Source organism: Streptomyces sp. NPDC005820 (assembly GCF_040630255.1).
Taxonomy (GTDB): Bacteria; Actinomycetota; Actinomycetes; order Streptomycetales; family Streptomycetaceae; genus Streptomyces.
The window spans coordinates 57672-113407 of the sequence record NZ_JBEXXE010000031.1 but is presented as its reverse complement, the minus strand read 5'-3'; the positions used below and the strand labels follow the sequence as shown (position 1 = coordinate 113407).

Genomic DNA, 55736 nt, shown 5'->3' with positions numbered 1-55736 from the left:
GACGCCGGCTACGAGGGGCCGGGACCGCTGGGGCACGGCCGCCGTTGGTGGCTGGCGCACACCCTGGGCGCGGTCCTGGTGGCGGCCTTCGCCAACTCCCCGCTGCTGCGCGGCGACCCGACCGGGTGGCGCTCCACCCGACAGCTGCTGTGGATGGAGATCGGCGCGGGCCGCGCGGGCGCCCCCGCCCTGGACGGCGATCCCCGCGACGCCTGGGCCCGCCATGTGCTGGACGCGCCGGTGATGTGCGTACGGCGTGACAGCGGGCCGTGGGACGTGCCCGAGCGGATGACGTTCCGTGAGTGGACGCGGACCGGGCGGCCGACCCGGGCGGACCTCGACTACCACCTGACCACGCTGTTCCCGCCGGTCAGACCGCGTGGCCATCTGGAGCTGCGCATGATCGACGCACAGCCCGGCGACGACGGCTGGATCGTGCCGGTCGCCGTGACGACGGCCCTGTTCGACGACCCGGAGGCCGCCGAGGCCGCCTGCCGCGCCGTGGAGCCCCTGACCCCGCGGGGTCTGCCGCAGCCCGCCCCGCACAATCCGCTGTGGATCGAGGCGGCCCGGTACGGCCTGTCCGACCCCGGACTGCACACGGCGGCCGTCGCCTGCTTCGCCGCGGCCCTGCGCGCCCTGCCCCGGCTCGGCGCCACCGCCGCCGTCGTGGACGCCGTCTCGGAGTACCGGGACCGCTATGTGCTCAAGGGCCGCACCCCCGCCGACGACCAGCTCGACAGCCTGCGCGGCACGGACACCCGCGCGTACGGGAAGGACCCGCGCCCATGACCACCGAGCACCTCCCGGACGCCGACACGCTCCGCGAGCGCGCGCTGACCACCCTGACCACCGCCCGTGCCCGCACCACCCTGCTGACCACCTGCGTGGAGGACCCGGACCTCACCGCCCAGCACTCCCCGCTGATGTCCCCGCTGGTCTGGGACCTCGCGCACATCGGCAACCAGGAGGAGCTCTGGCTGCTGCGCACCGTGGGCGGCCGGGAGCCTATGCGCCCCGAGATCGACGGCCTGTACGACGCATTCGAGCACCCGCGTTCCGAACGCCCCTCGCTGCCGCTGCTGCCGCCCGCCGAGGCCCGCGCCTACGCGGCGGAGGTGCGCGGGCGGGTGACGGACCTGCTGGAGTCGGCCGACTTCCACGGCACCCGGCTCACCGAGGCGGGGTTCGCCTTCGGGATGATCGCCCAGCACGAACAGCAGCACGACGAGACCATGCTGATCACCCATCAGCTGCGTCTGGGGCCGCAGGTCCTCACCGCGCCGGACCCGCAGCCGGCGCCGCTGTTCACCGGTCCGGCCGAAGTCCTGGTCCCCGGCGGTCCGTTCATGATGGGCACCTCCGCCGAGCCCTGGGCGCTGGACAACGAACGCCCCGCGCACCGGCGCGAGGTGGCGCCCTTCCACATCGACACCACGCCGGTCACCAACGCCGCCTACCAGGCGTTCATCGACGACGGCGGCTACGACGACGAGCGCTGGTGGACGAAGGAGGGCTGGGCGCACATCCGCCGGCACGGCATCCACGCCCCGCTGTTCTGGCACCGCGACGGCGGGCAGTGGCTGCGCCGCCGGTTCGGGATCACCGAGGTCGTCCCGCCCGACGAGCCGGTCCTGCACGTGTGCTGGTACGAGGCAGACGCCTACGCCCGCTGGGCCGGGCGCCGGCTGCCCACCGAGACGGAGTGGGAGAAGGCGGCCCGCTTCGACCCGGCGACCGGCGGCTCGATGCGCTACCCCTGGGGCGACTCCGACCCCGCGCCCGAGCACGCCAACCTGGGCCAGCGCCATCTGCGCCCCGCCCCCGCCGGGAGCTACCCCGAGGGCGAATCCCCCCTCGGAGTGCGCCAGTTGATCGGTGACGTCTGGGAGTGGACGGCGAGCGACTTCCTCCCCTACCCCGGCTTCCGCGCCTTCCCCTACAAGGAGTACTCGGAGGTGTTCTTCGGCCCCGAGTACAAGGTGCTGCGCGGCGGTTCGTTCGCGGTGGACCCGGTGGCCTGCCGGGGCACGTTCCGCAACTGGGACTACCCGATCCGGCGGCAGATCTTCTCCGGCTTCCGCACCGCACGCTCGGGGGCAGTCTGATGTGCCGTCATCTCGCCTGCCTGGGGCCCCCGGAGCCGCTCGGCCGGATCCTGGTGGACCCCCCGCACGGTCTGTACCGGCAGTCGTGGGCGCCCCGGCGGCAGCGGTACGGGACGGTCAACGCCGACGGTTTCGGGGTGGGCTGGTACGCCGAGGGCGATCCGGTGCCGGCCCGCTACCGCCGCGCCGGGCCGATCTGGGCGGACCTGTCGTTCGCCGATCTGGCGCGGGTGGTGCGCTCCGGCGCGCTGCTGGCCGCCGTACGGGACGCGACGCTCTCCGGGGCCGACGCGGAGGCCGCCGCGGCGCCGTTCACCGGCGGGCCCTGGCTGTTCAGCCACAACGGGGCGGTGGCGGGCTGGCCCGACTCCCTCGCGGTCCTCGCGCACACCCTGCCCGCGGCCGATGTGCTGTCGATGGAGGCCCGGACCGACTCCGCGTTCGTGTGGGCGCTGGTCCTGGCCCGGCTGCGGGCCGGCGACCCCGAGGGGCAGGCCCTGGCCGACACCGTCCAGGAGGTCGCCGCGGCGGCCCCCGGCTCCCGGCTCAACCTGCTGCTCACCAACGGCGTGACCGTCACCGCCACCGCCTGGGGCGACTCCCTCTGGTACCTGGCCGAGCCCGGCCTGCGCACGGTCGTGGCCTCCGAACCGTACGACGACGACCCGCACTGGCAGGAGGTCCCCGACCGCACCCTCCTCACCGCGAACCGCGCCGAGGTCCTGCTCACCCCCCTCAAGGACCCGGTGTCCGCACCACCCAAGGAGCCCCGCACGTGAGTCCGTTCCCGAACTCCCGCACCCTCCCCGAGGACGCCACGGACGCGACCGAAGAGAGGCACTCATGACCGGCACCCGCGCCTACGGCTACACCGACACTCTCGAGGCCGAGCACTACGACAGGGCGCTGCGCGCCGACATCGGCGAGGGGCTGACCCGCACCCCGAAGTCCACGGCGCCCACCTGGTTCTACGACGCCCGGGGCAGCGAGCTCTTCGAGGAGATCACCCAGCTCCCGGAGTACCCCCTGTGGCGAGCCGAACTGGGGCTGCTGCAGCTGCACGCCGGCGACATCGCCGCCCGGACGGCCGCCCGCAGCCTTGTCGAGCTCGGCTCCGGGAGTTCGACCAAGACCAAGCTGATCATCGAGGCGCTGGGGCCGACAGGCCTGAACTACGTCCCCGTCGACGTCAGCGCGGACGCGCTCCACCAGGCCAGCAGCCAACTGGTCCAGGACTACCCCGGGATCCGTCTGCACGCCCTCCGCACCGACTTCACGGCTCCCCTCGTTCTGCCGGAGCTGCCGGAGGCCGGCCCCCGGCTCCTCGCCTTCCTCGGCAGCACGCTGGGCAACTTTCGCCGGCCCGCCCGCGGTCCCTTCCTCCGGGGGCTCCGGGACATCATGCGCCCCGAGGATTTCCTGCTGATCGGCGCCGACCTGGTGAAGAGCGAGCGGGAGATGATCGCCGCCTACGATGACGCCCAGGGCGTCACGGCCGAGTTCGACAAGCATCTGCTGCACGTCCTGAACCGCGAGCTGGACGCCGACTTCGACCCCGACGCCTTCGACCACGTGGCCGTGTGGAACAGCACGGAAAGTCACATCGAGATGAGGCTGCGGAGTCGAGCCGAGCAACTGGTCAAGATCCGGGAACTCGACCTGGCGGTTCCCTTCGGGCACGGAGAGGAATGGATCACCGAGCGCAGCGCCAAGTTCACCGCGGAGGGGCTGCGGGAAGAAATGACCGAGGTCGGCCTCCGTACGCGGGAGCTCTGGGCGGACTCCGACGCCGGATTCGCCCTGATTCTCGCCAGCGCCGAATAGAGCCACGGGCCAACCGCTACCCGTTCCGCACGAAAGGGGTCCGGAGGCTCGCCGGTTTCCGGCGAGCCTCCGGGGGACGTCAGGTCCAGGGCGTCGCGAGGACGAAGGAGCGGCTGGCCCGGTACGCGGCGGTGTTCTCGGCAGGGTCGAGCCACAGTTGGAGGTTGTCCCGGTGGCGGAGGTAGCGGCCGGGATAGTTGTACGACTCCAGGGAGACCGAACCGGCGGTGGAGCCGGAGCGGGCGCAGAAGGTGGCGTCCTTCTGGAAGAGGGCGGATCCGTCGTCGGTGTCCAGCCGGATGCGGAAGGCGTAGTGCCGCACGTACCGGCCCGTGGTGTCCCTGAGGGAGTAGCAGCGCGGGTCGGCCAGGCCGGGACCGATGGTGAAGGTGGCCGCCTGCCGGGTGGCCGCGGCAGTACCGGCGTCGACCGGGTCCAGGATGCCGAATCGGCCGGACTGGCTCACGTAGTCGCCGGGGTTGTCGACCGACCGCAGGGCGTGCCGCCCGGAGAATCGCGCCTCGGCGGGCGTCACCGAGGCTGTCGGCGTCGGCGTCGGCTTCGGTGAGGGTGACGCGGACGGTCGTGGCGACGGCGACGCGGACGAGGGGGCGGGCGACAGCGGGGCGGCGAGGGCGGGCCGTGCGGTCGGCTCGTCGGGGCGCATGGTGGTGTACCAGGCCACTCCGGCCGCCGCGAGGGTCACGGCGCACGCGGCCGCCGCCGCCACGGGCTTGGCGGCCAGCCCGCCGATCGTGTGCGCCGCACCGCCCGCACCTCTCCCCGTCTGCGCGCCCGCGCCGACGGCCGCCCCGGCCGAGTCCGCCGCCGGCGCCTTGCTCAGTACCAGGCCGGCCAGGCCGATGGGCACCGGCACCAGCGCGAGGCCGCCCAGCAGCCCCTCCGGCGGTATCAGGTCGGACGCGCCGGCCAGGCACCGCGGGCAGTCGCGGACGTGGCGTGCCAGCCGCTTGCGCCACAGCGCGGACGGCCGCCCGTCCCATGTGGCGAGCACGGCGTTCAGGTCGGTACAGCGGGGTGAGACGGTCAGGGCTCGTACGACGGTACGCGCGGTCTCCAGCCGTTCCTTGACCCGCTGGACCCGCACCGCGGCATGCTGCGGTGTGAGTCCGCAGGCCTCCGAGAGCTCGCTGCGAGTGAGTTCACCGGCGACCTCCATCCACCACAGGGCGAGCACCTCGCGTTCCTCGTCCTCCAGCCAGCGGGTCGCCTCCACCGCTTCGCGTCGCTGGCCCGAGAGCACCAGCCGAAGTATCGCCAGATCGGCGAAGTCGGCCTGAGGATCCGACTCGTGGGCGGTCTCCTCCAAGGGTTCCGCGGTGAGCCAGGTGCGTCCTCTGCGCCACCGGTCGCGGACCTGCCGCACGGCGATGGCGACGAGCCAGGACCGGAACCGATCCGGTCGCTCCAGTCCGGGCAACCCGTCCAGGACCCGCATCATCGTCTCCTGGACCACGTCGTCGACGTCGCTGTGGCCGTCCAGGGCCCGCCCGACGATGTTGTAGACCAACGGCAGACAGTCCCGTACGAGCTGTTCCGAGGCCTGCCGGTCCCCGGCCCGCGCCGCCATGACGACCGCGATGTCCGGCCGTACTTGCGTGTCCTGCGAGCGCACCCGTCCCACCTGTCCCATCGCCGCGCCGATGTGCCGAGGCTCGACAGTGTGTCAGGGCCGAATCCGAAGAATTTTCGTGGGTCGCGTCCGCGCTTTCCGTTATGAGCGAGGCTGCCGCGCGTCTCCGAGGCACAGGAACAAGCTGCTCACTTCCGCTCCCGCTCCCGCTCCACGACACGAAACAAGGATGTCTCTGTCATGAGCATTTCTCCTGCATCTCTCGTCCATCGGCTCTGTGCCACGGCGACGGCGCTCGTCGTCCTCGCCGGCGGCATGACGATCGGGACGGTGATGGTCGCGCCCGAGGCGCGGGCGGCCACGACGACGTTCACGAACCCGCTCAACAGCTCCGGCGCCGACCCGTACATGACGTACTACGACGGCAACTACTACGAGATGACGACGCCGTACAGCGGGCCGCTGACGATGCGGAAGGCGCCCACGGTCGAGGCGCTCAAGGCAGCCTCGCCGGTGCCGGTGTTCAGCGCCCACGCCACCGGCCGCGACCACTACATCTGGGCTCCGGAGATGCACCTGCTCGACGGCCCCGACGGCAAGCGCTGGTACATCTACTACTCCGCCGGCACGGGGGACATCGAGGACCAGCGTGTGCACGTCCTGGAGAGCGCCGGCACCGACCCGCTCGGCCCGTACACGTACAAGGGCATGATCTTCGGGGCGAACGACTGGTGGGGCATCGACGGCAGCGTCGTCACCATCGACGGGCAGCTCTACTTCACCTGGTCGGGAGTGCCGACGCCGCAGTGGGCCGGATCCGACCCGAGCATCTACATCGTCGCGCTGAGCAACCCGTGGACCGTCACCGGATCCCGTACGCGGATCTCCACCCCCACCTACGCCTGGGAGAAGCAGGGCACCCCGATGAACGAGGGCCCGGTGGCGTTGCAGCACGACGGGAAGACGTTCATCAGCTACTCGGCGAGCGCCTGCCAGGGCCCGGACTACAAGCTCGGCCTGCTCACCCTCACCGGCGGCGACCCGCTGAACGCGAGCTCCTGGAGCAAGAGCACGGAGCCGGCCTTCCAGCGCAATGACGCGGGCGGTGTGTACGGTCCGGGCCACAACGGCTTCTTCCGGTCCCCGGACGGCACCGAGGACTGGATCGTCTACCACGCCAACTCCTCGTCCTCCCAGGGCTGCGGCACCACCCGCACCACCCGGATCCAGAAGATCACCTGGAACGCGGACGGGTCGCCCGGCCTCGGCGTCCCGGTGGCCACGGGCACCGCGCTGACCGTGCCCTCCGGCGAACCGTCGGTGACCTACTACCGGCTGACCAACCGCAACAGCGGCAAGGTCATGGACGTCCAGGCGCCCAACACCGACACCGGTGTGAAGATCGGCCAGTACACCTGGAACGGCAAGCCCTGGCAGCAGTGGCGCTTCGTCGATCTGGGCAACGGCTACGTCCAAGTCGAGAGCCTCAACAGCGGCAAGTGCCTGGACGTGAACGGCGCGTCCACCGCCGACGGCGCCGCCGTCATCCAGTGGACCTGCCACTCGGGCACGAACCAGCAGTTCCAGTGGGTCGCCACCGACGGCTACTTCCAGCTCAAGGCCCGCCACAGCGGCAAGTGCGTCGACGTCGTCGGCGCCTCCACGGCGGACCTCGCCCTGCTCGAACAGCGCGCCTGCGGCACCGCCGCCGGTTTCCAGTGGTCACGGAGCTGACCCTCCCCGCAGAAAGGCAGGAAACGCACATGTCCGCGGTTTTCTCCCGGCTCGCGGCGATACTCGTCGCCGCCTGCCTGCTCTTCACCTCCCAAACCCTGAGCACACCCCAGCGGGCCGCAGCCGCCGAGCCGGGCTACCTGATGGTGCACTTCACCGGGGAGGGGTCGACCAACCAGCAGATGTACCTCTCGCACAGTACGGACGGCGTGCACTGGAACGACCTCGACGGCGGCGGGATGGTCCTGCGCTCGACGGTCGGCACGAAGGGGGTGCGTGACCCCGCCCTGGTCCGCGCGCCGGGCGGCGGCAAGTACTGGATCGTCGCGACCGACCTGTGCATCGGCTGCGGGCAGGACTGGGGCACCGCCCAGAACAACGGCAGCCGCAACCTGGTGGTGTGGGAGTCCACCGACCTGGTCACCTGGTCGCAGCCGTGGCTGCTCAACGTCGCCGGCGCGATCCCCGACGGCCGCAACGCCTGGGCGCCGGAGGCGATCTGGGACCCGCAGACCAACGACTACGTCCTGTACTGGGCGACGAACGCGACCCTCGGCGGCGTGCTGAAGCACCGCATCTACTACGCCCGCACCTCGGACTTCCACACCGTCACCACCCCCCAGCCGTACATCGACCGCCCCGGCACCCAGGGCATCATCGACACCCAGATCATCGAGGTGCCCTCCGGAGTCGGCGGCTACCGCTATGTGCGGGCCTCCGGCGACGGCCAGATCACCCTCGAAGGCAGCGACTCGATCCTCGGCACCTGGACCGCCCTCGGCAACCTCTCCGGCATCGGCCTCACCGGCTCGCAGGTCGAGGGCCCGATGTGGATGAAGTTCAACGGCAGCGACAAGTGGGCCCTCTACCTCGACCAGTACGCCACCGGCGGCGGCTACATGCCGGTTCTGACGACCGACCCGTCCAACCCCGCCGCCTACCAGAAGCAGACGTCGGGCAGCTACGGCATGGGCGGCACGAAGAAGCGCCACGGCTGGATCCTGAACCTGACGGCCGCCGAGGAGAGCCGCGTGCTCGCCCGCTGGCCCGGCACCGCGGTCAACCGGCTCCAGTCGTACAACTTCCAGGACCGGTACGTACGGCACACCAACTTCGATGTGCGCATCGACCCCGGCGTCAGCCCCGCCGAGGACGCCCGGTTCCGCCTGAGGACCGGCCTGACAGGCTCCGGCACGGTCTCCTTCGAGTCGGTGAACTACCCGGGCCACTTCCTGCGCCACTCGGGATTCGACTTCCAACTGGCCTACAACGACGGCACCGCCCAGTTCGCCGCGGACGCCACGTTCCGCCAGGTCGCCGGGCTCGCCGACGCGACCTGGTCGTCGTTCCAGTCGTACAACCACCCGGACCGCTACATCCGGCACTACGCCTACCAACTGCGGCTCGACCCGATCACCACGGCGACGGGCCGCAGCGACGCCACCTTCCGAGTGACGAGCTGACCTGACCGCGGCGGCTCCCGGCGAGGGAACCGTCAGCGCGGTGCGGGGGCGGCGGCAGGTGGGGGTGTCTGCGCGGGGACCGGCGTCGGGCTCGCGGGCCCGGTGGCGGCGGCGGGCGGTGTCTTCGGGTCGCCCGGTGCCGCCGGGCCGTCGCCGGCCGCCTCCGGGGTGCCGGCCGTGACCGGGTCGGCGGCGTCGGCCCCGTCCAGGCAGTCGACGAAGCCGACGAAACCGGGCCTCGCGCCGGCGTCGGTGACGGCGAACTCCTCCTGCGGATGGCTGCGCAGCAGACACATGTCGTACCGGGCGACGGTCGGCAGGGAGTCGCGTGCGCCGTCCGTGCGGTACTCGTGCCGGCCCACCAACTGGCAGGAGTCGTACCGGATCAGCGGCCCGCGCGGCCCCACGACATAGCGGTGCGGCCGCACTTCGGCCGCGAAGTCCTTGAAGGCGAGCCCGGTGTCGTCGCAGTCGCTGAAGTGGATCGTTCCGCTCCTCCACACGGAGTCGATGATCCGCGCGTCGGGGTTGCGCACCTCGAAGCGGATGTCCTGGGCGTGGAACCGCTGCACCGAGTCGTGGTGCTGGGCGACGGGGAACCGGAAGAAGGTGCTCGTGGTGCCGTACTCCTGGCTGCGCGGCCGGGTGCCCGTGATGATGTACGAGCCGCCCCGGCAGGTGATGGAGCCGCCGTAGGGGAACTCCAGGAAGTTGCCCCACTCGTACTCGACCTTCATGTCGGAGAACCAGTAGTTGAGGAACTGGTCCTGGTCGTTGGGCTGCTGTCCGCGGCCGGTGAGACCGGAGTAGAGGAACGCCCTGCGGTAGGCGCCGCCGACCCGGCACGCCTCCCAGCGCATCTCGGAGTTGGTGTCGGTGCCGTCCAGGGAGATGCCGTACTCCCACTCCCCCATCCACTCGCACTCGGAGAACCGGTAGTCCTGCGCCTGGCCGGTGGAGTACGAACTGAAGAAGGACGCGCCCGGGGTGGCCGAGCGGAACTGGATGCGCTCGAAGGACAGGTTGGACCAGATGTCCTCGTTGCGGCACAGAAAGGAGCCGGGGCCGACGGGCGGGCGGAAGACGAGGGTGGTCATGCGCTTGCCCGCGCCGCAGAAGCGCAGCCCGTTGACCGGGCGCAGCGGTGCGACCCCGTTCAGCAGGGCGTTCGGGCGGGTGATGAGGAACTCTCCGGGCGGGATCTCGATCACGGTGCGGCCGATGCCCCGGGAGACCCGGGCGGCGGCGAGGGCGTAGGCGTACTCGAACGCGGCGGTGTCGTCGGCGCGCCCGTCGCCCACCGCGCCGAGGTCGCGGACGTTGATCACGCGCGACAGCAGACCGGCGGAGGCCGGTGCCCGTCCCACCCCGGCGGGACCCGAGGCGGCGGACGCGCTGTGGCCGGTGAGGATCGTCGCGCCCAGCAGGGTCACCCCGCCACGCAGAAGCTGCCGACGACTGACAGGGGACTTCCCGCCTCCCCGCTCTGCCATAATTGCCTTCTTTCCAGCGATTTGACCAATTGGCCCGAAATAAGCATTACTGAGCATGCACAAGCGTGAACAAGCAGGAGCAAGCAGGAACAAGGAGGGAAATGGCCGAGTTCGTCGAGGTTCTCAGGCATCTGTCGGCGGCACAGAAGCCCGCGAAGGGGGTCTCGCTCTACACCCGGTTCGTCAACCGCCCGGCCGGGCGGGTCCTGGCCGCGCTGGCCTATCAGGCGGGGGCGACGCCCAATCAGCTGACCGTCCTCGGCGCCCTGTTCACCTTCCCGGCCCTGGCCGCGGTGGCGCTGCTGCGGCCCACGCCGACGATGGCGGTCTGCGTGGGCGCGGCCCTGGCCGTGGGGTTCTTCCTGGACTCGGCGGACGGTCAGCTGGCGCGGGGCCAGCGGTCGGGGAGCCCCTCGGGCGAGTGGCTCGACCATGTCCTGGACTGCGTCAAGATCCTCGCCCTGCACCTCGTGGTGCTGGTGTCGTTCTACCGGTTCTTCACCCTGCCCAGCCCGCTCTGGCTGCTGGCGCCGATGGTCTTCCAGCTCGCGGCCGTGGTGATCTTCTTCGCCGGGATCCTGACGGAGAAGCTCCGGCGGCGGACACCGGGCGAGGTTCCGCCCGGTTCGCCCCCGGCGCTCAGGGCCGTCCTGCTGCTGCCGGTCGACTACGGCCTGACCTGCCTCGGCTTTCTATTCCTGGGCAGTCAGGACGTCTTCCTTGCGGTGTACTGCGCGCTGCTGCTGGCACACGTCCTGTTCATGGCCGCGTTCCTGGTGAAATGGTTCCGCGAGCTGCGCTGAGGGGATCGACGGCGGCTCGTGGGCGGCCAGCATCCTGAGGGCACTGCGCAGCAGGGTGCTGGAGGTGTGCATGGTGTAGGGGAAGTAGACGACCTCCACGCCGACCTCCCCGAACCGCCGCTCGTACTCCAGCCACTTGGGGGTCCCGCGCCAGTCGTCGCCCTTGAAGATGACGTGGAAGCCGACCCGCCTCCAGGTGATGAGCTTGTCGGCCTCCGTCTCCACGATGGCGTCGTCGACATACTTCACACTGCGCACGATGTCGAGGCGTTCGGCGAGCGGGACGACGGGGACCTTGCCCTTCAGTCGCGCCGTCAGGTCGTCGGAGCTCACCCCCGCGACGAGCCGGTCGCAGTGCCGCCGGGCCTCGCGCAGGATGTTGAGGTGACCGATGTGGAACAGGTCGTAGACGCCCGGGGCGAATCCGATGCGGGTCATCGCGCGCCACTTCCTCGTCGCTTGGCCGGCTGGGCCGGCTCGTCCGGCTGGGTGGTCTGTGCCGACTGCGCGCCCTGCGCCGGGGCGCCCTGAGCCGGTGCGGTCGTGGTCTGTGCGGGCTTCTTCGGCACGTTCACGGTCAGGGAACGGGACCTGGCCGCGGTGTTGGTGCCGTCCGTGACCTCGATGGCGTACTGGTGGCGGGAACCGGCCGCCACCGAGTCGGTCCAGGTCATCTTCGGGCGGTCCCAGAAGGCGGAGGACTTCGCCTTGGTCACGACGAGCTTGCCGTCGCGGTAGATCCGGTACGTCAGCACGGCGTCGTCGCGGTCCCAGGCGGCCCGCCAGGCGAGGGTCACCTTGCCGGGCTCGGACGCCGACAGGGACAGGGTGGGGGGCTCCTCCGGGGCTCCGGTGTCCTTGTCACCGAAGCGCGTGAGGCCCTGCTGGGGCTGCTCGTTGACCTCGGTGAACTCGCCGCCGGCCCACAGGACGCCCCGGGAGACCACCAGGATGCGGGGGCCGACCTGCTCGCCGAGGCCGCCGTTGGTGTCGGGGAACCAGTGCAGGATCCTGCGGTCCTCGACCCGCTGGGCCAGGAAGTGCTGGCGGTCGCCCCGGTCGGGGAAGCCGCCGGGCGTCTCGTTGCAGTCGTGGGCGTGCGAGGCGCTGTAGAGAACGCCGTTGTAGGGCAGGACGGACTGGGTGGCGCCGCGGCAGGTGTCGTTCCACACCATGATGCCGGTGGCGGTCCGGCCCGCGATCCTGCCGTCGTAGATGCCCGGCCCATGGCCCTCGGCGCCCACGAAGAAGCGGGAGTTGTCCTGGGCGATCGTCTTCACCGACGACTGGCTCGGGTACCAGCCCGGGTAGGCGAGCACCGTGGCGCCGGTGACCGGGTTCAGGGTGACCAGGGAGCGGGCCGACTGTCCGTTGACCCTCTCGAAGTCGCCACCGACGAAGAGGCGCCCTTGCGGGATCGCGGCCGACAGGGCGCGCACCGGCTGGTCGAGTTCCGCCTTGAAGGGCAGCAGGGCGCCCTTGGGCGAGACGGCGGCGATCCGGCTCCTGGTCTGGCCGGAGACCCGGCCGAAGTCGCCGCCGAGGTAGATCGCCCGGTCCGTGGGCTCGACGGCCCGCACGGTAGAGGACACGGTCGGCTTGAAGTCCCTGCGCACCGAGCAGTCGGCGGTGTTGAGCGCGACCACGTTGGCCGTCTTCTCGGATCCGACGTTGTCGAAGGATCCGCCGACGTACAGCACACGGCCGTCCGGGGAGGCCTTCATGGCCCGCACGGTGTGGTTGTGCCCGGTGAAGGACGGGGCGCAGGGCAGGAGTTTGCCGGTCACGGCGTCGAACGCGGCGAAGTTGCGGCGGGCCACCAGCTTCCGGCCCGGCGCCGCACCCGGCGGACGGACCGCCTCGAAGGTTCCTCCGACGTAGACGACGCCGTTGGCGGCGGCCATCGACCAGACGATGCCTTCGGTCTGCCAGGTCGGCAGCGCATCGGCGGAGAACGCCTTCGGGCCGCCGTCGGCGGCCGCGGCGAGGGAGGCGTCGAGCAGGGCTGCGGAACACACGAGGGCGGTGACGGCGACCCTGGTGACCGGCTTCGAACGGAGCTTTCTCAGGTGCAAGGGAACCCCGGGTGGCAGTGGTTGGAAGTGGTACGGAGTCGGAAGACGCCCACCGAGTGAGCCGGAACGCTGCGGCCGGGGCCGGTCTCATGCGGCGCGGCGGCGCAACACTCCGACCAGCTCGTTCACTCTCAGCGACGTCCGATATCGCCACAAACTAATAGCAAATACACACATTCCCAAGGCCATCCCCACGGCGAGTCCTGATGGAGTGTCACCTTCCCTCGTACGGGCGGCTCCCAGCACCACGGAGACGGTCAGGGCGAGGCCGAGGGCGGTGACATAGCCGCGGTCGACGGTGGTGAAGCCGAGGCGCCAGCGGATCAGCAGGGCCGCCGCGAGGTTCTCCACGACGATGGCCGCGCCCCAGGACACAGCGGCGCCGAGCACGCCCCAGGCCGGGACGGTCAGCACGCCGACGGTCAGCTGGACCGTGAACGCGACCGCGGTGACGGCCAGATGCCAGGAGCTGCGGCCGGCCATCAGCAGCACGGTCTGGGCGTTGCCGACGGCGACGTTGACCATCGAGGCGGCGCACAGCACGACCAGGGCGGGGGCGCCGCGGACGAACTCCGGTCCGAAGGCGGACAGGACGGTCTCGGGGAAGGCCGCGAGGAGGGCGAACAGCGGCCAGGAGAACAGCACGATCCAGCAGGTCGACACGCGGTGCAGGCCGTGCGCCTCGGTGTCCTCGCCGAGGGCGAGCAGCCGGCTGACCTCCGGGGCGACGGCGAGGCGTACGGCGAGCTGGAGGAGCGTGCCCGCGGTGACGACGCGGCCGATCGCGGTGTAGACGCCGGCCTCCCCCGCGGTGGCCATGGCCGACAGCAGCAGGACGCCGACCCACACGGCGCTGATGTCGAAGACGGAGGAGACCGCGCGCGGCGCGGCGAAGCCCCAGAACGTCCGCCAGGACACGGACGCGCCCTCGGCCGGCGGCGTCGGGCCCCGGCCGGCCCGGCAGCGGCGCAGGGCGAACCAGGCGGCCACGGAACCGGCCAGGGCCGGCAGCAGCCACGCCGAGGCGAGCGCGGTCAGGCTGGGCAGGAGGAAGGCGACCGGGAGGGCGATCAGCAGCCGCAGCACCGGCTTGCCGATCTGTTCCACGCCGACGAAAGGGACGACCGTGCCGTATCCCCGGGTGGCGCCGAGCAGGACCATGCCCACGGTGGCGACGGGCAGGAAGACGCCGAAGAGCCGGACCAGCGAGACGGCGTCCGCCGGGGGCAGTTGGGGCAGCAGCAGACGGGCCACGGTGGACGACAGCAGCAGGGGCGCGGCGGCCACGGTGGAGACGACGGCGGCGGGCAGCACGGCCATGCGCAGCAGGGCGGGGACCGAGCGGCCGTCGTGGAGGGCGAGGTCCCGGGGGACGAAACGAAGGAGCCCGGCGTCGGCGCCGAGCTTGCAGGTGTTGCTGAGGATGGTGAACAGGGCGACGCCGGTGAAGACCACGCCCGAGCCGTCCGCACCGACGGCGCGGGTGAACAGGCCGACCAGCAGGAAGGAGAAGACGGCGTTCGCGGCGGAACCCGCCATTCCCCACCAGCCTCCCCGGGCGACCGCCGCCACCGCGCGCGGGGCCTTGGCCCCGGCGCGGGTGGGAGCGGTCGTGTCGGCAGCGGTCACCGCCGGGAGATGGAGAAGGTGCCGTCCTGCGTGGGAAGTTCCATCGGCGCGGCGGAGTGCGACGCCGGACGGTACTTCGGGCGCCGGCGCGGCAGTCCCAGGCGCCGGCGGGGCCGGGCGGCGTCGAGGATGGTGCCGAGGAGGCGTCCGCCGGAGCAGTCGACCAGCTCCTGCACCTGACGGAGGTCGTCCTGCCGGGTGGCGCCGAGGCCGACGACCAGCAGGACGCCGTCGACGCGCTGGGCGACGGCGAGCGCGTCGGCATGCGTGAGGAACGGCCCGGTGACGACGACGGTGGTGGACTCGGCGCCCGGCCGCAGCCGGTGGGTCTCGGCCGACAGGCTCGAGCGGGTGTGGGCGCCGATCCCGCCGCCGGAGCGGAAGGCCAGCCGTCCGGAGACGTCGGCGTCGACGAGGACGCTCCCGCTGGGCAGGAACGCCTCCTCCAGGGTGGGCGCCTCGTACGGCATCAGCGGCAGCCGGTCCGAGAGCCCGGAGGCGTCGGAGTCGGCGTCGACGAGCAGGACCTCTCCGCCGTACTCGGCGAGGGCCGCGGCCAGGTTGGCGGCGACCTCCTCGGCGGCCTCGGCGTCGCGCGGGGCGACGACGAGCACCTGGCCGGGGCCCGTGGCTCCCTCGGCCTTGCGCAGCCGGAAGGCCAGGGCGCGGAACGCCTCCGCGCGAGCGCCGCCGGTGCGGCCGACCTTCAGCAGTTCGTGGCCCGCGTCCTCGTCGTCGGGCAGGATGCCGAGCACGGGGGCGCGCAGCGCGCCGCGCAGTTCGCCGACCGAGCGGATCCGGGAGTCCAGGGCGGCGCGCAGCCAGGCCAGCACCAGGCCGAGCAGCAGACCGCACACCAGGCCGAGGGCGAGCAGGATGCGCAGTCCGGGGCCCACCGGCAGATGGGGGGCGACGGCCCGGCGGACGACGTCACCGGCGTCGGTGTCCCGGGACCTGATGTCCAGGACGCGCTTCTGCAGGGTGTAGAGCTGGCTCTGCGCGGCGGTCTTGGTGTCCTTCTGGTCCAGCTTCTCCCCGGCGAGTTGTTCGTTGAGCACCCGGATCTGCTGGCCGAGGGCGTCGGTGGCGCGCCGCACTGCGGCGTCGTTGCGGCCCTTGCGGTCGGTGAGGTAGGCCTCGGCGAAGGCGTTGGCGCCCTGGGCCGCGCGCTTGGGGGAGCCGGCGGTGAACTCGAAGCGCAGCACCCGCGACTTCATCGGGTTGGTGACCCGCAGCCGGGACGCGAGCCCGCCGGCCTGGCTCTCGGGCAGGCGCAGGGCGTGGGCCACGCGGCGGGCGACCTCGGCGCTGGTGGCGACCTGCTGCTCCGTGGTCATGCTGACCTGGTTGTCGGCGGAGACGCCGACCGCGCCGAACGGGTCGGTGGTGGAGCGCACCAGCACCTCGCTGGTGGCGGCGAAGGTGTGCGCTCGGTACTGGGCCAGTGCCAGTCCGCCGAGCAGTCCCAGGATCAGGCCCAGCGCGATCAGGGCGCGGTGGCGAAGGATGCGTCGCAGTTGGTCGCGTAGTTGGTCCGGCTCGTCGTACCGGTCGTCGAGATGGATGGGGCCGGTCACGGGTGCCCTCCTGTTCCGGGGATCGATGCGTGTCGGGGGGATGCGGCCGGCATCGCCGATGAGCGGAACCGGGATGCCCGGGCGACGGGGGTGGTGATGAGCAGCGGTACGGCCACCAGCAGGGTCAGCGGACCCGCGATGGCGAGCAGGCTGCCGCGCAGGAAGACCATCTGGTAGAAGGCGAACGCGGGAACGAGCAGGGCGGCGAGGGCGCCGGGGTTCTGGCGCAGCCGGTGGCGGATGTCGTCCACGCGCCGGCCGAACGCGCCGAGCAGGAGGAAGACGAGGACCACCGCGAGGGGGCCGGCCCACAGGTAACTCTCGATCCACAGGGGCGCGGAGAGATTGTGGAACTCGTATCCGGCGTACTCGGCCAGGGAGATGCCGGTGTCCTTGGGTTTCTCCGGCCACATCGCGCGCGGCACCATGAACAGCGGCGGGCCGAGGACGTTCTGCGGGGCGAACCCCTGGTCGTGGGCGTAGTCGACGCCGGTCTGCATCTGCTGGAAGGCGTCGTAGTCGCCGTTGGAGGTGAACTGGTCGGCGAGGGAGGCGACGGTGAGGGTCTCCCGGTCGCTGTAGCGGAAGTAGTCGCTGTAGGGGAAGACGAACAGCAGCGCGGCGAGGATCGCGGCCGAGGTGACCCGGAAGGCCCGGGGCCGGCACAGCCGGGGCACCGAGAACAGCAGGGTCAGCAGGACCATGCCGGCCCAGAACCGCGGCTTGCTGATGGGGTTGTTGACGACGACGTTGAGGGCGAGCAGCACCGGCAGCAGCAGCCAGCGCACCGCGCGCAGCCAGCGGTCGCCGCCGGGGCGGCACGGCACCCTCAGCAGCCCGAGCAGTGCCCAGAAGGCGGGCACCGACAGCGACCAGCTGAGCAGGGAGCGCAGTGAGGCGTCCTCCCCGCCGGCCTCGGTGATGGCCTGCCGGCTGGTGAAGTACGCGCCCAGTCGGCCGGGTTGGCCGGCGATCAGCACGGCGGCCAGGCCGAGCGCTAGCCCGCACAGGGCCAGCAGCCGCCAGGGCGCGACCCGCCGGGCGAGGGCGCGCTCCAGGAGTCCGGGTGGGGCGTCGTCCCGGCGGGCGCGTTCCCGGCGGGCGGCGAGGGCCGTTCCCGCGCTGTGGGCGAGGAGGCCGAGTTCGACGAGGGCCACGGCGACGAGGGCGGTCGTCTCACCGGTCCGGTACGGCCAGGGGTAGGTGTCGGCGGCTAGCATCGCCAGGCCCGCGAGGCCCAGCCAGATGTAGGCGAAGACCCAGAAGCCGAGGGCGACGAACCGTACCCGGGACGCGGTGAGCACCCGGGCGAGCGCACCGCCGCTGTGCACCACGACGACGCCTTGCAGGGCGAGCGCGGCCGACGGGTGCGCGCCGTGCGACTGGAGGATCAGCCCCGGCAGCAGGACCGTCAGTGCCACGGCCCAGAGGGAGACCGCAGCCACACTGCGGACGCGAGCGTCCTGCATCCCGGCCTCTCCGTCGAGCGAATATTTAGGCTGAAACATCACTGAAGGATATATAGCGCTTAGATCGCCCTAATCAGCCCAGGCGCGCAGAAATCGCAAAATTCTCGGCGTGCCAATTACCGCAAATCATGACAAATCTGCATAGCTTATCGGCCAGCAGATCTCCCCAGATCTCCCGATTCGCAGAGGAGTTGCGCATGAGCCAGCAGGTAGACGTCGTCGTCGCCGGGGGCGGGGGCTTCATCGGCGGTCACCTGGTGGGCGACCTTCTCGCCCAGGGGCTGACCGTCCGCTCCGTCGACATCAAGCCGCGCCAGGACTGGTACCAGGTCCACCCCGACGCCGAGAACGTGGTCGGTGACCTCTCGCTCCTGGACAGCGCCCGCGCGGGCGTCCGGGGCGCGCGCCAGGTGTACATGCTGGCCGCCGACATGGGCGGCATGGGCTTCATCGAGAACAACAAGGCCGCCTGCATGATGTCGGTGCTCACCAGCACCCACATGCTCCAGGCGGCCCACGAGGCCGGTGTGGAGCGTTACTTCTACTCCTCCTCCGCCTGCGTGTACGCGGCCGGCAAGCAGACCGACCCGGACCTCACCGCCCTCAAGGAGGAGGACGCCTACCCGGCGCAGCCCGAGGACGGCTACGGCTGGGAGAAGCTGTTCTCCGAGCGTATGTGCCGGCACTACGCCGAGGACTACGGCTTCGTCACCCGCGTCGCCCGCTACCACAACGTGTACGGCCCGCACGGCACCTGGACCGGCGGGCGGGAGAAGGCGCCGGCCGCGGTGTGCCGGAAGGTGGCCGAGGCCGTGCTCAGCGGCGACCACCGGATCGAGATCTGGGGCGACGGACTGCAGAGCCGTTCGTTCATGTACATCGACGACTGCGTGCACGGCAGCCAGATGATCCTGAACAGCGACAGCGGGATCCCGGTCAACCTCGGCTCCTCCGAGCTGGTCACCATCAACCAGCTCGTCGACCTCGTCGAGGAGATCGCCGGTGTCCGCTGCGAGCGCGCGTACCGCCTCGACGCCCCGCAGGGCGTGCGCGGCCGCAACTCCGACAACACCCTGATCCAGGAGATCCACGGCTGGGAGCCGTCGGTGACCCTGCTCGACGGTCTGGAGACGACCTACGCCTGGGTCTACGACCAGGTCAAGCGCTCCCAGCAGTGACGCGCGGGCGAGCAGAGGAGGCGGTGAACCCATGAGGATCCTCGTCCACGACTACAGCGGCCACCCCTTCCAGGCCCAGCTCAGCCGGGAACTGGCCCGCCGCGGTCACGACGTCGTCCACTCGACCTGCACGGCCTACGTCTCCGGCAAGGGCAACCTCGCCGGGGACACCCCCGGGCTGCGCTTCGTGACCATCGGCGACGGCACCGCGCTGCGCAAGGACGCCTACTTCCGCCGGCTGCGCCAGGAGACCCTGCTGGGCCTCGAACTGGCCCGGCAGGTACGGCGGGAGAAGCCCGACGTGGCGCTGCTGTCCAACATGCCGATCCCGGTGCTGGTGGTCGCGGCGGGCGTGCTGCGGCGGATGGGCGTCCCCTGGGTGCTGTGGCACCAGGACGTGACGGCCGTGGCGCTGAAGAGCTTCGCCGCCGGGAAGGTCGCGCGGTCCATGGGCGTCGCCGCGAAGGTGTTCGGGGCCGGCGAGAAGTGGTCGGCGCGGCAGGCCGCGGCCGTCGTGGTGATCGCCGAGTCGTTCCTGCGCGTGCACCGCGAGTGGGGCACGGCCGACAAGGTCACCGTCATCCCCAACTGGGCGCCGCTGGACGAGATCGTGCCGGTGAACCGGGCCAACGCCTGGTCGGCCGAGCAGGGCCTGGACGGCGTACGGACGGTGCTGTACTCCGGCACGCTGGGCCTGAAGCACAACCCGGAGCTGCTGGTGCGGCTGGCCGAGCGGCTGGGCACGCGGGGCACCCCGGTGCGCCTCGTCGTCGTCAACGACGGACCGGCCGTACCCGTCCTGCGCAGGGCGGCGGCCGAGCGGGGCGTCGACCTGACCCTGCTGCCGTTCCAGCCGTACGAGCGGCTGCCCGAGGTGCTGGGCTCGGGCGACCTCCTCGTGGTGCTGCTGGGCGCGGACGCCGGGGAGTTCTCGGTGCCGTCGAAGACCCTGTCGTATCTGTGCGCCGGACGCCCCGTGCTCGGTCTGATGCCGGCCGGCAACCTGGCGGCGCAACTGCTGCGCCGGGCGGGGTCGGCGGTGTTCCCGCCCAAGGAGATCTCGCTCGACGAGGCCGCCTCCTGGGCGCGGGAGGTCCTGTCCGACCCGGCGCGCGCCGAGTCGCTGGGCAAGGAGAGCCGGGCCCTGGCCGAGCGGGAGTTCGCCCTGGAGGACTGTGCCTCGCGCTTCGAGGACATCCTCCGTACGGCGAGCCGCGCGCGGCGCTGAGACGGCGGGCGGTTCGGCCGCACGGGGCGGCCGAACCGCTCGCGTCACCTGTCCCGGTACAGCTTCTCCAGCCGGTCCACGACCGCGCGGATGGAGAAGACCTCGTCGATCGCCCGCCGGCCGGCCTCTGCGAGCCGGTGCCGCAGGTCCGGGTCGGCGAGCAGAGCGCGCACCGCCCCGGCCAGCGCCTCGGGGCTGCCGTCGGTGACCAACGCCGCTTCCCTGCGGGCGAGTTCGGCCGCGATGCCGTTGCTGTCCGTGCACACGACGGGGGTTCCCTCGGCGAGCGCCTCCAGGACCGTCATCGGGAACGGCTCCTGCACGCTCGGCAGGACGTACACCGCGGCCCTGCGGTAGGCCGCCAGGGCCGCCGCGTGGTCGAGCGCGCCGCCGTAGGAGACGACGTCGCCGATCCCCCGGTCCCCGATCAGCCGGCGCACCCCCGGCAGCGAGCCCTCGTCGGCGCCGTAGAGCGTGAAGCGGGCCTCGTCGCACTCCTTGTGGACCAGGGCGGCCATCTCGACGAACGCCTCGGGGCGTTTGCGCGGGTGCAGCCTGGCGAGGAAGACCACCTCGTGTCCGGTGCGCGCCCCGGCGGCGTCCCGGCCGGCGTCGGACACGCGCAGCCCGTTGGGCAGGTCGACCAGCGGCGGTCCGTCCGGGCCCAGGACGGCGGTCAGTTCGCGGCGCTCCCGCTCGGTGAGCACGAGACAGGCCCGGGCGCCGCGCAGCAGGGGCACGAAGAGCCGGTCGAAGACCCGCGCCACAGCGGCGGTGCGGGGTTCGACCATGCCGTGGGTCTGGGTGACGTAGTCCTTGCCGCGCAGCCGGGCCACGGCGAGCGCGGCGAGGGAGACGAGGTCACGGCCCGCGTGCAGCTGCACGGCGTCTGCGCGGCCGGTCTCGCGCCACAGGTCCGCCAGGAGCAGTGGGTGCATGAGTCCGAGGCAGCCCCGGCCCGGGACGAGGCGCCGGGCCGGGCGGGAGACGAAGGGGACCGTGCCGACCCGCCGCGGGGCGGGCGCCGCGTCCTTGCCCCGCCACAGCGACACCAGCCGGACCTCGTGGCCGCGGGCGGCGAGCTCCTCGAGCTGGGCGGCCGCCACGCTCGTAGGACCGCCGAAGGCCCCGTCGTCGCTGACGAGGGTGACCACGTGGACGACTCTCATGCCCGGCCTCCCGCGGTCAGGACCGCGTCCTGCGGCACGTCCTGGTGGGCGACCGCGCCCGCGCCGACCACGGCGCCCCGGCCGACGGTGACACCGCGCAGCACGACCGCGCGGGCCGCGACCCAGCTGCCCGGCTCCAGCCGGATGGGGCCGTTGTCGAACTCGAAGGTGGCGCTGCGGCGGCGGTGGCTGCCGGTGCACAGCAGGGCGCTCTGGGAGACGCAGCAGTCGTGGCCGATGGTGACCGGTTCGAGGTTGAGGATCCAGGCGTCCTCGCCGATCCAGACGTCGTCGCCGACGTCCAGTTTCCACGGCCAGTGGACGCGCACCCCGCGCCGGATCAGCACCCGCCGGCCGACGCGGGCGCCGAAGGCGCGCAGCAGCGGCGGACGCCAGCGGGCGGGGAACCACCACTGGGTGAACAGCAGATGCTGGGCGGCGTACCAGGCGGCCTGCACCAGCGGGGGGCGGCCCTTGTCGTATCCGGCACCGGTGAAGCCGCGCAGTCGGCGGGCCACGACGGGCCGGCGCACCGGGTCCGCGACGGAAGTGGTCTGTACCATGACGCGATCCTTCCCGGCGGCGGGGGCGAAGGCGCCGCGTCGGCCGCGTGTTGGCGGCAGACCTGCCCGGATGGCGGATGCCGCCCCCGGGCCGGAACCCGGGGGCCGCGATCGTCCTTCCTGACGGACGCCCTTCTAATACGCGCCCTGTCCGTTCAGGACCGCGCGTACGGTGCGGGCCATCACGTTGACGTCGCCGGACAGCGACCAGTTGTCGACGTAGCGCAGGTCGAGCGCGACCGTCTCGCGCCAGGACAGGTCCGAGCGTCCGCTGACCTGCCACAGGCCGGTCAGGCCCGGCCGGACGTTGAGCCGGCGCATCTCGACGCCGTTGTACTTGACGACCTCGTCGGGCAGCGGTGGGCGGGGGCCCACCAGGGACATGTGGCCGAAGAGGATGTTGAACAGCTGGGGCAGCTCGTCCAGGGAGTAGCGGCGCAGGACGCGTCCGACCGGGGTGACCCGGGGGTCGCGGCGCATCTTGAACATGTGCCCGTCGTTCTCGTTCTGCTGCTCCAGGCCGCCCTTGAGCCGGTCCGCGTCGACCACCATGGTGCGGAACTTCCACATGGCGAACCGCATGCCGTGCCGGCCGACCCTGGTCTGGCGGTAGAGGACCGGGCCCGGTGAGCCCAGCCGGACGGCCAGCGCCAGCAGGAGCAGCAGCGGTGAGAGCAGCAGGATCAGCAGCAGGGCGCCCGTGCGGTCCACCGCCGTCTTCGTGGCGGCGTGCGCACCGCGCTGCAGGGGCGGCGCGATGTGCAGCAGGGTGAGCCCGGCCGCCGAGGTCAGCCGCACCCGGCGGCGGGCCACGTCGGTGATGCCGGGCAGGATCATGAGCGAGCGGCCCCGGTCGTACAGCGCCCAGGACAGCCGGCGCATCCGCTCTCCGTTCAGGTGCGGGCCGGGCGCCACGAAGACCAGGTCGGCGCCGAGTTCGTCGGCCGCGCCGAGGACGACGGCGGCGTCCGCGTCGGGCGCGTCGGGCGCCTCGCGGGTCAGCTGCGCGCACACGGGGACGCCGGAGGTCACCTCGTCCTCGCCGACCGGACAGGCGCCGACGATGACGTACTCGTGGTCGGTGCGCTGGGCGAGCTGTCCGACCACGGCGTCGAGGGCCGAGGCCTCGCCGACGACCAGGACGTGGCGCAGGGCGCGGGCGTTGCGGCGGGCGGCCCGCAGATGACGGTTGATCAGTTTCTGGCAGACGCCCGTGGCCACCAGGGCGGGGATGAGCGCGGTGAACGCCTCGGCGGGCACGCTCTGCAGTCCGCAGACCACCCGCAGCGTCGCCAGGGCGCCGACCAGGACCAGCCAGTCCCGGACGACGGCGCGCAGCCCGCCTCCGTCGCCCCAGGCGACGGGGGTGTACCGCTTGCTCGCCACCCCGATGAGCGGCCACAGCAGGGCCGCGGCGGCCGCCAGCCGCAGGGGGTGGGGCTCATGGACCTCCACGATGGTCGCGGCGACCGGCAGGGCCGCGGCGGCCAGGTCGACACCGACGGAGAACGGGCCGTACCAGCGGGCCCGTGTCCTCACACGCTGAACGGGCTGGCGCGCCACGGGAATCGGCGCCTGCCGGGACATCGCGATTCTGAACCGGCGCATGGTTTCCTTCGAACCCCCACTCGCAGATCGCATTCCTCACATGATCCTTATATCACCGCATGGGTAAGAAAATAGGCTTTTAGCGCGTGGTTTCGAGTGGTGTGGCATGGCGGTGCGTCGCGGGTTGGGGCACGGTGGAGTGACACGGCCGAGAGGAGCACCCGATGTCGAACCACACCTACCGGGTCACGGAGATCGTCGGCACCTCGCCGGACGGCGTCGACCAGGCCATCCGCAACGGCATCGGCCGCGCCTCGCAGACCCTGCACAACCTGGACTGGTTCGAGGTCACCCAGGTGCGCGGACAGCTCGAGAACGGCGAGATCGCGCACTGGCAGGTGGGCCTGAAGGTGGGCTTCCGCCTGGACGAGTCGGACTGACGGACCCGGTTACGGACCCGGTTACGGACCCGATCAACGATCAGGTACGCCCCTCCCCCTCCTGCGCCTGGCGCAGTTCCGGCGACGGCGCGCTCCAGCGCGCGAGAACGACCCGGAATCCCGCCCGTTCGGCGTCCTCGCACACCAGCGCGTCGTCGTCCACCAGCATCCGCACCTCACGGGTCCGGGCGAGCCGGCGCAGGATCTCCAGCTTGGTGCGGCGGGCGGGCCTGCGGTCGTCGTTGCGCCGCATGTGCACGCGCCCCTCGGGCAGCCCGTGGGCGGCGAGCCACTCCAGCGTGTCCGGCCGGCAGCGCTCCGGCCGACCGGTGAGGTAGACGACCTCGCACTCCTCGGCCTGCTCCAGCGCCAGGGCGACGCCCTGCGGGATCGGCGGGTCCTCGGGCGCGGCGGCGAAGAACGCGTCCCAGTCGCGCGGCCTGCGCTCCAGGAAACGCTGACGGTGGGCCGTGTCGGCGAGGGTGTTGTCCAGATCGAACACGGCGATCGGCCGTCGGCTGCTGTCGGTCACGGACCCCATCTTCCTCCAGAGCGCACGGCGGCGAACCCGCGGGAATCCCGGGGGCCGTCAGGTGTTGAACGAGGTATGAGCTCCGTGATCGCCTCGGCCCGCTTCTCCGTCCTCGACCGCTCCCGTATCCGCGAGGGCCACACCGCGGCGGAGGCACTGCGGGACACGGTGTCGCTGGCGCGGGAGGCGGAGCGGCTCGGCTTCCACCGGTTCTGGGTCTCGGAGCACCACGGCGTCCCCGGCGTCGCGGGCTCGGCGCCCACCGTCCTCGCGGCCGCCGTGGCCGGGGCGACCCGCACGATCCGGGTCGGCACCGGCGGGGTGATGCTGCCCAACCACCGGCCGCTGGTGGTGGCCGAGCAGTTCGGCGTCCTGGAGTCCCTCTTCCCGGGCCGGATCGACATGGGTCTGGGCCGCTCGGTGGGCTTCACCGACGGGGTGCGCAGGGCGCTCGGCCGCGACAAGGACGACGCCGACGACTTCGCCGCCCAGCTGGAGGACCTGCTCGGCTGGTTCCGGGGCGCCTCCCCCACCCGGGTGCACGCCTACCCGGCGGAGGGGCTCACGGTGCCGCCGTTCGTGCTGGCCATGGGCGAGGGCGCGGCGATCGCCGCCCGTGCGGGCCTGCCGATGGTCATCGGCGACCTCCGGAACCGCGAGAAGATGCGGCGCGGCATCGACACCTACCGTGCGCGATTCCGCCCCTCCCCCTGGGCGGCCGAGCCGTACGTCGTCGTCTCCGGCACGGTCGCCGTGGCCGCCGACTCCGGGGAGGCCCGGCGGCTGCTGATCCCGGAGGCCTGGTCGATGGCGCACTCCCGCACCCACGGCACCTTCCCGCCGCTGCCGCCCGCCGAGCGGGTCGGCACCCGCACGATGACCGCGAAGGAGCGCGAGTTCTACGAGTCCGGACTGACCGGCCACATCGCGGGCACCGAGGAGCAGGTGGCGCACGAGCTGGAAACCCTGTTGAAGGAGACCGGCGCCCAGGAGATCCTCGTCACGACCAGCACGTACGACCGTACGGCACTGCTGGACTCCCACCGGCGACTGGCCGGGATCGTGAACCGGGGGAAGAACACCGAGTGACCGTCGCCGAGCTGCTGGCCGCCCACGACGAGCAACTGCGCGGCCGGGTGCCGCCGGACCCGCCCTGGGGCACGGTCACCGAGGAGGACGGGCCGGTGGTCCGGGTGCACCACGGCACCCACGCGGTCGTGGAGCACCGGGACCTCACCGGGGCCGACCTGCCCGGCCTGGTCCGCCGGCAGCAGGAGGTGTGCGCGGCGCGGGTCGAGCCGGTGGAGTGGAAGGTGTACTCCCACGACACGCCGGGGCTCGCGTCGGCCCTGGCCGAGGCCGGGTTCACCGCGGGCCCGGCCCGCCGTCTGCTGGTGGCCGAGATCGCGGACATGCCCGCCCCGCGGGCCCCTTCGTCCGTACGACCCCGGCACGGCTCCCACGCCGAACGCGCGGCGATCCACCGGCTGGCCGCCGCCGCTCCCGGGCAGCGCAGGCCGCTGAGCGAGCTGGAGGCCGACGGCGGCGGGCGGGGTGCCGGCGCCGAGATGACCGTCCTGGTCCTGGAACGGCACGGGCGGCTCGTCGACGGGATCTGGCTGGAGCGCGTGCCCGGCACTGACTTCGCCTCGGTCGGCGGGATCTCCGGTCCCCGCCCCGAGCTGCTGCACGCGGCCGGGCAGTGGGCGGCCCGGGGGCTGTGGGGCCGGCCGCCGGCCCGGTACCTCGTGGCCGAGGCGGGCGGCGAGCCGGCCGAGGCCCATCTCGCGGCCGGCTTCCACGAGATCGCCGGGGTGACGACGTACCGCTGGGCCCCGCCCGGCGAACCGGCCCGGGAACGGCCGGCGGGTCAACTGCTGGGCCACCCGGAGCACGACGAGATCTGGCGACGGTTCGAGAAGCGCTTCGAGGTCACGTACGAGACCGCCTACGACGGGATCGCCGAACCGCCGGGCTCGGTCACCTGGCACATGGCGGCGGTCGACCACACGCGGCGCGACCCGCTGCTCGCCGAGGTGGAGGACGTGATCGCGCGCGGACTGCGGGCCCGTGGACGTCGCGGGGACCGGCTGTACCGACTGAAGTGGTACATCAGCGGCTCGCGCTGCGACCCCACGCGCGTCGGCGGGCCCGGACAGCCCCGCTGGCCGGGGTACGCCTACCTCGTCGACGAGAACGTCATCCAGGTCACCGCCGATCTGCGCATGGGCACCTACGGGAACTTCGTGGAGGAGTCCCTCTGCGTCTTCGGCGCGGATCTCGTCGCCGAGGTCGAGGAGGACCTCACCGCCCTGCTGGGCACGGTGCTGCGGCGGGACGGCAGGCCGGTGGGGAACGTGTGGAGCTTCGGCCCCTAGGGCCTGTCGTTTGGATCATGCCGCGCGTCGCGGGGTGTGGCACGCACGTCTGCGGCGTTGTCGTCAGTTGACGACTCCCCCACTCTCGGCTGCGCTCGAGCGGGGGGACCCCCCATCGCGTCGCCGCCCTCCTCCGCCTTGCAGCCGCACGCACCACACCCCGCTCGGCTCGGCCGAGAGGCCACGTCGGCTCAGCCGACCTGATCCAAACGACAGGCCCTAGGCGGCGGCCGGACGGCGGCGGCGCTGCTCGCTCCAGGACCGGTGGTGGTCCAGGAGGGTCTCCTCGATCGGGCGGTAGGCCAGGCCCAGTTCCTCGGTGCTCCGGCGGTTGTCGACGCGGAAGCGGATGCCGAGGTGCTTGCGGATGTAGTCCTGGGAGAGGCCGAAGGCGGGGCCGAGGATACGGACCGGCCAGTGTGGGAGGGCGATGCGGGGCAGGCGCAGGTCGCGCGGGTGGTGCCTGCGGAGCAGGGTCGCCATCTGGTGGAAGGAGGTCATCTCCTCGGCCGCGAGGATGTACCGGCCGTGGGCGTCCGGGTGCTCGGCGGCGGCCAGGTGGGCGGCGGCCACGTCCCGGACGTCGACCGTGGTGAAGCTGAAGTCGGGGGCGCCGTAGAAGAAGTAGCCCTTGAACAGCTCGTCGAGGAGGAACAGGCTGCCCGAGTCGGAGGCGGGGGTGAGCGAGGGGCCGAGGATCAGACCGGGGTTGAGGGAGACCATGCGCCAGCGGCTCTGCGCGGCCTCGGCGTCCCAGGCGGCCTGCTCGGCGACCGTCTTGGCGTAGTGGTACGGGTTGTTCTCCACCGTGCTGGTGGTGTTGACGTACTTCTCCGACAGGACCCGGCCGTCCATGCGGTCGACGTCCGCGTAGTCGCCGAAGATCGCGCCCACGGTGGAGGTGAACACCAGGCGTTCCACGGTCTGCGTGCGGTCGACGGCCCCGACGACGTTGCGGGTGCCCTGCAGGGCCGGGTCGACGACGTCCCGCTGCCCGTCCTTGATCCTCTCCGGCATCAGGAAGGGCGAGGCCACGTGGAAGACGACCGCGCAGCCCTTCATCGGCTCGTCGAAGGAGCCCTCGCGCAGCAGGTCCGCCTCGAAGAGGTCGAGCCGGCCGGGGTGGGCGTCCTGGAGGGCGCGCAGCGGAGCGAGCTTGGCGGTGTTCGCCGTACCGCGGACCGTCGTACGCACCCGGTGGCCGCCCTCGAGGAGCTGCCGCACCAGGTGCGCCGCGACGAAGCCGCTGCCTCCGGTGACCAGGACCGTTCGGCCGGCCGGGCTTGTGCTCACGCGCGCGCTCCCCTCAGATGGTCGGGACGCGCGCCATGATCCCATCCCGTGCGCCCGACGGCCCCCCGCTTGCGGGGAATTCATCGGACGCACGACGGTGCTCGGCGGACTCGCCACGGTGTGCGTGGGGACCGGCCAGGACCCGCTCCCCGGCCGCCGCCGCGAGTGTCTTGCGGTCGGCGGCGCCGTCCGGTGCGAGCAGCGGGAGCACCTCGACCTCCGCCACCAGCCCGCGCGCCGAGGTCACCCGCCACAGCGACGCGAGCAGCGAGTCGTCGCCGACGTAGGCGGGCACGGTGCTGGCCGCCCCGGCGGCGTCCCGGTAGCGGATCCGGACGGGCTGGACCGGGACCCCCGCGTCGAGCGCGGCCTGGAACACCGCGCGCCGGAAGTGTCCCTGGGCCCGGCCGCACCAGGTGCTGCCCTCCGGGAACACCGCGACCGCGTGCCCGGACCGCAGCTCCCCGGCGATGGTGGCGACCGTGCCGGGCAGGGCGCGCAGCCGGTCCCGTTCGATGAACAGGCAGCCGTTCGCGGCCATCGCGCCCGCCACCGGCCACTCCCGGATCTCCTTCTTGGCGATCATCCTGGCCGGGCGGACACCGGCCAGCAGCGGGATGTCCAGCCAGGAGATGTGGTTGGCGACCAGGAGCAGTCCGCCGGTGGCGGGCGCGGACTCGCCGGTCACCCGGATCCGGAGCCCGGCCGCGCGGACGACGGCCCGGCTCCACCGCCGGATCGCAGCCGCCGGGATGCGCCGGCCGAGCGGGGACAGCGCGACCCCGGCCAGCACCAGGACGACCACCGCCACGAGCCGCAGCACGGCTCGCGGCACGGTCGTCCAGGACGCCGTACCCTCCACGCACGCCCGCGGGGTGCAGGGCGCGCCGGGCAGCCAGACGCTCATTCCGCGCTCGGCACGAGGGAGAGGAAGTGCCGCAGGTAGCGCGAGTTGACCCGGCGCATCGACAGCAGCACGAACAGGTCGGCGACACCGAAGTCCGCATCGTGCGCGGGCTCGCCGCACACCCAGGCGCCGAGGCGGACGTAACCGCGCAGCAGGGCGGGCAGTTCGGTCCGGGCGGCCGGGGCCGCGGGCGCGGCCTCCTTCGGGGTCCAGGGCAGCAGCGGGCGCACCCGGAACTCCTCGGGCGCCATGTGCTTCTCGCGGGCCCGGTCCCAGGTGGCGGCCGCGAGGGCGCCGCCGTCGGCGAGCGGGACCGAGCAGCAGCCGGCCAGCCACTCGTGGCCGCGGTCCACCATGTAGCGGGCGATGCCGGCCCAGATCAGGCCGATGACCGTGCCGTCGCGGTGGTCGGGGTGGACACAGGAGCGGCCGACCTCGACCAGGCCGGGCCGGATCGGGTCGAGACGGCTCAGGTCGAACTCGCCGTCCGAGTAGAGTCGTCCGGCGACCGAGGCGTGCTCCGGGGGCAGCAGCCGGTAGGTGCCGACGACCTGGCCGGTCTCCGTGTCGCGCACCAGCAGGTGGTCGCAGTAGGCGTCGAACGGGTCGACGTCGAGGCCCGGCTGCGGGGAGGACAGCAGGGCGCCCATCTCACCGGCGAAGACCTCGTGCCGCAGCCGCTGCGCGGCCCGCACGTCGGCCTCGTCGCGGGCCAGGGTGACGGTGTAGCGGACGGGTGCCGTGGACTGCTGGGGACGGTCGAGGGTGGAAACGCCGGTCATGGCTCACTCCTGGGCACGGGCCACATCGGGGACGGTGGCGCTCCCCCTGTTTCTCCCGACCCTGGTTGGCGTGTACGTGTCCGGTGCCGGGAGTAGGGATGTGGGAATGTTGAATGCCAGGCTTTCGACCGATGCCGACGGTTTCCCTACGGCGCTACCGCTTCACCCTGCGGGCCGCTCGCAACCACTCCTTGTTCATGCTCGTGATGGACACCAGCGGAATCCCCTTCGGACAGGCGGTGGCGCACTCCCCGGTGAGCGTGCAGCCGCCGAACCCCTCCTCGTCCATCTGCGCCACCATGTCCAGGACGCGGGTCTCGCGCTCGGGCGCGCCCTGCGGCAGCACGTTCAGGTGGTTGATCTTGGCGGAGGTGAACAGCATGGCGGCCCCGTTGGGGCAGGCCGCCACGCAGGCCCCGCAGCCGATGCACTCCGCGTGCTCGAACGCGAAGTCGGCGTCCGGCTTCGGCACCGGCGTGGCGTGCGCCTCGGGCGCGGCCCCGGTCGGCGCGGTGATGTAACCGCCGGCCTGGATGATCCGGTCGAAGGCGCTCCGGTCGACGACCAGGTCCTTGATCACCGGGAACGCCGACGCCCGCCACGGCTCGACGTCGATCGTGTCGCCGTCCGAGAAGGACCGCATGTGCAGCTGGCAGGTGGTGGTGCGCTCGGGCCCGTGCGCATCGCCGTTGATCACGAGGGAACAGGCGCCGCAGATGCCCTCGCGGCAGTCGTGGTCGAAGGCGACCGGGTCCTCACCGCGCAGGATGAGGTCCTCGTTGAGGGTGTCGAGCATCTCCAGGAACGACATGTCGGGCGAGACGCCGTCGACCTCGTACGTGGACATGGCGCCGTCGGCTTCGGCGGTGCGCTGCCGCCAGACGCGCAGGGTGAGCTTCATGCGTAGCTCCGCTGGGTGGGGTGGACGTACTCGAAGACCAGGTCTTCCTTGTGCAGGGCGGGGGCCTCGCCGGTGCCGGTGAACTCCCAGGCGGCGGCGTACGCGAACTCCTCGTCCCGGCGGGCTGCCTCGCCGTCCGGGGTCTGGGACTCCTCGCGGAAGTGGCCGCCGCAGGACTCGGCGCGGTGCAGCGCGTCGAGGCACATCAGCTCGGCGAGCTCCAGGTAGTCGACGACCCGGTTGGCCTTCTCCAGGGACTGGTTGAACTCCTCGCCGGTGCCCGGGACCTTGATGCGGCGCCAGAACTCCTCGCGGATCTGCGGGATGCGTTCCAGGGCCTTGCGCAGTCCGGCGTCGGTGCGGGCCATGCCGCAGAACTCCCACATCAGCTCGCCCACCTCGCGGTGGAAGGAGTCGGGGGTGCGGTCGCCGTCGACGGACAGCAGCAGGTTCAGCCGGTCCTGGGTCTCGGCCAGCACCTCCTGCACGACCGGGTGTTCGCGGCCCACCTCGTCCTGCTTCGGGTTGCGGGCGAGGTAGTCGTTGATGGTGGCCGGGAGGACGAAGTAGCCGTCGGCCAGGCCCTGCATCAGCGCGGAGGCGCCGAGCCGGTTCGCGCCGTGGTCGGAGAAGTTGGCCTCGCCGATCGCGAACAGGCCGGGGACGGTGGTCTGGAGGTCGTAGTCGACCCACAGACCGCCCATCGTGTAGTGCACGGCCGGGTAGATGCGCATCGGCACCTCGTACGGATCCTCGTCGGTGATCCGCTGGTACATGTCGAAGAGGTTGCCGTACTTGGCCTCGACGGCCTTGCGCCCCATGCGCTTGACGGCGTCGGCGAAGTCCAGGTAGACGCCCTGTCCGCCGGGACCCACGCCCCGGCCCTCGTCGCAGACGTTCTTCGCGGCGCGGGAGGCGATGTCCCGGGGGACCAGGTTGCCGAAGGACGGGTAGATGCGCTCCAGGTAGTAGTCGCGCTCGTCCTCGGGGATCCGGTGCGCCGGGCGGGTGTCGCCCTTGGCCCTGGGCACCCAGATCCGGCCGTCGTTGCGCAGCGACTCGCTCATCAGGGTCAGCTTGGACTGGTGGTCGCCGGTGCGCGGGATGCAGGTGGGGTGGATCTGCGTGAAGCAGGGGTTGGCGAAGTAGGCGCCGCGCCGGTGCGCCCGCCAGATCGCGGTGGCGTTGGAGTTCATGGCGTTCGTCGACAGGTAGAAGACGTTGCCGTAGCCTCCGCTGGCGAGGACGACGGCGTCGGCGAAGTAGGTGTCGATCTTCCCGGTGATCAGGTCCCGGGCCACGATCCCGCGCGCCCGTCCGTCGACGACGATCAGATCGAGCATCTCGGTCCGCGGATGCATCTCGACGTTCCCGGCGGCGATCTGCCGCGACAGCGCCTGGTAGGCGCCGAGCAGCAGTTGCTGGCCCGTCTGACCGCGGGCGTAGAAGGTCCGCGACACCTGGACGCCGCCGAAGGAGCGGGTGTCCAGCAGTCCGCCGTACTCCCGTGCGAAGGGCACGCCCTGGGCCACGCACTGGTCGATGATCTCGACGGAGATCTGCGCCAGCCGGTGGACGTTGGACTCGCGCGCCCGGAAGTCGCCGCCCTTGACGGTGTCGTAGAACAGCCGGTGGATCGAGTCGCCGTCGTTGCGGTAGTTCTTCGCCGCGTTGATGCCGCCCTGGGCGGCGATCGAGTGGGCGCGGCGCGGGGAGTCCTGGTAGCAGAACTGGACGACGTGGTAGCCCTGTTCGGCGAGCGTGGCGCCGGCCGAGCCGCCGGCCAGACCGGTGCCGACGACGATCACCGTGTGCTTGCGCCGGTTGGCGGGGTTGACCAGCTTGGCCTCGAAGCGGCGCGTGTCCCAGCGCTCGGCGACGGGTCCGGAGGGCGCCTTGTCGTCTGTCAGCGCCGAGCCGGCCGTGTACTCGGTGTAGGTCATGTTCAGCTCACCACTCCGGTCATGACGCTCACGGGTACGGCGATGAAGCCGGCCGTGAGCAGCAGCGCGAGGACGTTCGCCGTGGCCTTCAGGGCGCGGTCGCGGGTGCGGCTGCCGGCGCCCAGGGTCTGGGCGGCGCTCCAGAAGCCGTGCCGGACGTGCAGGCCGAGGGCGAGCATGGCGACGATGTAGATGACGTCGCCGTACCAGGTGGAGAAGGTGTCGACGACGTTCTGGTACGGGTGGCCCTCCTGGAAGCCGCCGCTGTGCACGGTGCCGGTGGTCAGGTCCAGGATGTGCCAGACGATGAACAGGCCGAGGATGATCCCGCCCCAGCGCATGGTGCGGGTCGCGTAGCTCGCGCGGGGCTTCTTGTGCACGTACTTGCTGGGCCGTGCCTTGAGATCACGTCGGCTGAGCTGGTAGGCGGAGGTGGCGTGCGCGATCACGGCGACGACCAGCACCACGCGGACCAGCCACAGGGTCCACTCGTAGTGCATGAACGGTTCGCCGACGGTGCGCAGCCAGTGCGCGTAGTGGTTGAACTCGCCGGGACCGAAGAAGATCTTCAGGTTTCCGATCATGTGGACGACCAGGTACAGCAGCATGATCAGTCCGCTGACGGCCATCACCGTCTTCTTGCCGACGGAGGAGTCCCACACGGTACGCGCCATCGACGGCCGTCGGTCCGTCCGCGTTGCCAGAGCCATGTCTCCAGACGCTAGGGCCGTTCGGCCCCATCGGTCCAAGACATGAAACGGCTCGTTTCGATAGGCGTCTTCTATCGATCGGCCTATCCTGGAGGGGTGCAGTTCCAGCAGCTCCAGTACTTCGTGGCGGTGGCCGAGACCCGGCACTTCACCCGGGCCGCCGAGCTGGTCCATGTCGCGCAGCCCTCGCTGTCGCAGCAGATCAGGGCGCTGGAGCGGGAGTTGGGAGCGGATCTGTTCCTGCGGGCGCGCGGCAACATCACACTCACCGACGCGGGTGAGGCGCTGCTGCCGCTGGCCCGGCGGATCCTCGAGGACACCGAGACCGCGCGGTACGAGGTGCAGGAGCTGGTGCAGCTGCGCAGCGGCCGGGTGCGGCTCGGGGCCACCCCGAGTCTGTGCACCGGTCTGCTGCCGGACGTGCTGCGCGCCTTCCACGACCGCTACCCGGGGATCCGGCTGCTGATCGAGGAAGGCGGTTCGCACGATCTCGTACGACAGCTCGCCCGCGGCGCCCTCGACCTCGCCCTGGTCGTGCTGCCCCTGCCGACGCCCTCCCCCGCGCTGACCACGGTCGAGCTGCTGCGCGAGGACCTGGTCGTGGTGTCCTCCCCCGAGGCGCCGAAACCGGGCGACGGGCGGCGCACGGTCCGGATCGCCGATCTGGAGGGCGAGCGTCTGGTGATGTTCCGGCACGGCTACGACCTGCGGGAACTGACCGTGGCCGCGTGCCGGGCGGAGGGGTTCGAGCCGGACTTCGCGGTCGAGGGCGGGGAGATGGACGCGGTGCTCGGGTTCGTCCGGGCCGGGCTCGGGGTGGCCGTCGTGCCCCGGATGGTGGCCGCCCGGTCCGGCCGGGGGCTCCGGGTCACCCCGCTCGCCCGGCCCGGTCTGCACCGGGCGATCGCCCTCGCGCACCGCAGCGATGTGGCACCGCCGCGGGCGGCGCGGGAGCTGCAGCGGATGCTGCTGGAGCGCTGAGTCCCCGGCTCAGCCCTGGAGGGCGGCCGGCTTGAACACCTCCTCGCACCACTGGCGGAAGGTCGTGGGCGCGGTGTCGGGGGTGCTGGGCTGCACGGCGCCGTAGAAGCCCTGTGTGTTCTGGGCGTCGACCATGTCGGCGAAGGCCCGCACCCAGGCCTCGGTGGCGCCGAACCGGATCCACCGCGCCCCGAGCTCCGCCGCGGGGGTGAACTCGACGCGGACAGGCCGGTCGAGCACCTCGGAGAGGACGCCGGCCATGCCCTCGGGGGTCAGGTCGTCGGGACTGACCATCGGAACGTCCTCCTGCCCGGTCCAGGAGTCGTCGAGGAGCAGACGGGCGGCCGTGGCGCCGATGTCGCGCGTGGCGCACAGGCGCAGCACACGGTCGGGAACGAGCGACGTGGAGAAGACCCCCGCGTCACGGATCGAGGCCAGCTGGCGGAGCTCGTTCTCCATCAGGGACGGCGGACACAGGGCCCGGTAGTGGACGCCCGTGGCGGCGATCGCCTCGTCCATGGCCAGCCCCGCGGAGATCAGCCCTGCGTTGCGGGCGACACCGCGGCCCAGGGTGGAGACGGACACGACCCGTTCCGGGCCCTGCGCCTCGATGACCTCGCACAGCGGGTCGGTGAAGGCCCGGAAGTGTCCTTCGACGCTGTCGGCGCCGGGGTGCGGCGGGACCAGCCAGAACACGTGGTCGGCGCCCTCACAGGCCTCCTTCAGCACGGCGGGGTCGGCGTGCGACCCCTGGACGACCTCCACGCGCTCGCGCACCTCGGGGGCGAGGGCGGCGGGGTCGCGGACGATCACCCGGACCGGCACGGAACCCTCGGGGGCGTCGAGGAGACGGGCGACGACCTCACGGCCGATCTGCCCGGTCGGGGTGGTGACCACAATCATGAACTGCTCCTGGAACAAGGCTTGTTGGGACACCCACGAGCCTGCCGCCACGGTCCGGTGAACTGAAGGTCCGGTTCGCACGCGCTTGTTACCCTCAGGGCAACACCGACCGGAGGGCAGACCCGTGGAGTCCCGTCCGCTGCGCTACTTCGTCGCCGTCGCCGAGGAGCTCAACTTCGCCCGCGCCGCCGAGCGGTTGGGCATCTCGCCGCCGCCGCTGTCGCGGGCGATCCGTGCGCTGGAGGGCGAGCTGGGGGCCGTACTCTTCGAACGCACCACGCACAGCGTGACGTTGACCCCGGCGGGCGAAGTCCTGCTGCCGGAGGCCCGGTTCGCGCTGGAGGCGCTGGAGGCCGCCGGGCGACGGGCCCGGCGGGCGGCCGCCGGCGGGCCGAAGCTGGAGCTGGCCGTGAAGGCCGACGGCGACGGCGGACTGCTGGAGGCGATCCTCGCGCGGTACGCCGCCGACCCGGCCGCGGTGCCGGTCTCCGTCCGGCTGTGCGCCTGGCACGAGCAGTCCCGGCTGCTGCGCCGGGGCGAGGCCGATGTCGCCCTGGTCTACGAGCCGTACGACCGCGCCGGCCTCGACGCGGAGGACCTGGCTCTCGAACCGCGCGTCGCCGCCCTCGCCGTGAGCCATCCGCTGGCCGCCCGGGCGGGGCTGTGCCTCGCCGATCTGGGGCTGCGCGCCGACGAGGTGCACCGGTACATCGACGAGGTCCGCGGCAGGGGCCAGGATCTCGCCCAGCTCCTCACGCTCGTCGGCCTGGGCGAGGTCGTCCCCCTGCTGCCCGCGTCCGTCGCGGACCGCTATCCCCGCCCCGGTGTCGTCTACCGCCCCGTCCGGGACGCGCCCCCGGCCGTCCTGGCCGTCGCCTGGCCCCGGCAGTCCCGCTCCAGGGCGACGGCGGCCCTGGTCCGGGCGGCGGTGGCGGTGGCGGAGGAGGGAGGGGAGCGGGCGGCGGGCTGACGCCCCGAACCGCTACCCGGCCTCGGGCGGGACGGGCGTCGCCTGGTGGTAGTACATCCGCCAGCCGGTCTCCTCGCTCTGCTTGCGCCACAGGGAGCTGCGGCGGGCCCGTCGGCCGTCGAAGTCCGTCTCGTACGTGAGGTGGACCAGGCCGGGGGCCAGGAGGACGCCCGTGACGGCCGACGGCTCGTAGCGGGGACCGCCCGCCGAGCTGCCCGCGTTGTCGGGCAGCCAGGCCGGCATCTCGTCGTACGTGTAGCGCCGGCCCGAGGAGCCGACCTCGACGAACTCGGGGTCGAACAGCGGCTCGAAGCGGGCGCGGGAGGAGCGGACGGCGGGGTCGGTGAGGCTCAGCTCGCCGGCGATCGCCTGCTGTACGTCGTCTGAAGCATCGTCTGAGGCATCGTCTGAGGCATCGGTCATCCGAAGATCATCACACCGGGCCCCGGCACCCCCGCAACCGAGTTCTTCCCTCACCCCGTCGCGTCGACCAGCGCCAGCTCGTGCAGGCGTTCCGGTGGGCCCGGGCGGGCGTAGTACCAGCCCTGGGCGGTGTCGCAGCCGAGTATGCGGAGTTGTTCGGCCTGGGCGCCGGTCTCCACGCCCTCGACGGTGACCGCGAGGTCGAGGCCGTGGGCGAGTGAGACGATCCCCTCGACGATCTTGAGGTCCACGGGGTCGGCGGGGAACTGCTGCATGCCCTGGGTGAAGGAGCGGTCCAGCTTGAGGACGCTCACCGGCAGCCGGCGCAGATTGGCGAGGTTGGAGTAGCCGGTGCCGAAGTCGTCCAGCGCGATGTCGATGCCCATCTCGGCCAGCCGGCGCAGCGGTTTGAGCAGGTCGTCGTCGGCGCCGATCAGGGCGGACTCGGTGACCTCCAGGCACAGGGCCTGCGGTTCGACGCCCGCGCGTTCCAGGATGTCGACCGTGTCCTGCACCAGCCCGGGATGGGTGAGCTGGCACGGCGAGAGGTTGACGTTGATCCGCAGGGGCGCCGAGTCGCCGCCGCGTTCTCGCCAGGCGCGGGCCTGCCGCACGGACTGTTCCAGGACCCAGCGGCCGAGGGGCACGATCAGCCCGGTGTGCTCGGCGAGCGGGATGAACCGGTCGGGGCCGAGCACCCCGTGCTGCGGGTGCAGCCACCGGACGAGGGCCTCCGCGCCGCTGACGCTGCCGTCGCCGAGGTGGACCAGCGGCTGGTACTCGATGAAGAACTCACCGCGTTCCAGGGCAGCCGGCAGCGCGGTGGTGAGACCGTGCCGGGTGATCGCGCGGGCGTCGGCCTCCGGGTCGGCGAGCTCGAAGCGGTTGCCGCCCGCCGACTTGGCCCGGTACATGGTGATGTCGGCGCTGCGCAGCACCTCCGCCGCGTTGCGCTCCCCCGCCCGGCCCTCCACGATGCCGATGCTGCCGCGCACGGTCAGCTCCCGGCCGTCGATGCGCACCGGCGCGACCAGCGCGTTCTGGATGCGCGTGGCGAGTTCGTCGACCTCGCGGCGCGTCTCGGTGCCGGTGGTCAGCGCCACGAACTCGTCGCCGCCGAGGCGGGCCACCATCTCACCGGGCGCGGTCGCGCAGGACTGCAGCCGGTCGGCGACCTCGACGAGCAGCCGGTCGCCGGCCGCGTGGCCGAGGCTGTCGTTGATGGTCTTGAAGCCGTCCAGGTCGAGGTAGCACAGGCCGAAGCCCTGCTGCTCCCCGGCGCCCAGCACCTTCTCCAGACGCTCGAAGAACAGGGTGCGGTTGGGCAGGCCGGTGAGCGCGTCGTGGGTGGCCTCGTAACGCAGCCGCAGGTTGAGCAGCCGACGCTCGGTGGTGTCCTCCATCAGGGCCAGCTGGTACTGCGGGTCGCCGTCGGCGTCCCGGAGGAGGGAGACGGTGAGGTTGGTCCACAGGACCGTTCCGTCGGGGCGGTAGAACGCCTTCTCCAGGTGGTAGTGCTCACGTTCGCCGCGGACGAGCTCCTCGTAGAGCTTCCAGGTCTGCGGGGCGTCCTCGGGGTGCGTCCACTCCACCACGTTGCGGCCGTGCATGGTCTGCTCGGAGATGCCGAACATGCGCAGCAGCGCGCCGTTGACCTGGAGGATGTTGCCGTCGAGGTCGGCCATGCCGATCCCTATCGCGGCGCCCTCGAAGACCGCGCGGAAGCGGGCCTCGCTCGCATGCAGCGCCTGCGCCACCACGCCCTGGGCCTGCAGCGCGGCCTGGGCGATGGCCTCCTGCTCGGCGAGCGTGCGCTCGCGCAGGGCCTGTGCGTACCCGGCGGCCATGGCGTGCTGCAGCCGGGAGGCCCGGGTGCGCAGGTCCTCCTGGGGGCCGTCCTCGCCGCAGTAGAGCACCAGATAGGCGTCGACGCAGTCGAGGGCGCGGCTGAGCGCCTCGGGGTCGGTGCAGTGCGCCTCGACGAGGGCCGCGCCGACCGCTCGGCCGGTGTCCGCGTCGAAGGTCCTCGCCAGCAGTGCCTCACGCAGCCGCCGGGCCGACGGCAGGAGTTGCTCCTCGAACTCCGGCCGGGTCAGCGACGTCGACGTCACCGGGAACACGGCCCGGCTCCAGATCGTCGCGAACCGGCGCAGTCTGTCCTCCGGCCCGTCCGGCGCGGCGGTCACGCGGTACGCCCCACGCCGGCGAACCCGCAGAACGCGTACGGATCCTCGTCCTGAGGGTCCGTCTCCGGCCGCCAGCAGGGCATCGGCACCAGTCCCGGTTCCACCATGTCGTACCCCTCGAAGAACCGCGCGACCTCGTCACGCGTGCGCATGATCAGCGGGAGGCGGATGTCGTTGTACACGTCCACCATCGCCTCGGTCTGTTCCCGTGCCACCGGCATTCCCTCGTACGAGGCATGTGTGAGGACGAGCACACTGCCGGGCGCCAGCGCCTCGGTCAGCTCGGCCACCGCCGTGTACGGGTCGTCCGCGTCCTCCACGAAGTGCAGTATCGCAACCAGCAGCAGCGCCACCGGCCGGTCCGGGTCGATCAGCCTCTGCACCTCGGAACTGCCCAGGATCTCCTGCGGCTTGCGCAGGTCGGCGGCGACCACGCCCGCGTCCTCGTTGCCCTCCAGGACGGCCTGGCTGTGCGCCACGGCCACCGGGTCGTGGTCGACGTAGACGACCCGGGCGCCGGGGCTCGCGGCCTGGGCGACCTCGTGGACGTTGCCGAAGGTCGGAATGCCCGAGCCGACGTCGAGGAACTGGGTGATGCCCTCGCCGGCCGCCCAGCGCACCGCGCGCCGCATGAACGCCCGGTTCGCCTGCATGATCTTCGGCAGCCCGGGGGTGAACGCCATGGCCCGGCGGGCCGCCTCCCGGTCGACCTCGAAGTTGTGCGAACCGCCGAGGAAGTGGTCGTAGATCCGCGAGACGCTCGGCACCGAGATGTCGATGCTCCGAGGGGCCCAGGCGGGACGCTCCATCTCTCTCTCCAAGGCGTAGGCGATCCGGTGTTCGAGCTGAGGCTACTGATCGCCCGCCAAAGGGGCGAGTGGAAACGGAAATTGACCGTCCGTTCCCGGTCACTGCCTGCGGCACGTGCCGGAAGCCGCCTGGAGGGCGGCGAAAGTCTACGCATACGCGGCATGAACGGGAAAACGGCGATCCGCCCCCTCCGTGCGGCGTGGAGGGGGCGGACCTGTGGTCGGACGCGCTCGTTCAGCAGGTGCGGGGATCAGCCCTGGGGAGGTGATCCCTACTGCTTGGGCGCGCCGACCAGATCTCCGTTGGGGGCCACGGCATACCAGGTGCCGCCGACGCCCTGACCGTTGATGTCCCCGGGGGACTTGTCACCGGAGAAGGTGTAGATCGGGAAGCAGTTGATGGTCTGCTGCTTGTCGCCGTCGGACCGGGTGAAGTTCATGTAGCCCTTCTCCTGGATCCCCTTGGTCTGGGAGAAGTCGACCGGGTCGACGATGGGCCACTTGTCACGGCAGGCGTCGTTGCAGTTCGAGACCGGCTTGGGCCACGCCTTGTCCTTGACGAAGCGGTAGACCGTCATGCCGTTCTTGTCGACGACGATCTTGCCGAGGTTGGGGTCGTTGCGGACGGAGAGTGCGGCCGACGCCGACTCCGCCTTGGCCTTCTTGCCGTCGGGGGCCAGCGCGAACCACTTGTTGCCCACGCCCTGGCCGGAGGTGTCACCGGCGTTGGCGTCCTTGGCGTAGTAGTAGGCGGGCCAGCCGTCCACGGTGAGCTGCTTGGTGCCGTCGGACCGGGTGACCTCACCGAGCAGCGACTTGTCGATGCCGTCGCCCGCGGAGACGTCGTCGGCCGAGACCGGAGGCCAGGTGGTGGCGCAGTCGCCGTCGCAGTTCGACTTCGGCGGTTCGGCGGTGTCCGCGTCGAAGCGGTAGAGGGTCATGCCCTTCGAGTCGGTCAGGATATTGCCGAGCTCGGCGTTCGTGGTGATCGCCAGCTCGCCCGCGGTGGCGCCCTGGGCACCGGCACCGGCACCGGCCGCGTCGGTCGGGCTCGCGCTCACCGAGGCACCCGTACCGGCGCCGACACCGCCGATGCCGCTGCCGACACCCGCGATGCTGCCGGCCTGGGCCGTCGCGCCCACGTTCTGGCTGGACGCGGACGTACCGCTTTCCTGACCGCACGCCGTCGTCAGCACCAGAACGCCCACAGCGCTCGCCACGAGTGAGGCGCTCCGCCAGGAGGTCTTCATCGTCAACAACTCCCCGATAGTCCTAAGGGTGTTGCAGCGCCCTGCTGCGCCGCCGCACGGCACTGGGTACGCATGGCGGCGGTCGTTGTGTTCAAACACGGCACAAAAAACTTTCCGGTGCCTGTGGTCGGGGACTCTCGGGGGGGCCGCTGCACGCCGGGTGGCGGGGCCCCTCGCGGGGTCGTACACCTGTGCCTGGAGTGGACGCGCGAACACGCGCCCGCCAAACCTTCGGGCGCGGACTTCCCCCGTTCGGGGCAATCCCGGTGCTCGGGCGCGTACGGGGACGCGGCGGACCGCATGATCTCGGTCGTGCATGGACCCCAACCGACCCGATCCGCCCTCGTCACCCGGGCGCTGTCCCTTGCGGCGGCGGCCTGGATCCTCGCGGCCGCACCGGCCGGGGTGGCCTCGGCCGACGCGTGCGCGTACGCCTCCACGGGCCGGGGCGGCACTTCGGCGGTGGCGGTCGCGGGAGGCCGCGGCCACTCCTGGCCGACGCCGCCGACGTCGCCGGACTTTCCGGATTCACTGGATTTCCCGGAAGCGCCGAAGTTCCCGAAGCCCCCGATGCCCACGGTGTGCCCTGCCCCGACGCCGAAACCGACACCCCCGCCGCCCCCGCCGCCGAAGCCCGAGCCCACGCCGAAACCGACGCCCAGGTCCACACCTCCCCCGAAGCCGAGCCTGCGACCGAGGCCCGCGCCGACGCCTCCGCCGCCCGCACCCGCGGCGCCGCCCCGGCCGGCCCCCACGCCGAAGCCGACTCCGACGCCGACCCCGCCCAAGCCCACCCCACGGCCCTCGGTGACCCCCGTGAGCTACCCCGAGTACCACTCCAAGCCACGCCCGCGGCCGACCGGTGACCGCACTCCTCCGGTCACCTACGTCCTGCTCATCACCGTGCCCGCACTGGCCGCCGTCGCCGCGCTGCGGCCCCGCTAGCGCCGATCCAGGAGGCATGTCTTGCCGGAATGGCTTGTTCTCACCCTCGCGATGCTCGCCGCCTGCGCGGTCGTCGTCGCCGTGACCTTTCTGCGGCACCGCTCGGCCGCCGAGGACGAGGACCCGTCCGAGACCCCGGACGTCATCGAGTACATGACGATGTGGATCGGCGTGGTGTACGCCATCGTCCTGGGCCTGGCCATCGCCGGGGTCTGGGACGCGCGGGGCGGCGCCGAGGACCACGTCCAGGCGGAGGCCCAGGCGCTGCACGAGATCTCGGAGCGGGTGCGGGTGTACCCGCCCGACGTCCGCGACCGGATTCGGGCGGATGTCAACGCCTATGTCGGACACGTCGTCACCACGGAGTGGAAGACGATGGCCGACCAGGGCGAGGTGACCGAGCGCGGGGACGCACTCCTGCAGAAGGTCCGGGTCGACGTCACGGACTACCGGCCCGCGAACGACTTCCAGGCGCAGGCCTACCAGCCGCTCCTGGACCAGATGGCCGCCGCGGACCAGGCGCGCAACGCCCGGGCCGGCTCGACCGGGGCGACCATGCCCGGAGTGGTCTGGTTCGGGCTGCTGGCCGGCGGTGTCATCACCATCGGCATGGTCTTCGCGCTGCAGATCAGGCGGACCCCCCGCGAGCTGATCCTGGCCGGGCTGTTCTCCGCCCTGATCGCCTTCCTGCTCTTCCTCATCTGGGACTTCGACGCGCCCTACAGCCGGGGCATCGCGGCCTCCGCCGAACCCTTCCTGCATCTGTTCCCGAACGCCGGGGGCTGACGCCGGGCGTCGACGCACCGTCGGGGGGACGGATCCGGCCGCCACGCCGGTGCCGTCCCCCTCTCGTACCAACGGCTGTCCCCTGAGCGGCCCACATTCGTGCCCCATTCGTACGACTGCGATCGCGCGGGCGCACACCCGTTCCTAGCGTTTCGGTCATCGAGGTGCGTTTACGGCGCGAGCGGAACAGGTCCGCCGCGACTCCTCGAAGACCGGAGGAACCACCATGCGCGCGATACGCGTCGCTTCGGCCGCTCTGCTGGGCATGACCGCCCTCACCCTCACCGCCTCGGCCGCCGTCGCGAGCGACGACGGCCACTACGTCATGTCCGAGGGATACCGGGTGCTGCCCTCCACCGTCGCGGCGGGCGGCCAGGTCACGCTCCTGGTGGACCGCGAGGTCAGCGGCTGCAAGGGTTCGGTGACGGTCACCTCCGGCGTGTTCGACGCGGTCACCGTCCCCCGGGGGTCCACTTCGGCGGTGGCGCTGGTCGACCGGGACGCGAGGCCCGGGGCGCTGTACCGGGTGACGTTCACGTGCGGCGGCCTCAGCGCCGTCAAGGAGCTGACCATCGCCGCCGGACACGGGCCCGTTCCGACGCCCTATCCGCTCCCCCACGGCGTCCAGGCCGGCGAGGGCGGCACCGTCGCAGGGTTCGACCTGAAGGAGATCGGGCTGGGGGCCGCGCTGATCGCGGGCTCGGTCGGGACGGCGTACCACCTCGCGCGCCGCCGCAAGGGCGCCGACACGGCCTGACGGCACCACCCGGGTGGGCGGTGCCGTCATGGACCCTGGGCGAGCACGCCTGGCGATACGGCGGGTGAGCGCGCCTCAGATACGGCGTTCGGCCCGGCGGCGCATCCAGAACACCCCGCCGCCGGCCACCGCCGCGGCGACCAGCCCGCCGCCGATGGCGATGTCGGTGGGTGTGGCGCCGGTGGAGCTGCTGCCGCCGAGGCCGCCGCGGACACCGCCGAGCACGGTGAAGGCGCGCGGGCTGACCAGGGTGCGGCCGGAGCAGGTCACGGTGAGGTCGTAGCTGCCGGGGCGGGCGTTGTTGCTGATGGTCGCGGTGCCCCGGGCGGTCTGGTTGGTGCCGCTGATCGAGGTGAGGGTGGCCGTGCCGAAGGCGTCCGAGGTCATGGTGCCGCCCTGCGGGCAGCCGTCGACGGTCACCGTGATCTGGCCGCCCCGCGCGATCACGCTCGGCTGGACGACGATGTTGCTCGGACTGACGTTCATGCCGTCGCGTGCGACGGCCGCGGGGGCGGCGAGGCCCAGGGCGGCGACCGCGGCGGCCGAGACCGCCGAGGCCGTCGAAACTCTCCGAAGACTGGTGGTGCGCATGTGATCCTCCGCGGAAGGCGCCCCGGGTCCCGTCCCCGGTCTGTCGGCGAGAGAACGCCTCCCGGAACGACCCTCAGATGCCGTGCACGCGCCCGCATTTCGGGAATGGTCCGTCCTGGTGAGAGGACACGCCGGGGGAAAAGCGCGTGATCACCCATCGCCGCAGGTCACGGACTGTAGGAAAAATCCTCCGGGCGGCGACTCGGATGGCGCACCGAAAGGCGCGCCGGCCACCCGTTCGCCCGTGAGCCGTCGCCGGTTTCCGGTACGGGAATTAGCGTTCTGATATGCGCGATAGGGACGCGGCGACGGCCGTGTCGAAAGGGGATGCCGCATGTCCGGTTACCAACTGTCCGAGCGGGCGGAAGAGGAGGAACGGCAGAAGAAGCGTGCCCCCTGGGGAGTGATAGCGCTTGTTCTGCTGACCGGTCTCGCGCTCATCCGGAATGGTTCGGGGGAATTCGACATCGGCCCGCCGCAGCCCGCCGCGGCGGCGGCTCCGGACAGCCGCACCGCCACCGACGCCTTCGGCCGGGCCCCGGCCGCGCTGCCGTTCGCCCAGCCGGACCGGGTCGTGATCCCCGCCATCTCGGTGAACGCCCCGGTGATGCCGGTCGGGCTGGACGCGGACGGCTGGGTGGGCGCCCCGCCGCCGGAGGATCCCAATCTGGCGGGCTGGTTCACCGGGGGCGTGTCGCCCGGCGAGAAGGGGACGGCGGTCGTGGTCGGCCATGTCGACAACAAGCTGGGCCCGGCCGTGTTCTACGGACTCGGCGCCCTGAAGAAGGGGAATCGCGTCGAGGTGGCGCGGCAGGACGGAAAGACGGCGGTCTTCGAGATCTACGGCATCGAGGTCTTCGCGAAGAACAACTTCCCCGGCGACCGTGTCTACGCCTCCAAGGGCGCCCCCGAACTGCGGGTCATCACCTGCGGGGGCGGTTTCTCGAAGGCGAACGGATACGACGGGAACGTCGTCGCCTTCGCCCGCCTGGTCGAGGTCCGCTGAGCGGTCCCGGCCGGGCGGGCGGCCCGGTTCAGGTGTGCTGCCGTCGGGGGACGGTGATCTGGTAGCCGGAGTCCAGCAGCTCGGGCAGATAGCGGCGCAGCGCCTTGACGCTCTGGCTGCGGTCGCCGCCGGCGTCGTGCGAGAGGATCACCACCCCGGGGCCGGCGCCCTGCCGGACCCGGTCGACGATGCTGCGGGTGCCGGGGGTGGTCCAGTCGAGGGTGTCGACGGTCCAGGCGAGGGGTTCCATGCCGAGTTCGGCGCCCAGTTGGAAGGCGGCGCGGTTCCAGGCGCCGTAGGGGGCGCGGAACCAGCGGGGGCGCTCCCCGTAGCCGGTCTCGATGACGTCACTGGTGCGGGTCATCTCGGAGCGGATGCGGCGGCGGGAGAGCTGGGTGAGCAGGGGGTGGGACCAGGTGTGGTTGCCCACGACGTGGCCCTCGTCGGCCATCCGGGCCAGCAGCTCCTGGTGGTCGACGGCCATCTCCCCGCACACGAAGAACATCGCGTGGACGCCGTAGCGGGCGAGGGTGTCGAGGATCTGGGGCGTGTAGCGGGGGTCGGGGCCGTCGTCGAAGGTCAGCACCATGGTGCGGCCCCGGCCCGGCAGGCTCATCAGCGGTTCGCGGCGGACCGGGACCCGGTCGGGTGCGGCGCTCGGGGGGCCGTATCCGGTGAGGGGCTGGAGGCGGTAGGCGGAGGGCTTCATCGGGAGGCGGGCGGGGGCGCCGGCCGCCGGGCCCGTGCCGTCGTCGGCCGGTTCGTCGTCACCCGGGACGAGCAGTCCGGCGGCTCCGGCCGCCCCGGCCGCGGCGGTGGCGCCGACGAGCAGGATCCGGCGCCGTGTGAACAACTGATCCTTCTTCATGCAGTCATCAGTCGCCCGTCCGGCCCCCCGCGCACCGCACCGGTCACACGATTCCACCCTCCGGCGCAGCGCCGTTCGGTCCGCGGTCTCGCGGTGGCACGCCAGGGGGGAAGGGGGTGTCCCGCGGATCGTCAGGCCGGTGGGGGCGCCCGGGGAGGCGGTGCGGTCGAGGGGGCGCATCCGGATCCCCGTCCCGGGTCGGTGAGGCCGCGGCGTTCGTCGGGCAGGGGGCGCGGGCGGGGGGTGGTCGGCTGCCGGGAGGTGCCGAAGACGGCCGGTCCGCCCTTGTCGCCGGTGCCCGCCCGGCCGGTGCCGGGGAGGTGGTCGCCGAGGTCGGGGCCGGCGGCGCGCGGCCGGTCGAGGGGGTGGTGCCGGACGCGGACCTGTTCGGGCAGGTCCGCGTCCGGACCGGGGCCCCCGGCCTCGTCCCCTCCGTCGAGGCCGAGCGCCGCCGGGGGCGGTGGGCCTTCGGTGGCGGTGGGCCGGGGCCCGCTCTTCGGGCGCCGCTGTCCCCGGAGGGCGCGCAGCGGGGCGGCGAGGGCCGCCGGCAGGCAGAGCAGGGCGAGGGCGCGGAAGAAGGTCACGAGGACGTCGGGCGCCCGGCCGGGGAAGCGGTCCGCGGGCCGTCGTATCGGGCCCGCGGAGTCCTCGGCCGTGGCGCTGTCCACGGTGGCACTCATGTACCGACTGTAGGAACACCCGGGCGGGGCCGCCCGTCGAGCGGTCCGGGCCCGGGCCGGGCGGTGGGGGGAGCCGGCGGTTCCGATAGCCTCGGGCCGTGACGGAACAGCATGCCCAGCAGCCTTCGCGGGAGCCCTCGCAGCGGTTCGAGCGGGGCACGGACGGCCCCAAGGTCATCGTGGTGGGGGTCGACGGCTCGGACTCCTCCCTGCGGGCCGCGGCCTACGCGGGCGGTCTGGCCCGCCGCCAGCACGCGCTGCTCGCCGTGGTGTACGTGCAGCCGGTGATGGCGGCGGGGGCGGCCTTCGGGGTGCCGGTCGCGGAGACGACCGGGCAGATCGCCGAGGACCTGGTCGCGCAGATCCGGGAGGCCACCGAGCGCGTGCGCGGGATATTCGACATGCGCTGGGAGTTCCACACCTTCCACGGCGACCCGTACACCGGTCTGGTGAAGGCCGCGGACGAGCTGAAGGCCGACGCGGTGGTGGTGGGCGCCTCCGAGCAGGCCGGGCACCGGATCGTGGGCTCGGTCGCGGTGCGGCTGGTGAAGGCGGGACGGTGGCCGGTGACGGTGGTGCCGTAGCACCCCCTGTGGCACCCCGTGTCAGAGGGACTGGAGGAAGTCCCTGATCACCGCGGTGAACTCGGCCGGCTTCTCCAGGTTCGGGTAGTGCGCGACGCCGTCGATGAGGTGGGCGCGTCCGTGCTGCACGGAGTCGGCCAGCCGCTGTGCCGCGGCGATCACGTCGGGGGTGTCGAGGGCGCCGTTCAGGGTGAGCACCGGGACGTCGACCTTCGGGAGGCGGGACCAGGTGTCGGTCACCCGCACCAGCCAGTCCCGCTCGCCGGGCGTGTGCTTGGAGAGGGTGTTGAGGGCCATCTCCCGCAGTCGGCGCGGGATGTCCGGGTCGATGTCGTCGAGTGTGCGGTGCGCACCGGGCACGTAGTCGAGGAAGGCCGTCAGCCAGCCTTCGATGTCTCCGGCGGCGAGCGCCCGCGCCAGGGCGGCCTGGATCTCCCGGTGCCAGGGGTCGGAGTCCTGGAACTCGCCGGTGGAGGCACCGCAGACGACGGCCGCCCGGACCAGTTCCGGATGTTCCAGCAGGGTGTCGCTGACGACGAGGCCGCCCATCGAGACGCCGACGAGCACGGCGGGGCCCGCGTCCAGGTGGCGCAGCAGTTCGGCGAGGTCGTCGGTCCAGCGGAAGGGCCCGCTCGCATTGGCGGAGGAGCCGTGCCCGCGTACGTCCGCCGCGATCACCCGGTGGGTCTCGGCGAGCGCCGGTACCTGGGCGTCGAAGACCCAGTGGTCGACGAATCCCGAGTGGACGAGGACGACGAGGTCCCCGGCGCCCGCCTCACGGTAGGCGAGGTCGCCGTCGGAGGAGGTGAAGTACTTCAGGTCCTGCGGTTCCGCAGCAGCAGTCATGACAACCAAGGTGTCATCTTCTCGAGACTTTGACAACCCGGTTGTCATGTTGCCGAGCGTGCATGATGTGGGGGTGAACGACACGCCTCTCCCGCCCGATGAACTCGGCCACCGCCTCACCGAGGTCTTCGACCTGGTCGGCCCGCTCTACCGGCGCGCCCTGCGCAAGGTGGAGCAGGGCGAGGCGGTCGAGGGCGCCTCCGTGGGCGTGCGCTCGGTGCTGGACCTGCTGCGCAGGAAGGGGGAGATGACCGTCCCGCAGATGGGCCGTGTCATGGCGCTCAGCCGGCAGTTCGTCCAGCGCATGGTCAACGACGCGGCGGAGCGGGGGTGGGTGGAGAGCGTCCCGAACCCCGCGCACCAGCGCTCGTCCCTGATCCGGCTCACCGAGGAGGGCCACCGGCTCGTCACCCTCGTCCTCGGCCGTGAGCACATGCTCAACCGCCAGGTCGGCGGAGACCTCACCGAGGCCGAGGTACGGGCCTGCGTGCGGGTGCTGAGCGAGATGCTGAAGACGTTCGACCACGTCGACGTCGAGGACTGACACCGACCGGTCCCCCAGGCGTCGGCTACTCCCCCATCACCAGTCCGTCCTTGGCCGCGCCCCGGCTGAGGACGACGTCCCGGATCCGGTCGCGCACGCCCTCCACCCCGGCGCCCTGGGCGAGCGCCTGGTTGAGGTTCACCACCCGGCCCGCGTCGACGTCGAACATCTGCGGCAGGAACTCCGCCCTGGCCACCTCCCAGCGCCCGCCGGGCCTTGCGGGCGGTACGAAGGTGAAGCGGGCGACGGTGGACTCGTTGCCGCGCGGATCCTCGACGCCCTGGTTGTTGAACATCTCACCGGCGATCTGGTCGCCCATGCCGTACACGACCCAGGTGCCGTTGACCTTCTCGTACGCCTGCGGGACACGGGCGTGGGTGCCGAGGACGAGGTCGATGTCGGGGCGGCCCGCCGTGCGGGAGGCGGTGAGGGTGCGGGCCAGGGCGAGTTGGCGGTCGTCCGGGGCGTCCTGCCACTCCGTGCCCCAGTGCACGGAGACGACGACCACGTCGGCGCCCGCCTTCCGGGCGGCCCGGGCGTCGGCGAGGATGCGGTGCTCGTCGATGAGGTGGACGGTCCAGGGCTGGTCCGCCGGCACCGGGGAGTTGGTGCCGTAGGTGTAGGAGAGGTGGGCGACCTCGGCGGAGCCGGCGGGCAGCAGGGTGACCGCGTCGGCCTCGCCCTGGGAGCGGGCGGTGCCCGCGTGCCGTACGCCGGCGCCGTCGAGGGCGTCCAGGGTGTGCTGCACTCCGGCGGCGCCGTCGTCGAGGCTGTGGTTGGAGGCGGTGGAGCAGCCGTCGTAGCCGGTGGCGGCGAACGCCTGGGCGATCTCGGGCGGGGACTTGAAGACGGGGTAGCCGCTGTAGAGGCCGTTCGCGCCGTACACGGTCCCCATGTGACACAGGGCCAGATCGGCCCGGGAGACCACGGGCTTGATGTCCTCGAACATGGGGCGGAAGTCGTAGCCCGTGCCGCCCGCGTCGAACTGGGCGCGGTCGATGACCGAGCTGTGCGGAAGGACGTCGCCGGAGGCCACGAGGGTGAAGCCGCGGGCGGCGGAGGCGGCCGGCGGCCCGGGCCGCTGGGGCAACTGCCGCTCGCGCTCATGGGCCTGGCATGCGGCACCGGCGGCGAGGAGGGCGGTCACGGCAAGGGCCACCGCGTGTCTGCGTGCGACGATCATGGATCACCCCACTTCGGATGGATTGTCATATTTACGCACGCCTCACTCCTAGCGCATGCCCCCGGACGGACCGCCCCGCCGCTCCCTACGGGCCGCCCGATCGGCGTAGCCCCGACCGTTCGTCGAACCGTTCGTCGACGCGATCGACCGTCCGCCGCACAGCCGTGTCCGCACCCTGTCCCGAACCGGTGCCTTGCGGTGCCATACGCCCATGACCGCCGGAACCGCCCTCGCCGCCACGAAGACGACCGCCGAACACGAACTCGCCGCTCTGCAGCGGGAGCACGGCCGGCCGCTCTTCGCACTGCTGCTGCGGCTCTGCGACGGCGACCGCCAGCGCGCCGAGGACCTCGTCCAGGAGACCCTCGTCCGCGCCTGGCAGCATCCCGAGGCCCTGCGCACCGACGCCTTCGACTCCGTACGGCCCTGGCTGCTCACCGTCGGCCGGCGGCTCGCGATCGACGCGCGGCGGGCCCGGCAGGCGCGGCCCCCGGAGGTCGGGGACGCGGTGCTGGAGAACGCGCCGGTCTGTGCCGACCACGCCGAACGGGCCGCCGCGGCCCTCGATGTGCGCGAGGCTGTGAAGACACTCACTCCCGAGCACCGTGAAGTCCTGGTGCTCGTGTACTTCCAGGGGGCCAGTGTGGCGGAGGCCGCCGAAGCCCTCGGCATCCCTGCCGGTACCGTGAAGTCCCGCGCGTACTACGCGCTGCGCGCCCTGCGCCGGGTGCTTCCCGGGTACGCGCCCGACCTGGGCTGAAACCCACGGCCGAGTCAAGCCTTCGCAAAGCGCCTTGCCGAGGACCCCGGTTGAGTAATCGGGTGTCCTTATCCGTGTTCCGGTCTGGGGGCCGGCCACCGGACTCCAGGGGCCCGGCGACGGGCTGCGCGCACGCACCGGAGGAAGGCAGGAAGGGATGCAGCACAGAGGTCATCAGAGCACGGACGGCGCCGGTGGCGGCGAACTCACCGTCCCCATGGCCTGGTTGTACGCCGAGTACATCGCCGACGAACTGCTGCGGACCGGCGATCTCATGCCGCCGACGTCCTTCGAGTTCCGCGCCGGGCGCGACGCCCTGGCGCTCACCATCTTCCTGTCCGACACCGACGGCGAACTGCCCGGCATCCGGGTCGTCACCCAGCTCGAGACCTGGCTTTCGCTCACGGCGTACGACCAGCCGTGGCAGGACTGGGTCGACGAACGTATGACCCAACTGAGGGCCGAGGCGAAGGAGTCGGACGGCCCCTCGCCCGATCTCGAACTGGCCGAGGCCGCGTGGCGCTGGCTGGAGGAGACCGAGCTGCTCGCCCCCGACCTCAACGCGGTCCCGGGCGGCGCTCCGGGGGGCGGTGAGGACGAGGGACCCAAGGTCTGGACGCCCGCCTGGCAGCTCGGACTGCCCCTCGGACACCTCGCGATCCATCTTTTTTAGAATCCGACCAATCCGAGAGCCCGGCCGCTCCGAACATCTGGGTCACGATTCGGTACGCGCCTGAGTGATTCGTGTGGCTGGTCCGTACCGGTGGGAGCAAGGAGTAACCCCACTGGCACTCAACGGCACGAGGTTTCGGCATGAGGTCCCTGGAGAGGCATCGCGACGTCGGCGCGTACGCGCTCGGCGTGCTGGACGAGGCGGAGGCCTTCCGCTTCGAGGACCACCTCATGGAGTGTCCTCAATGCGCGGCACAGGTCACCGAGTTCGGCCCCACCGCTCGGCAGATGATGCTCTACCGGCGGGCCACCCCGCGCACCGTGCACCCGTTCGCCGGCCCCGGGCCGCGGATGCTGGACAAGCTGCTCGCCGAGGTGGCGGTCCGGCACCGGGCCGCCCGCCGACGGGTGATGTTCGCCCTGGCGGCCTCCGTGGTGATCGCGCTCGTGGGTCCCGCGATCGCCATGATGGCGGGCGGTGACGACGCCGAGGACGCGGTACGGGTCACCGCCACCGACGAGAAGTCGGGCGTGTGGGCGCAGGTGACCATCGAGGACGAGGCCTGGGGCAGCGACATCGAGCTGAAGGTGAAGGACGGCGCGGGTCCCCGTGACTGCCGGCTGATCGCCGTCGGCCACGACGGCTCCGAGCAGACCGTCACGAGCTGGAACGTTCCGCTGCACGACGCCCGCCCCAACACGATGAAGGGCGGCACCGCCTACCACCCCGAGGAGATCGCCCGCTACGAGCTGCGCACCGCCGAGGGCGAGCATCTGGTCACCCTGCCCTCCCAGTGATGTCGGCCCGGAGTGAGTTCAGGTCACTTCAGGGCAGCATCGGGGCCGCATCTGTGTCGAATTCAACCTCGTTCCCGGACAGTGATTCCAGGGTCTTTCCCCGCGGATAAATCCGCGTGATATCGCGATTTGCGACGGCACGCGTTTCGGCAGAAAATGTTGTCGAGACGTGGAGCCACCGATGGAAAAGACTTTGCGAATCCTTCTGACCGAGGAAGGCGCGGAGGCCGAGGACATCGCGGAACTGGCCGGCTTTCTGCGCGAGGAACTGCTGCAGCTCGACGTCGACGACGTCACCACAGTCACCGGCGAGGAGGAGTTCCCGCCGGGTGCCCGCGCCGTGGACATCACCACGATCGGAGCCCTGCTGGTCAGCCTGGGCAGCTCCGCCACCGGACTGTCCCAGGTCATGAACGCCATCCGGGAGTGGCGCGGCCGCTGCCGGGGCACCCGCCCCACCCTGCGGCTGACCCTGGACGACGACCAGCTGGAGATCTCCGAGGCGACGACCGAACAGGTGTCGGAGGCGTTCGACCTGTTCGTCAAGCGCCATTCCCCCATCGAGGCGTGAGCCCATGACCACCACCCGGCATGCGCTGATCATCGCCAATGACCGGTATGACGACCAGGGCCTCGGACAATTGCGGGCTGCGGCACAGGACGCCGTGTCCCTCGCGGAAGTCCTGGGCGATCCGGAGGTCGGCGATTTCGATGTGGAAGTGTTGAGAAACGAACGGGTGGACGCCATCCGGCGCGGCATCGAGCGTTTCTTTTCCGAGGGCGGGCGCGAGGACACGCTGATGGTGCACTTCTCGTGCCACGGCCTGAAAAGCGAATCCGGGGCCCTGTATTTCGCGGCCCGGGACACCGAACCCCGGCTGCTGGAGGCGACGGCGGTCTCGGCGCAGTTCGTCCGGCACTGCATGTTCCGCACCCGGGCCAGGCGGACCGTGCTGTTCCTCGACTGCTGCTACGGCGGCGCGTTCTCCCGGGGTTCGTCCTCGGTCCGTGCCGCGGGGGACGTCCATGTGCTGGAGTCGTTCGCCGGGGAGAAGCTCGGCGGCGGACGGGGCTGGGCCGTGATCACCGCCTCCAACTCCATGGAGTACGCCTTCGAGGGCGCCCAGCTGACCCGGACCGCCGAGCCGCGGCCCTCCGTGTTCACGCACGCGGTCGTGGAGGGCCTGACCACCGGGGACGCCGACCTCGACGCCGACGGCGAGGTGTCCCTGGACGAGCTGTACGAGTACGTCTTCGACCATGTCCGGCAGCAGAGCCCGCACCAGACGCCGGGCCGCACCGTGGACATGCAGGGCGACATGTACCTCGCGCACAGCCGGCGCCGGCGCATCGTGGCCAAGCCGGTGCCGCCCGCGCTGCGCAAGGCCATGGACGCCGCCAACTTCTACACCCGGCTGGGTGCGGTGGCCGAGCTGCGCGCCTGGCTGGAGAGCACGGACCTCGCCAAGGCGCTGGGGGCGTACAACGCTCTGGAGGAGATCGTCCAGAACGACATCCGGGTGGTCTCGGACGAGGCGCGCAAGGCGCTCGGCGACGCCGAACTGCGGCCCGATCCGGTGCGGATGGACTTCGGCCGGGTGCCGCAGAACTCCGAGACCCCGCACCGGCCGGTCCATCTGCTCGGCCCGCCCCTGGCCCGCGCCTGCACCCCCCATCCTGCCGGTGACGCGGGCGACTGGCTGCGGGCCGAGGAGTCGCCCGAGGGCCTGGACATAGGCGTCGACACGTCCAGGCCGGGCCGGCTGAGCGGGGAGCTGCTGCTGAAGGGCGTCGTCACCGGTGAGGTGACCCTCCACGTGGAGGCGGAGATCGTACCGGCCCCGGCCCCCCTGCCCGAACCCGAGCCGGAGCGGCCGCCTCCGCCACCACCGCCCTCGGCCGGGCGACGGCCTCCGGAGGGGCCCCGGCCTGCCGAGGCACCGGGGCGGAGCGGGATCCATGCGGTGGCGGAGGGCACCGCGGGAGGCGCGGGGGTTGCCGTGCCCGGAGGGGCCCAGGGCGGTGCGCCCACGGGCGCCGGCGCCGGCCGTGCCGTGCCGGAGGGCGGCGGACAGGGCCGGCGACCCGCCGTTTCGGACAGCCTCGGCGAGGCCGGGACCCCGACGGCCCCCGAAAGCGGGGCCGGTGCCGGGCCCCCGGCCCCGCCGGGGAGCGGTGCGCAGACCCGGGTGGTCCCAGGGCTGCCGCCCACCGCCGACGGCGGCACCGGCCGCCAGGAGCGGGGCGCGGGGCGAAGCGACGATGGGACCGGTGGAGCCCCGGTCCGTCCGGGCACGGCCACCCCGCCCATCCACGAAGCCCCGCCGCCCCATGGAGCTCCGCTGACCCACGAGGCCACGCTGGCCCAGGGAACCCCACCGGTCCAAGGAACCCCACCGGCCCGTGAAGCCCCGCCGGTCCACGGAACGACGCCGCCCCACGGAACCCCACCGGTCCAAGAAACCCCACCGGCCTACGGAGCCCCACCGGCCCATGAAGCCCCGCCGGTCCACGGAACGACGCCGCCCCACGGAACCCCACCGGTCCAAGAAACCCCACCGGCCTACGGAACCCCGCCAGCCCATGAAGCCCCGCCGGTCCACGGAACCCCACCGCCCCACGGAACCCCACCGGTCCAAGAAACCCCACCGGCCTACGGAACCCCGCCAGCCCATGAGACCCCGCCGCCCCACGGAACCCCACCGCCCCACGGAACCACGCCCGTCCACGCCGCCCCGCCCCTCCGTAAGCCCGCGCCGATGCAGGAACCGGCGCGGGTGCGGGAGCCCGCTTCCGGCCCCGCGGGGCCCGCCGGGCAGCGGGTGCCCGTGGTCGAGGGGGCGGCGTCCCGGGTCCCGGCCGGGAGCGGGGGCCGGGAGCGGGTCGAGCCCGCGCAGCGGGCGCCGGTGCTCGCCGGGACCGCGCTGGTGCTGGCCGTCGCCTCGGTGGGCACCGCCGCGCGGGCCGTGTACAAGGCGAAGTCGGCCGTGCAGGCGCTGCACGACGTCAAGGGCGACCTCGGACAGCACATCAGTGACTCGGGCATGCTCCCCGCGCTCGTCGTCTCGCTGGTCACGGCGGCGGTGGCGCTGCTGCTGTGCGCCCTCGCCCGGCGCGACCTGACGACCCGCCCCCGCCAGTACCCGGCGCCCACGGCGAGCACCACGACGTCGGTGATCTGGACGGCGCGGCTGCTGGCCGTCCCGGCGCTGGCCGTGGGCGTGATCATGGCGATCGCCTATCCGATCACCAACAGCATCTGGTGACGCCTGGTCCTGTCGCCGCCCGGCGTCACTTCAGCAGCCGCGACAGCCGCCGGTCGGCGAGCGGCTTGCCGCCGGTCTGGCAGGTGGGGCAGTACTGGAGCGAGGAGTCGCTGAAGGAGACCTCGCGGATGGTGTCGCCGCACACCGGACAGGCCTGGCCGGTGCGGCCGTGGACCCGCAGCCCGCTCTTCTTCTCGGCCTTCAGCCGCCCGGCGGCCAGCCCCCGCGACCGCTCGACCGCCTCGGTGAGGGTGGTGCGCAGGGCCTCGTAGAGGGTGTGGATCTCCTGCGGGGTGAGGGAGGCGGCGAGTTTGAACGGGGACATCCGCGCCGCGTGCAGGATCTCGTCGCTGTAGGCGTTGCCGACGCCCGCGAGCAGGCCCTGGTCGCGCAACGCGCCCTTGAGCTGCCGTCGTTCGCCCGTGAGGAGCCCTGCGAGGCGGGGTTCGTCGAAGTCGTCGGCGAGTGGGTCGGGGCCCAGCCGGGCGACTCCGGGAACCCGCTGCGGGTCGTGGACGACGTACACCGCGAGCCGTTTCTGGGTGCCGGCCTCGGTGAGGTCGAAGCCCTCGCCCGTCTCCAGGGCG

The 55736-nt window shown here is 72.2% G+C and carries 51 protein-coding genes and 2 pseudogenes (2 of these 53 cut by a window edge); 25 read left to right on the top strand and 28 right to left on the bottom strand.

Annotated features, from left to right (window positions below; genetic code table 11):
- The 4 genes and pseudogenes from egtA to egtD all read left to right on the top strand — a co-directional run.
- On the top strand, window positions 1-792 hold the 3' portion of the coding sequence (gene egtA / locus ABZ464_RS33315) for an ergothioneine biosynthesis glutamate--cysteine ligase EgtA (RefSeq protein WP_359283194.1). Its footprint begins 528 nt before the window's first position; 792 of the gene's 1320 nt are visible here — the last part of the coding sequence; the start codon falls outside the window, past its left edge; its stop codon occupies window positions 790-792.
- Entirely contained in the window at window positions 789-2108 is a 1320-nt protein-coding gene (egtB, locus tag ABZ464_RS33310; RefSeq protein ID WP_359283192.1) for an ergothioneine biosynthesis protein EgtB, read from the top strand. The genes egtA and egtB overlap by 4 nt, the downstream gene beginning before the upstream one ends.
- Window positions 2108-2887, top strand: coding sequence for an ergothioneine biosynthesis protein EgtC (egtC, locus tag ABZ464_RS33305; protein WP_359283190.1), 780 nt, complete (start codon window positions 2108-2110; stop codon window positions 2885-2887). The genes egtB and egtC overlap by 1 nt, the downstream gene beginning before the upstream one ends.
- Window positions 2884-3932, top strand: a pseudogene (egtD, locus tag ABZ464_RS33300) (L-histidine N(alpha)-methyltransferase). The gene egtC and the pseudogene egtD overlap by 4 nt, the downstream one beginning before the upstream one ends.
- A 79-nt stretch (window positions 3933-4011) precedes the next feature.
- On the opposite strand, the gene ABZ464_RS33295 reads toward egtD, so the two are convergent.
- The gene (locus ABZ464_RS33295; RefSeq protein WP_359283187.1) at window positions 4012-5568 is read right to left on the bottom strand and encodes a sigma-70 family RNA polymerase sigma factor; all 1557 of its coding nucleotides are present in this window, start codon (window positions 5566-5568) and stop codon (window positions 4012-4014) included.
- Window positions 5569-5766: 198 nt separating this feature from the next.
- Here ABZ464_RS33295 and ABZ464_RS33290 point away from each other — a divergent pair, with 198 nt between their 5' ends.
- Window positions 5767-7260: a family 43 glycosylhydrolase gene (locus ABZ464_RS33290; RefSeq protein ID WP_359283186.1), complete on the top strand. Its 1494-nt coding sequence runs from the start codon at window positions 5767-5769 to the stop codon at window positions 7258-7260.
- A gap of 29 nt (window positions 7261-7289) precedes the next feature.
- Window positions 7290-8723 carry a glycoside hydrolase family 43 protein gene (locus tag ABZ464_RS33285; protein ID WP_359283183.1) on the top strand — a complete coding sequence of 478 codons (1434 nt, stop codon included), beginning with the start codon at window positions 7290-7292 and terminating at the stop codon, window positions 8721-8723.
- Window positions 8724-8755: 32 nt separating this feature from the next.
- Here ABZ464_RS33285 and ABZ464_RS33280 read toward each other — a convergent pair whose 3' ends face one another.
- Window positions 8756-10216 carry a glycosyl hydrolase family 28-related protein gene (locus ABZ464_RS33280; protein ID WP_359283181.1) on the bottom strand — a complete coding sequence of 487 codons (1461 nt, stop codon included), beginning with the start codon at window positions 10214-10216 and terminating at the stop codon, window positions 8756-8758.
- A 101-nt stretch (window positions 10217-10317) separates the two neighbouring features.
- Between ABZ464_RS33280 and ABZ464_RS33275 the strand changes: the two genes are divergently transcribed.
- A complete protein-coding gene (locus tag ABZ464_RS33275) occupies window positions 10318-11019 on the top strand; it encodes a CDP-alcohol phosphatidyltransferase family protein (RefSeq protein WP_359283179.1) in 702 nt (233 codons plus the stop codon).
- A gap of 21 nt (window positions 11020-11040) precedes the next feature.
- Here ABZ464_RS33275 and ABZ464_RS33270 read toward each other — a convergent pair.
- From ABZ464_RS33270 to ABZ464_RS33250, 5 genes and pseudogenes are all read right to left on the bottom strand, one after another.
- Window positions 11041-11457 (bottom strand): annotated as a pseudogene (locus ABZ464_RS33270) (adenylyltransferase/cytidyltransferase family protein); the annotation flags it as partial.
- Window positions 11454-13094, bottom strand: a complete 1641-nt coding sequence (locus ABZ464_RS33265; protein WP_359283178.1) for a fibronectin type III domain-containing protein — start codon at window positions 13092-13094, stop codon at window positions 11454-11456. The gene ABZ464_RS33265 and the pseudogene ABZ464_RS33270, both read right to left, overlap by 4 nt.
- Window positions 13095-13181: 87 nt before the next feature.
- Window positions 13182-14723 carry an oligosaccharide flippase family protein gene (locus ABZ464_RS33260; RefSeq protein WP_359283175.1) on the bottom strand — a complete coding sequence of 514 codons (1542 nt, stop codon included), beginning with the start codon at window positions 14721-14723 and terminating at the stop codon, window positions 13182-13184.
- On the bottom strand, window positions 14720-16300 hold the full coding sequence (locus ABZ464_RS33255) for a hypothetical protein (RefSeq protein ID WP_359283173.1): 1581 nt from the start codon (window positions 16298-16300) through the stop codon (window positions 14720-14722). The genes ABZ464_RS33260 and ABZ464_RS33255 overlap by 4 nt, the downstream gene beginning before the upstream one ends.
- The gene (locus ABZ464_RS33250) at window positions 16297-17769 is read right to left on the bottom strand and encodes a hypothetical protein (RefSeq protein ID WP_359283171.1); all 1473 of its coding nucleotides are present in this window, start codon (window positions 17767-17769) and stop codon (window positions 16297-16299) included. Before ABZ464_RS33250 ends, ABZ464_RS33255 begins: the two co-directional genes overlap by 4 nt.
- Window positions 17770-17966: 197 nt before the next feature.
- On the opposite strand from ABZ464_RS33250, the gene ABZ464_RS33245 reads away from it, so the two are divergent.
- Window positions 17967-18947, top strand: a complete 981-nt coding sequence (locus tag ABZ464_RS33245) for an NAD-dependent epimerase/dehydratase family protein (RefSeq protein WP_359283169.1) — start codon at window positions 17967-17969, stop codon at window positions 18945-18947.
- A 31-nt stretch (window positions 18948-18978) separates the two neighbouring features.
- A complete protein-coding gene (locus ABZ464_RS33240; protein ID WP_359283168.1) occupies window positions 18979-20175 on the top strand; it encodes a glycosyltransferase family 4 protein in 1197 nt (398 codons plus the stop codon).
- A gap of 44 nt (window positions 20176-20219) precedes the next feature.
- On the opposite strand, the gene ABZ464_RS33235 is transcribed toward ABZ464_RS33240, so the two are convergent.
- From ABZ464_RS33235 to ABZ464_RS33225, 3 genes are all read right to left on the bottom strand, one after another.
- On the bottom strand, window positions 20220-21344 hold the full coding sequence (locus ABZ464_RS33235; RefSeq protein WP_359283165.1) for a glycosyltransferase: 1125 nt from the start codon (window positions 21342-21344) through the stop codon (window positions 20220-20222).
- Window positions 21341-21907: a DapH/DapD/GlmU-related protein gene (locus ABZ464_RS33230; protein ID WP_359283162.1), complete on the bottom strand. Its 567-nt coding sequence runs from the start codon at window positions 21905-21907 to the stop codon at window positions 21341-21343. The genes ABZ464_RS33235 and ABZ464_RS33230 overlap by 4 nt, the downstream gene beginning before the upstream one ends.
- Window positions 21908-22042: 135 nt before the next feature.
- On the bottom strand, window positions 22043-23446 hold the full coding sequence (locus ABZ464_RS33225) for an exopolysaccharide biosynthesis polyprenyl glycosylphosphotransferase (RefSeq protein WP_359283159.1): 1404 nt from the start codon (window positions 23444-23446) through the stop codon (window positions 22043-22045).
- 233 nt (window positions 23447-23679) lie between these two features.
- Here ABZ464_RS33225 and ABZ464_RS33220 point away from each other — a divergent pair, with 233 nt between their 5' ends.
- The gene (locus ABZ464_RS33220) at window positions 23680-23895 is read left to right on the top strand and encodes a dodecin (RefSeq protein WP_067254459.1); all 216 of its coding nucleotides are present in this window, start codon (window positions 23680-23682) and stop codon (window positions 23893-23895) included.
- 40 nt (window positions 23896-23935) lie between these two features.
- Here the strand turns inward: ABZ464_RS33220 and ABZ464_RS33215 are convergent, their stop codons facing one another.
- Window positions 23936-24427 carry a hypothetical protein gene (locus ABZ464_RS33215; RefSeq protein WP_359283155.1) on the bottom strand — a complete coding sequence of 164 codons (492 nt, stop codon included), beginning with the start codon at window positions 24425-24427 and terminating at the stop codon, window positions 23936-23938.
- A 75-nt stretch (window positions 24428-24502) separates the two neighbouring features.
- Between ABZ464_RS33215 and ABZ464_RS33210 the strand changes: the two genes are divergently transcribed.
- Window positions 24503-25516 (top strand): LLM class flavin-dependent oxidoreductase, encoded by a 1014-nt coding sequence (locus ABZ464_RS33210; protein ID WP_359283152.1) that lies wholly within the window; start codon window positions 24503-24505, stop codon window positions 25514-25516.
- A complete protein-coding gene (locus ABZ464_RS33205; protein ID WP_359283149.1) occupies window positions 25513-26805 on the top strand; it encodes a DUF2716 domain-containing protein in 1293 nt (430 codons plus the stop codon). Before ABZ464_RS33210 ends, ABZ464_RS33205 begins: the two co-directional genes overlap by 4 nt.
- 219 nt (window positions 26806-27024) lie before the next feature.
- Here ABZ464_RS33205 and ABZ464_RS33200 read toward each other — a convergent pair whose 3' ends face one another.
- From ABZ464_RS33200 to ABZ464_RS33175, 6 genes are all read right to left on the bottom strand, one after another.
- On the bottom strand, window positions 27025-28098 hold the full coding sequence (locus tag ABZ464_RS33200; protein ID WP_359283147.1) for an NAD-dependent epimerase/dehydratase family protein: 1074 nt from the start codon (window positions 28096-28098) through the stop codon (window positions 27025-27027).
- 13 nt (window positions 28099-28111) lie between these two features.
- Window positions 28112-29005 (bottom strand): lysophospholipid acyltransferase family protein, encoded by an 894-nt coding sequence (locus ABZ464_RS33195; RefSeq protein ID WP_359283144.1) that lies wholly within the window; start codon window positions 29003-29005, stop codon window positions 28112-28114.
- Window positions 29002-29787, bottom strand: a complete 786-nt coding sequence (locus tag ABZ464_RS33190; protein ID WP_359283141.1) for a GNAT family N-acyltransferase — start codon at window positions 29785-29787, stop codon at window positions 29002-29004. The genes ABZ464_RS33195 and ABZ464_RS33190 overlap by 4 nt, the downstream gene beginning before the upstream one ends.
- A 154-nt stretch (window positions 29788-29941) precedes the next feature.
- The gene (locus tag ABZ464_RS33185; protein ID WP_359283140.1) at window positions 29942-30688 is read right to left on the bottom strand and encodes a succinate dehydrogenase/fumarate reductase iron-sulfur subunit; all 747 of its coding nucleotides are present in this window, start codon (window positions 30686-30688) and stop codon (window positions 29942-29944) included.
- On the bottom strand, window positions 30685-32631 hold the full coding sequence (locus ABZ464_RS33180; protein WP_359283139.1) for a fumarate reductase/succinate dehydrogenase flavoprotein subunit: 1947 nt from the start codon (window positions 32629-32631) through the stop codon (window positions 30685-30687). The genes ABZ464_RS33185 and ABZ464_RS33180 overlap by 4 nt, the downstream gene beginning before the upstream one ends.
- A 2-nt stretch (window positions 32632-32633) precedes the next feature.
- Window positions 32634-33305, bottom strand: coding sequence for a succinate dehydrogenase (locus ABZ464_RS33175; RefSeq protein WP_359283247.1), 672 nt, complete (start codon window positions 33303-33305; stop codon window positions 32634-32636).
- Between the two features lie 132 nt (window positions 33306-33437).
- On the opposite strand from ABZ464_RS33175, the gene ABZ464_RS33170 reads away from it, so the two are divergent.
- A complete protein-coding gene (locus tag ABZ464_RS33170) occupies window positions 33438-34322 on the top strand; it encodes a LysR substrate-binding domain-containing protein (RefSeq protein ID WP_359283136.1) in 885 nt (294 codons plus the stop codon).
- Between the two features lie 9 nt (window positions 34323-34331).
- On the opposite strand, the gene ABZ464_RS33165 is transcribed toward ABZ464_RS33170, so the two are convergent.
- Entirely contained in the window at window positions 34332-35225 is an 894-nt protein-coding gene (locus ABZ464_RS33165; RefSeq protein WP_359283134.1) for an NAD(P)H-binding protein, read from the bottom strand.
- A 124-nt stretch (window positions 35226-35349) separates the two neighbouring features.
- Here ABZ464_RS33165 and ABZ464_RS33160 point away from each other — a divergent pair, with 124 nt between their 5' ends.
- Entirely contained in the window at window positions 35350-36195 is an 846-nt protein-coding gene (locus ABZ464_RS33160; RefSeq protein WP_359283133.1) for a LysR family transcriptional regulator, read from the top strand.
- A 12-nt stretch (window positions 36196-36207) separates the two neighbouring features.
- Here the strand turns inward: ABZ464_RS33160 and ABZ464_RS33155 are convergent, their stop codons facing one another.
- From ABZ464_RS33155 to ABZ464_RS33140, 4 genes are all read right to left on the bottom strand, one after another.
- Window positions 36208-36618: a DUF4440 domain-containing protein gene (locus ABZ464_RS33155; RefSeq protein ID WP_359283131.1), complete on the bottom strand. Its 411-nt coding sequence runs from the start codon at window positions 36616-36618 to the stop codon at window positions 36208-36210.
- A 50-nt stretch (window positions 36619-36668) separates the two neighbouring features.
- Entirely contained in the window at window positions 36669-38804 is a 2136-nt protein-coding gene (locus ABZ464_RS33150) for an EAL domain-containing protein (protein ID WP_359283130.1), read from the bottom strand.
- Window positions 38801-39613 (bottom strand): SAM-dependent methyltransferase, encoded by an 813-nt coding sequence (locus tag ABZ464_RS33145; protein ID WP_359283127.1) that lies wholly within the window; start codon window positions 39611-39613, stop codon window positions 38801-38803. Before ABZ464_RS33145 ends, ABZ464_RS33150 begins: the two co-directional genes overlap by 4 nt.
- A 272-nt stretch (window positions 39614-39885) precedes the next feature.
- A complete protein-coding gene (locus tag ABZ464_RS33140; protein WP_359283126.1) occupies window positions 39886-40863 on the bottom strand; it encodes an SCO0930 family lipoprotein in 978 nt (325 codons plus the stop codon).
- A gap of 816 nt (window positions 40864-41679) precedes the next feature.
- On the opposite strand from ABZ464_RS33140, the gene ABZ464_RS33135 reads away from it, so the two are divergent.
- The 3 genes from ABZ464_RS33135 to ABZ464_RS33125 all read left to right on the top strand — a co-directional run bounded on the left by ABZ464_RS33135 (window position 41680) and on the right by ABZ464_RS33125 (window position 43351).
- Complete coding sequence (locus ABZ464_RS33135) at window positions 41680-41808, top strand: hypothetical protein (protein ID WP_359283125.1); 129 nt, start codon at window positions 41680-41682, stop codon at window positions 41806-41808.
- A gap of 21 nt (window positions 41809-41829) precedes the next feature.
- Window positions 41830-42594, top strand: coding sequence for a hypothetical protein (locus ABZ464_RS33130; RefSeq protein ID WP_359283122.1), 765 nt, complete (start codon window positions 41830-41832; stop codon window positions 42592-42594).
- Window positions 42595-42820: 226 nt separating this feature from the next.
- Window positions 42821-43351, top strand: coding sequence for a hypothetical protein (locus ABZ464_RS33125; RefSeq protein WP_359283119.1), 531 nt, complete (start codon window positions 42821-42823; stop codon window positions 43349-43351).
- A gap of 75 nt (window positions 43352-43426) precedes the next feature.
- Here the strand turns inward: ABZ464_RS33125 and ABZ464_RS33120 are convergent, their stop codons facing one another.
- Window positions 43427-43942, bottom strand: coding sequence for a hypothetical protein (locus ABZ464_RS33120; RefSeq protein ID WP_359283118.1), 516 nt, complete (start codon window positions 43940-43942; stop codon window positions 43427-43429).
- Window positions 43943-44276: 334 nt separating this feature from the next.
- Here ABZ464_RS33120 and ABZ464_RS33115 point away from each other — a divergent pair, with 334 nt between their 5' ends.
- On the top strand, window positions 44277-44948 hold the full coding sequence (locus ABZ464_RS33115; protein WP_359283115.1) for a class F sortase: 672 nt from the start codon (window positions 44277-44279) through the stop codon (window positions 44946-44948).
- A 28-nt stretch (window positions 44949-44976) separates the two neighbouring features.
- Here the strand turns inward: ABZ464_RS33115 and ABZ464_RS33110 are convergent, their stop codons facing one another.
- Together ABZ464_RS33110 and ABZ464_RS33105 are read right to left on the bottom strand one after the other, a co-directional pair.
- Window positions 44977-45816 (bottom strand): polysaccharide deacetylase family protein, encoded by an 840-nt coding sequence (locus ABZ464_RS33110; protein WP_359283113.1) that lies wholly within the window; start codon window positions 45814-45816, stop codon window positions 44977-44979.
- 131 nt (window positions 45817-45947) lie between these two features.
- Window positions 45948-46496: a hypothetical protein gene (locus tag ABZ464_RS33105; RefSeq protein WP_359283110.1), complete on the bottom strand. Its 549-nt coding sequence runs from the start codon at window positions 46494-46496 to the stop codon at window positions 45948-45950.
- Between the two features lie 98 nt (window positions 46497-46594).
- Between ABZ464_RS33105 and ABZ464_RS33100 the strand changes: the two genes are divergently transcribed.
- Window positions 46595-47080, top strand: a complete 486-nt coding sequence (locus ABZ464_RS33100) for a universal stress protein (RefSeq protein WP_359283107.1) — start codon at window positions 46595-46597, stop codon at window positions 47078-47080.
- A gap of 21 nt (window positions 47081-47101) precedes the next feature.
- Here the strand turns inward: ABZ464_RS33100 and ABZ464_RS33095 are convergent, their stop codons facing one another.
- Window positions 47102-47926, bottom strand: coding sequence for an alpha/beta hydrolase (locus ABZ464_RS33095; protein WP_359283105.1), 825 nt, complete (start codon window positions 47924-47926; stop codon window positions 47102-47104).
- 67 nt (window positions 47927-47993) lie between these two features.
- Between ABZ464_RS33095 and ABZ464_RS33090 the strand changes: the two genes are divergently transcribed.
- Complete coding sequence (locus ABZ464_RS33090) at window positions 47994-48470, top strand: MarR family winged helix-turn-helix transcriptional regulator (protein ID WP_359283244.1); 477 nt, start codon at window positions 47994-47996, stop codon at window positions 48468-48470.
- A gap of 25 nt (window positions 48471-48495) precedes the next feature.
- On the opposite strand, the gene ABZ464_RS33085 is transcribed toward ABZ464_RS33090, so the two are convergent.
- Window positions 48496-49650, bottom strand: a complete 1155-nt coding sequence (locus tag ABZ464_RS33085) for a CapA family protein (RefSeq protein WP_359283241.1) — start codon at window positions 49648-49650, stop codon at window positions 48496-48498.
- A 214-nt stretch (window positions 49651-49864) separates the two neighbouring features.
- Between ABZ464_RS33085 and ABZ464_RS33080 the strand changes: the two genes are divergently transcribed.
- The 5 genes from ABZ464_RS33080 to ABZ464_RS33060 all read left to right on the top strand — a co-directional run bounded on the left by ABZ464_RS33080 (window position 49865) and on the right by ABZ464_RS33060 (window position 55149).
- Window positions 49865-50413: a sigma-70 family RNA polymerase sigma factor gene (locus ABZ464_RS33080; protein WP_359283103.1), complete on the top strand. Its 549-nt coding sequence runs from the start codon at window positions 49865-49867 to the stop codon at window positions 50411-50413.
- Between the two features lie 157 nt (window positions 50414-50570).
- Window positions 50571-51086, top strand: coding sequence for a hypothetical protein (locus ABZ464_RS33075; RefSeq protein WP_359283100.1), 516 nt, complete (start codon window positions 50571-50573; stop codon window positions 51084-51086).
- Window positions 51087-51226: 140 nt separating this feature from the next.
- The gene (locus ABZ464_RS33070) at window positions 51227-51883 is read left to right on the top strand and encodes a zf-HC2 domain-containing protein (RefSeq protein WP_359283097.1); all 657 of its coding nucleotides are present in this window, start codon (window positions 51227-51229) and stop codon (window positions 51881-51883) included.
- A 193-nt stretch (window positions 51884-52076) separates the two neighbouring features.
- Window positions 52077-52454, top strand: a complete 378-nt coding sequence (locus ABZ464_RS33065; protein WP_359283095.1) for a hypothetical protein — start codon at window positions 52077-52079, stop codon at window positions 52452-52454.
- A gap of 4 nt (window positions 52455-52458) precedes the next feature.
- Window positions 52459-55149: a caspase family protein gene (locus tag ABZ464_RS33060; RefSeq protein WP_359283093.1), complete on the top strand. Its 2691-nt coding sequence runs from the start codon at window positions 52459-52461 to the stop codon at window positions 55147-55149.
- Window positions 55150-55174: 25 nt separating this feature from the next.
- On the opposite strand, the gene ABZ464_RS33055 is transcribed toward ABZ464_RS33060, so the two are convergent.
- Window positions 55175-55736: the 3' portion of a DNA-formamidopyrimidine glycosylase family protein gene (locus ABZ464_RS33055; protein ID WP_359283090.1), read on the bottom strand. Its footprint extends 302 nt past the window's final position; 562 of the gene's 864 nt are visible here — the last part of the coding sequence; its start codon lies off the right edge, out of view; its stop codon occupies window positions 55175-55177.

Bases quoted from the DNA above. Each gene is read 5' to 3' on its own strand.
- egtB (WP_359283192.1), top strand. From the start codon at position 789: ATGACCACCGAGCACCTCCCGGACGCCGACACGCTCCGCGAGCGCGCG.
- egtC (WP_359283190.1), top strand. From the start codon at position 2,108: ATGTGCCGTCATCTCGCCTGCCTGGGGCCCCCGGAGCCGCTCGGCCGG.
- ABZ464_RS33290 (WP_359283186.1), top strand. From the start codon at position 5,767: ATGAGCATTTCTCCTGCATCTCTCGTCCATCGGCTCTGTGCCACGGCG.
- ABZ464_RS33285 (WP_359283183.1), top strand. From the start codon at position 7,290: ATGTCCGCGGTTTTCTCCCGGCTCGCGGCGATACTCGTCGCCGCCTGC.
- ABZ464_RS33280 (WP_359283181.1), bottom strand. From the start codon at position 10,216: ATGGCAGAGCGGGGAGGCGGGAAGTCCCCTGTCAGTCGTCGGCAGCTT.
- ABZ464_RS33275 (WP_359283179.1), top strand. From the start codon at position 10,318: ATGGCCGAGTTCGTCGAGGTTCTCAGGCATCTGTCGGCGGCACAGAAG.
- ABZ464_RS33250 (WP_359283171.1), bottom strand. From the start codon at position 17,769: ATGCAGGACGCTCGCGTCCGCAGTGTGGCTGCGGTCTCCCTCTGGGCC.
- ABZ464_RS33245 (WP_359283169.1), top strand. From the start codon at position 17,967: ATGAGCCAGCAGGTAGACGTCGTCGTCGCCGGGGGCGGGGGCTTCATC.
- ABZ464_RS33240 (WP_359283168.1), top strand. From the start codon at position 18,979: ATGAGGATCCTCGTCCACGACTACAGCGGCCACCCCTTCCAGGCCCAG.
- ABZ464_RS33235 (WP_359283165.1), bottom strand. From the start codon at position 21,344: ATGAGAGTCGTCCACGTGGTCACCCTCGTCAGCGACGACGGGGCCTTC.
- ABZ464_RS33230 (WP_359283162.1), bottom strand. From the start codon at position 21,907: ATGGTACAGACCACTTCCGTCGCGGACCCGGTGCGCCGGCCCGTCGTG.
- ABZ464_RS33220 (WP_067254459.1), top strand. From the start codon at position 23,680: ATGTCGAACCACACCTACCGGGTCACGGAGATCGTCGGCACCTCGCCG.
- ABZ464_RS33210 (WP_359283152.1), top strand. From the start codon at position 24,503: ATGAGCTCCGTGATCGCCTCGGCCCGCTTCTCCGTCCTCGACCGCTCC.
- ABZ464_RS33195 (WP_359283144.1), bottom strand. From the start codon at position 29,005: ATGAGCGTCTGGCTGCCCGGCGCGCCCTGCACCCCGCGGGCGTGCGTG.
- ABZ464_RS33190 (WP_359283141.1), bottom strand. From the start codon at position 29,787: ATGACCGGCGTTTCCACCCTCGACCGTCCCCAGCAGTCCACGGCACCC.
- ABZ464_RS33185 (WP_359283140.1), bottom strand. From the start codon at position 30,688: ATGAAGCTCACCCTGCGCGTCTGGCGGCAGCGCACCGCCGAAGCCGAC.
- ABZ464_RS33180 (WP_359283139.1), bottom strand. From the start codon at position 32,631: ATGACCTACACCGAGTACACGGCCGGCTCGGCGCTGACAGACGACAAG.
- ABZ464_RS33175 (WP_359283247.1), bottom strand. From the start codon at position 33,305: ATGGCGCGTACCGTGTGGGACTCCTCCGTCGGCAAGAAGACGGTGATG.
- ABZ464_RS33165 (WP_359283134.1), bottom strand. From the start codon at position 35,225: ATGATTGTGGTCACCACCCCGACCGGGCAGATCGGCCGTGAGGTCGTC.
- ABZ464_RS33155 (WP_359283131.1), bottom strand. From the start codon at position 36,618: ATGACCGATGCCTCAGACGATGCCTCAGACGATGCTTCAGACGACGTA.
- ABZ464_RS33145 (WP_359283127.1), bottom strand. From the start codon at position 39,613: ATGGAGCGTCCCGCCTGGGCCCCTCGGAGCATCGACATCTCGGTGCCG.
- ABZ464_RS33140 (WP_359283126.1), bottom strand. From the start codon at position 40,863: ATGAAGACCTCCTGGCGGAGCGCCTCACTCGTGGCGAGCGCTGTGGGC.
- ABZ464_RS33125 (WP_359283119.1), top strand. From the start codon at position 42,821: ATGCGCGCGATACGCGTCGCTTCGGCCGCTCTGCTGGGCATGACCGCC.
- ABZ464_RS33120 (WP_359283118.1), bottom strand. From the start codon at position 43,942: ATGCGCACCACCAGTCTTCGGAGAGTTTCGACGGCCTCGGCGGTCTCG.
- ABZ464_RS33115 (WP_359283115.1), top strand. From the start codon at position 44,277: ATGTCCGGTTACCAACTGTCCGAGCGGGCGGAAGAGGAGGAACGGCAG.
- ABZ464_RS33110 (WP_359283113.1), bottom strand. From the start codon at position 45,816: ATGAAGAAGGATCAGTTGTTCACACGGCGCCGGATCCTGCTCGTCGGC.
- ABZ464_RS33105 (WP_359283110.1), bottom strand. From the start codon at position 46,496: ATGAGTGCCACCGTGGACAGCGCCACGGCCGAGGACTCCGCGGGCCCG.
- ABZ464_RS33095 (WP_359283105.1), bottom strand. From the start codon at position 47,926: ATGACTGCTGCTGCGGAACCGCAGGACCTGAAGTACTTCACCTCCTCC.
- ABZ464_RS33080 (WP_359283103.1), top strand. From the start codon at position 49,865: ATGACCGCCGGAACCGCCCTCGCCGCCACGAAGACGACCGCCGAACAC.
- ABZ464_RS33075 (WP_359283100.1), top strand. From the start codon at position 50,571: ATGCAGCACAGAGGTCATCAGAGCACGGACGGCGCCGGTGGCGGCGAA.
- ABZ464_RS33070 (WP_359283097.1), top strand. From the start codon at position 51,227: ATGAGGTCCCTGGAGAGGCATCGCGACGTCGGCGCGTACGCGCTCGGC.
- ABZ464_RS33060 (WP_359283093.1), top strand. From the start codon at position 52,459: ATGACCACCACCCGGCATGCGCTGATCATCGCCAATGACCGGTATGAC.